Raw genomic sequence first — 54,512 nt, forward strand, 5'->3', positions numbered from 1 at the left:
TTGAACAGGTCGGCCTTCGAAAAGGCTATTATCGGGGGGCAATTGGCGGACCGCTGGACGCGATTACTTTTGCCCGCGACATAAAGTAAATAATCGCGGCAGAATTTAGTCCTTTGTTTCCAAGCCGGAATCGAAAACTCTTCAAACAACCCCAGAAATGGGCCTTGTCTGGCACTGTCCTTTGTCGCATGGCCGTTCGTAATCCGGCGCACAAATGACGCTGGGCAAATCCAAAAAACACGGTTCGCAACCAGAGGAATTCATGGACTCCACCAATACAGATAAATCCGAAACACTGATCGAGCTGACGGCTGATATCGTCACCGCGCATGTCGCCAACAACAATGTCGATGTCGATGCGGTGCCGGCGCTGATCCAGAACGTGTATGGCGCGCTTGCCGGACTTGGCGTCGAAGCGCCGAGCGAAGAACGCCCTGAACCAGCCGTCTCGATCCGGGCTTCGGTCAAGCACGACCATGTCGTCTGCCTGGAAGACGGCAAGAAGATGAAAATGCTGAAGCGCCACCTGATGACCGATCACGGCATGACGCCGGAGGAATATCGCGAGCGCTGGAACCTGCCCGCCGACTATCCGCTGGTAGCGCCCGCCTACGCCGAGAAGCGCCGCGAGCTGGCGAAGAAGATCGGCCTTGGTCGCAAGCCGGGTGAACGCCCGAAGAAAAAGGCTGCCAAGAAGTAAGGCCTTTAATCGATTGTATCGATCAAATTGTCCCGGTGTTTCCGCCGGACATGAACTTGAGCGAAACGCCCCGTGGCCCTAAGGGTTCGGGGCGTTTCCCTTTTAGGGTTTGAATTTCAGCCAAATCAGGCCAGAACATAACGATGATCGATCTTGAAGCCCTTTGCGCCGAACGCGGCCTGCGGATTACCGACCAGCGGCGCACTATCGCCAAGGTCCTGTCCGAAAGCGACGACCATCCGGACGTGGAAAAGCTGCATGAGCGCGCCTCTGCGGTCGATCCCAAGATCTCCATCGCCACCGTCTATCGCACCGTGCGTCTGTTCGAAGAGGCAGGCATCCTCGATCGCCACGATTTCGGCGATGGCCGTGCGCGCTATGAAGCCGCACCCGAAGCGCATCACGACCACCTCATCGATGTCGAGACCGGCAAGGTCGTCGAATTCGTCGATCCGGAGCTGGAGGCGCTGCAACGCCAGATTGCGGAGAAGCTGGGCTATCGCCTCGTCGATCACCGCATGGAGCTTTACGCTGTCCGGCTCGACCGCGAAGAAAAGAAGAGCTGAGCGCGCCAGCAATGGCCCCTTCCGTCCCCTACCCCATCGTGCGTATCTCGCCGTTGGGTTACCTGCTCATGGCCCTTCGCCTCCTGCTGATGCTGGTCCTTCTGCTGATCTGCGTTCCGCTGCACTATCTGTGGAAGCTGCTGGGGCTCGATCGCATGTGGCCGCGCGTTTTCCTGACCGGTGTGGGCCATGCCGCCGGTATCGACCTGAAGCGGCGCGGCAAACGCGTGCCCGGCGCGTTGCTGCTTGCCAACCATGTCAGCTGGATGGATATCCTCGCCCTCTCACACGCCGCCAACTCTGCCTATGTCGCGCATGACGGGCTGGCGCAGTTCGGCCTGCTGAAATGGCTGTGCGAGATGAATGAGACGATCTTCGTCGCCCGCCACCGCCGCACCAGCGTGGGCGAGCAGACCGACGCCATCCGCGCCGCGCTGGATCATGGCGGCACGCTGACTCTCTTCCCAGAAGGAACGACGAGCGACGGGACCGACTTGTTGCCGTTCAAATCATCGCTGCTCGGAGCGCTGGAGCCGCTGCCCGAAGGCGCCACGGTGCAACCGGTGCTGCTCGCCTATGAAGACGTGCCGCAAGTCAGCTGGGTGGGAGACGAGCCCGGCCTCGACAATTTCAAGCGCATCTTGGCCCGGGTGAAGCCCGTGCGGCTGACCGTTCACTTCCTACCGCCGCTATCGGGGGATGAACTGACGAACCGCAAGACAATGACCGCTGCCGCGCAGAAGGCGATTGCAGGGGCGATGCGCTAATCGACTGGCGTTATCTGAACGCAAAAACAGCGATCACCAATACGGAATGCGGTTCCAAACCTATTGGATCAAGCGTGTCGACTAACAGGAATGCCTCTACGACGGCGCGCGAACGAGCGTATAGCTGCTCGGCGATCCCAAACCCTCAGCGCCGGTGTAAACCTCCGTGCGGATAAGCGAGCCATCCTGTTGCGCCGCGAACCCAAGCGAATGCGTGTGGCTTTCACCCTCGTCGAAACCAGTGATGTCGGTAAATGCAAAAGCGATCTGATCGCTATCGCCGGGTAAACTCGCGAGTCGGGGCTGATTGCCTTGCGGGCAGTAATGGGTCGCGATAATCCTGTTGCCATCAAGATGGTATATGGTGATCGAATGGAGGCCAGCATCGGTCTCCCACCGCTCAATTATGGTGCTGCCGCGCGCAGTGCTTTCGAAAACGATTTCCAGCGCATCGGTCTCGGCCACATTCCAGCGGCCTTCCCAAGAGGCGATCCTCGCAAATTGCGTTTGCGCGGCGGACGGGTCCTCATCTTGTGCGTGAACGGCCGGGGCCAAAGCGAGGGCGGCGAGAGCTAGGAATGTGTGCTTGATCATGCCGTCTTGTCAGCTTGCATGATGCAATTGACAAGCGGTAAGTGAATTGAACCTCGATGCACATCCCGCTATGCGGCGGCCCATCATGAAACCAACCGAGACTCCTCAGGGGACCCCGCGCACCTACCGGGTCAAAAGCTTTGGCTGCCAGATGAACGTCTATGATGGCGAGCGGATGGGCGAATTGCTGGAAGCCAAAGGCATCACGCCCGCTGCCGAGGGTGAAGATGCCGATCTGGTCGTGCTCAACACCTGCCACATCCGCGAAAAGGCAACCGAGAAAGTCTATTCGGACATTGGCCGGATCGAAAAGTCGGGCCGCGAGGCAGGCAAGAAGCCCATGATTGCCGTCGCCGGTTGTGTCGCGCAGGCGGAGGGCGAAGAAATCATGAAACGCTCTCCCGGCGTTGGCATGGTTGTCGGCCCGCAGGCCTATCACCGGCTGGGCGACATGGTGGACCGCGCCGCCAAGGGCGAACGTTCGACCGATACGGACATGCCCGAAAACGCCAAATTCGGCGCCCTGCCCGCACGTCGCCGCGTGTCGCCGACGGCTTTCCTCACGGTGCAGGAAGGCTGCGACAAATTCTGCACCTATTGCGTGGTACCCTACACACGCGGTGCCGAAATTTCGCGTCCGTACAGCGACCTGGTCGAGGAAGCGAAGAAATTGGTCGATGCCGGTGCGCGCGAAATCACGCTGCTCGGCCAGAATGTGAATGCGTGGAGCGGTGAAGACGACAAGGGCCGTAGCGTCGGCCTCGAAGGGCTGATCCATGCGCTTGCCGCCCTGCCCGATCTGCAGCGCATCCGCTACACCACCAGCCACCCCAACGACATGACCGACGCGCTGATCGCGGCGCATGGCGAAGTCGACAAGCTGATGCCGTATCTCCACCTGCCGGTGCAAAGCGGCAGCGACCGGGTGCTGAAAGCCATGAACCGCAGCCACACGGCAGAAAGCTATCTGAAGCTGCTCGACCGGTTCCGTGAAGTGCGCCCGGACATTGCGCTCAGCGGTGATTTCATTGTCGGCTTCCCGGGTGAGACCGATGCCGAATTTGAAGAGACGCTACAGATCGTCGATGCGGTCGGCTATGCCTCTGCCTTCAGCTTCAAATATTCGCCGCGCCCCGGCACGCCTGCTGCCAGCATGGACAATCAGGTGCCGGTGGAAGTGATGGATGAGCGCCTGCAGCGCCTTCAGTCCCACCTCAGCCGCGATCAATATGCGTTCAACCAGGCGAGCGTCGGCAAGACCTGCGATGTTCTTATCGAGCGCAAGGGAAAGCTCCCCGGTCAGTGGCTCGGTAAGTCACCGTGGCTGCAATCGGTGTTTTTCGAGGATTCCAGCGTGAAAATCGGCGACCTCGTAAAGGTCTCGCTTATCAAGGCGGGCCCTAACTCGCTGGAAGGCGCGAGATGACGCCTTCCGAGCAGTTCGAAACACGCGGCTACTGCGTGATCGAGGGGCTGCTCGACGAGAGCCAAATTCGCATGACCTCGATGGCCATGGATGTCGCCAAGCGTCAGGGCGTCATGGTGGATGGACCGGACGGCGGCAATGCGATCCAACAATACGCGCCAGTGCTTGGCGAGGTGTATTTGCGCCATTGCCGCCAGCGGATAGAGCAGGCCAGCGGATGCGAACTGATCGAATCCTACGCGCTGTGGCGTATCTATGGCCATGGCGGAAAGCTTCGCGAACATCGGGACCGGGAATCCTGCGAGCTTACCGTGTCGATCGCGCTTGAGGCCGATCCGGCAGAGAATCGTTGGGCTTTTGAGCTGAAGGATTTGGGCGATGAGCACAGATCGCTATTGCTCGCACCGGGTGATGGAGTGATTGTGCAAGGCCACCGCATCAGGCACTGGCGCGAGCCGCTGCAGGGCCAGATGCAAAAGCAGCTCTTTTTGCACTACGTTCACCGGCACGGGGCGTACACCGAACACGCTTTCGATGGACGATCATCCGACCCGCTGAAGCATATGACCTCCAAGGGCTGAGAACTGTTTTTCCTAAGATGCAGCCGACTTTAGCCAGAGAGGCATCCTGAGTAGCCGAGGGCTTGAATGCACTTCTGCCTAAGGCAGCAGCTGAAGCTCTTCCCATTCGACAAAGGGGAGGACGATCTCGAAAGGCTGATCAGCCCGCTCCGCCGGTAACACGGTAGAATTGAGCGGATACCGCGTGCCATCGTAGGACAGTCGTCCAGTGTCCGGACCTTCTTCCATTATGCCACCGCGAACCGTGATCGCCAGATCGCGCCATCCATTCGTTTGCGTATCGAACGCACCGATCGGCAGATTGCTGACGGTGTGGCCTGAAATCTTGACGTAGCCCTCGCCTTCCTTCTGCAGGACATAGGCGTTGCAGCCGCCGCTACCGCAGACCATCGGACCGGCGACATAAACCAGCGTTTCCACCGCGCCATCCGCGTTCAGATCGATCTCGCCAGCCGCAAAGCGAAGGCCCTCCGTGTACCCTTCATGCTCTGCCCGCAGCCAGTCCATAAGCGCCGGGTCCGGGGATATCCCAGCTTGGGTATCGGCGACTTCAGAGGATTCCGCTGTTTCGTTGACAGCTGCTGGCTCACTCACATCCTGGCTAGCCGGTGCGCAAGCTGCCAAGCATAGTGATGTGATGGTTCCTAAAACGATGCCGCGCGTCATTCACCTTCTCCGTCGTCCGCAACGTGAGGCAGCTACTCTACTCCTCGCCCTCATATTCCTCTGCAACAGCCTGCGCGAGGCGCGTTGCAGGAGCGTTGGGTCGCATCGAATAGAGCGCCGAGAGATAGGCCTGATCGAAGCGCGTCAGCTGGTCCGGGCCACCCTCTTCAGGAAAGGGCGCAACGATGCTTGCAGGCTCTGGCTCCACCCCATCGAGCGGGAGCAGTTGCGGGGCGAGCAGACGCATGGTCGCGTAATCGGCGAGCCGTTCGATAACCATGCCTTCGACAATCTCGCCATCGAAAATGATCGCCGCGCTCACCACGCCCCGGCTGAACGCCAGCGCATTGCGTGATGGCCAGCTGTTGACGTTGATGGACGCCTGCACATTGAGCGAACCGCCCACCTGGTCATCGCCGGGCATCGTGTCATGCGTGCCGTTCCGGCGGCCGCCCTGGTTGCGGTCTTCCTCATTGTGCCAGAGCAGCACCTGATCGCCATCGGCAAGCTGCCGCCGAACATGCAGGCGCGTTTCGCGGGGCAGGAGATGCGGCACATCCTCGATGATTTGTTCGACCAGATCGGCAGGAGCATCGTGAATGAGCACCAGCGCATTAGCCCGGCAGCCCGGTTCCTGAACGCGCAGGCCGATGGAGCGGGCGTTATCCTCCATGCGCTGCAGGACGTAGGCATTGCCCGCATCGTTAAGCCCGCTGACCGAAAGGCAGAGCGCATCGAAGAAGCGTGTCGCGGGAACGTCCGACCGGTTGGTGTCCGAAAGCTCCTGCACCAGATCGCGCACCATTCCGGGCTCTTCCAGCCCTTCGCCTTCAACGATGATGTCCTGATTGGGGTCCGCGTCCTGCGCATGGGCGGCCGGAGCGATTGCCGCCGCTGCTGCGAGTGTAAGGATCGATCTGGAAAACACGGCCATTGCACTCTATCCATTGTGTGAAAAGACTGTCCCGCGCGATATCTACCACACTCTTCTAAAGTGACAAATTGCGCCGGTATGCAATGGTCAGGTCAGCCCTCGCCCTCGTACTCGCGGAGAATTGCTGCCGGGAGGCGATTGGCCGCGGCATTCGGCTGCAAACTGTATAGCGCGCGCAGATACGCCCGGTCGAAGCGCGTCATTTCGGTCTCGCCATCTTCCGCGATAAAGGGTGAGGTGATCGATGTCGGCGTATCGAACTGGTGGCCGAAGGGGATGAGCCCGGGGGCCAGCAAGCGCATCGTCGCGAAATCGCTGATCCGCTCCAGATCCATTCCAACAAGGTGATCCATGTCGAGCACGACGACCCCGCTCTGGACGGCTGTGCTGTGCGTCGCGCCTACCCGGCGGGCCTGCGCGCGCGTATTGACGCGGGTCTGCACGTTGAGCGGCGGCGCTGAGCCTGTTGCGCCCGGAATGGCGGCGCTGTGGGCCATGCGATTGCCCTCTGCGCTACGATCCTCGAAATTGTGCCAGACCAGCACCGCCTCACCCTCGCCCGCTTCATGCTCTACCCGGCGGCGGTCATCCGCCGTAAGAATCCATGGTTGGCGATCCTCGAGCAAGGCGAGCAATTCCACCGGCTCCTGCACCACAAAGACTATGGCATTTGCCGTGCAGCCTTCCTCGGCCAATTCGATCTCGGCTTCTGCAGCATTGGCCAGCATCCGCTCCCGCACGAATGCATTTGCCTCCGCCGCCATGCCGGTGACATGCAGGCACAAGGGGTCGAGATAGCGGTAGAGCGGGTCGTTATTGCCGCGCTCCTGCATGACCGCGCGCACGGTGCCGCGAATATCGCTCGGCTCAGGCAGTTCGCCCGACACGATGATCGAACCCTGTGAATCGTCCTGATCCTGCGCTGCGGCCGCTCCGCCAGCCATCGCTGCGCAGGCGGCCATTCCAACCAAGGCGGATCGGGCAAATTTCTGGATCATCTGCGCTTACTCCTCAGCCTCGAAAGCGCGCGCCACTGCGACCGGTAGCCTGTTGGCCGGAGCCTGCGGCTGCATGCTGTAGAGCGCCGACAGATAGGCGCGATCGAAGCGCGTCATCTCGCCTTCGCCTAAGTCGGGTTCGAAGGGATAAATGATCGAGCGAGGCTCTTCTATTTCATAGCGATTGGGAATGAGCCGCGGGGCCAGCAGGCGCATGGTCGCGTAATCGCTCAGGCGCTCGAGATCCATTCCAACCAGGTGATCGGCATCTAGGATCACCACGCCCAGCTTGGCTGCAACCACATAGGCCGGACGGGTGCGCGAAGGCACGATAGTGGTTTGCCATCCCGGTGGCAGCGGATTGATCCCAGCATTATCGCGCGGCTCCAGCACGTGCCAGACGATCGCCGGCTCTCCAGCAGACATTTCCCGGCGGACACGGCTGCTGCTACGCGGGCTGACCGTACGCGGATTGTAGTCGATCAATGCGTCATAGAGTTCGCGCGGCTCCTGCCCGACCAGGATGATACCGTTGGCCTCGCAATCACCTTCGGCCACAGGCATGGCTGCTTCGCGCGCATTGGCGATAACGCGGTTGCGGACATATTCTGCAAACCGCTCATTCACGCCGAGCACCTGCACGCACAAGGGATCGTAATATCGGATGATGGGGCTGGTCATACCGATGGCCCCCTGAGTCAGGTTCCGCGCGGCATCGCTGACTTCATCCTCGTCTGGCAATTCGCCATCGACGATAATCGTTTCGTCAATATCGCCGTCGTCTGCCTGATCGTCCTGCGCATGGGCCGTGCCGCCAAATGCCAGGGTGATGGTCGCAACGACCGCGAAGCTAGCTTGAAAACCCCTCATGAATTCAAGGTATATGGTCGCAATGTGAACGGCAGATGGATGCCTTTCCACCACCAAGCGACCCTGCCGCGCTTGCCAGCGGGAATCTCCGGCTTACATTCAATCTGTAACTGCGAAAGGACTCGCCACAGAACGCATGGCTCGCAAGGCAACCAAGGGCGGAAATCACGCCGCCACCATCGCCCACCCGGAAGAGCGGCTCGACCACTCGAGGCGCGCCCGCATCGAAGTGGGTTTTGACGAACAAGCCGTGCTCGGCGCATTGTTCGGAGAATTCGACGCCAATCTCGTGCAGATCGAAAACCGGCTCGGCGTTTATATCGCTGCGCGCGGGGACACGGTCGCAATCGAAGGTGTGGCGGACGATGTCGCCCGCGCCCGCGACGTGCTTGTCAAAATGCATGAAAAGCTGGTGATGGGCGAAGATCTCGATGCCGGCGCTATCGATGCACTGATCAACATGGGTGACGAACCTACGCTCGAAGGGATTATTACCGGCGATGCGAAAGCCCCGCCGATCATGATCCGCACCCGCAAGAAGACGATCACCCCGCGCAGCGCCATGCAGGGCGATTACATGCGCCAGCTGGTGAGCCGCGACATCATCTTCTCGCTCGGCCCCGCGGGTACCGGCAAGACCTATCTGGCGGTAGCGCAGGCGATCAGCCAGCTCATCACGGGCAGCGTGCAGCGGCTGATCCTCTCCCGCCCCGCCGTGGAAGCGGGCGAAAAGCTCGGCTTCCTGCCCGGCGACATGAAGGAGAAGGTCGACCCCTACCTTCGCCCGCTTTATGACGCGCTGTATGATTGCATGCCGCCCGAGCAGGTAGACCGCCGCATTGCTTCAGGCGAGATCGAAATTGCCCCCATCGCCTTCATGCGCGGACGCACGCTGGCCGATGCTTTTGTGATCCTGGACGAGGCGCAAAACACCACGCGCGAGCAGATGAAGATGTTCCTCACCCGCTTCGGCCAGAACAGCCGAATGGTGATATGCGGAGACCCGAAACAGGTCGATATCCCCGGCGGTGACCGCATGAGCGGCCTCGCCGATGCAGTCGGCAGGCTCGAAGGCGTGGAAGGCATAGGCGTCACCCGCTTCACCGCCGCCGATGTGGTCCGCCACCCGATCGTGGGCCGCATCGTCGAGGCGTATGAGGGGCCGGATGGCCACGCGGATTAGGTGTGGAACTCGAAATCGACATCGAAGAATGGCCGGCAGGCGATTGGGAAGACCTGACCGCCTCCGCCGCCTTGGCTACGGCGCAGGTGGCGACCGAGCTCGCCAACCCGCGCCTTCTCACCAGCGTGCTGTTCACCGATGACGAGACGATCCGCACCTTGAACGCCGATTGGCGCGGCAAGGACAAGCCGACCAATGTGCTGAGCTTTCCCATGCTGGAGCGCGGCGACCTGATCCACCTCGACCCAGACGAAGGCCCGCCCGAAATGCCCCCTGTTCCTTTGGGCGATATCGCCATTGCGCACGGAGTTTGCGCGCGTGAGGCGGCGGAGAAAAACATCTCCATCCGCGACCATACCGCGCATCTGATCGTCCACGGCCTCCTCCATCTCGCAGGCTACGATCACGAGATTTCGGATGCGGACGCGGAGGCCATGGAAGAAATGGAAGTGAAGGTGCTTGCACTTTTGGGTATTGCGAACCCATATACCGCGATCACAGCTGAATAGGATAAGCGACAGGGCAATGCCCGACACTGACAAAACGGACGGCTCCCCGGCGGGAGACGGAGACAGTAGCAGACCCGGCGGCTCGACGATTGTCGAGTCGGGCGGGTTGTGGAATGCCATCCGAGGCTTCTTTGAGGGCGATGGCGAAACCTCTCTGCGCGCGCAGATCGAGGAAAAGATCGACGAGCATGAGGATGAGGCATCCCGCAATGGCGGAGAGGTGCCGGAGAAGGGCGACCTTTCCCCGGTCGAGCTCACCATGCTGCGCAATCTGCTGCATTTTAGCGAGCATGATGCCGATGACGTCGCCATCCCGCGCAGTGAGATCATTGCAATCGATGTGAATGCCAGCTGGGACGATATGGTAGCGACATTCGCCGAGCATGGCATTTCGCGCATGCCGGTCTATCGCGACCAGCTCGACGATGTGATTGGCATGATCCATCTGAAGGACGTGTTTGCCTATGTCGTGAGCGGCAAGCCCGCGCCTGAGGATTGGTCCACGCTTATGCGCCAGCCGCTCTATGTGCCGCAGGCACGCGGCGCGCTCGATGTGCTGGCCGACATGCGCCAGCGCCGTACGCACCTCGCGATCGTCGTCGATGAATTTTCCGGCACTGACGGGATCATCACGATCGAGGACCTGGTCGAGGAAATCGTGGGGGAAATCGAGGACGAGCATGATGAGGCTCCGATAGAGCAGCTGGTCGAAATCGCGCCGGGCATCTGGGATGCCGATGCGCGGGCCGAGCTAGACGACGTGGCCGACAAGGTCGGCGATGCGCAGCTCGCCGAAATCGAGGAGCCGGTCGACACGCTGGGCGGTCTCGCCTTCGTGCTGGCGGAAGAAGTGCCGCAACCCGGCACAGTGCTCGATCATCCCTCAGGCTGGAAAGTCGAGATCACGGCTGGCGATGAAACCCATGTCACGCGCCTGCGCCTGCATGCGCCTGAAGACGAGGAAAACAACGAAGAGGACGAGTAACTTCCGTCCAGCGTTGTGTGCAACTGCACAATTAATTGCATGACATGCAACATTGCCTCTCGACATGACGGGCGGTGATGGCAAAACTTGCGTCAATGCGTCGACTCCCGCCCCTGCGCGCCCTTGAGGCTTTCATTCGCGTTGTGCGGCTTGTGTCGGCGCGCTCGGCGGCCAGTGAGCTGGGCCTCAGCCCGTCTGCATTGTCGCGCCGTATCAGCAATCTGGAGACCTTCACGGGCCGCAAGCTGTTCTCCCGTTCGGGGCAGACCATGCGCCTGACTGACGAAGGACGCGGCTTTTACGATGCCGTCGCTCCGCATCTCGAGGCGCTGGCGGCAGCAGTCGAATCGCAGAGCGAGAACCTGCAATTGGTGCGCCTTCGGCTCGGCGTAATGCCGCTGTTCGGCACGCAGCGCCTGTTCCCGCGCCTTGGCGAACTGCGCGAGCGCCATCCGCGACTGCATCTCGATATCGATACCGGCCCGCATCTGATCGACCGCGTAGGCGACACGCTGGATGCGGCCATCGCACTCACCACCCAGCCCGATCCCAGCCTTTACGGCGTGCAGCTGGACGAGAACACGATCCACGCGATCGCCAATGTCGATCTGGTGAAGGAATTGGGCGAAACGCCCGATGTCGATGTGATGAGCAAGCAGACCTTTCTCGTCCACACCGACATGCCGCAGAGTTTCGAAGCGTGGAAAGCCGCGCTCGGCCTTTCCGGCCTGCAGCCCGCCGCTATCGATCATTACGATTCAGGCCAGCTCATCCTTGAAGCCGCCGCTCAGCGCATCGGCATTGCCATGATGCATGATGATCACTTGGCGCGAAACAACGACCCTCGCCTCGCCCCGCTTTTCGATCAGAGCGTGCCCAGTCCCTATTCCTACTGGTTCATCTGTCGCCCGGCAGACCTTGAAGCGCGACCGGTGCGGATCTTTCACGACTGGATCGTAAAAGCCGGGCTTTAGCGCGTCTCAGACCCCGGCTGCATCGTCTCGGCGCGGATCAGATATGCACCATCGCTAAGAATTTGCGTGACGCAGCTATCGCTCGAATAGACCGCGCAATCATACTGCATCTCTGCCAGCTTCCTGCCATTGAGGACCCAACGCGCGTCAACCTGCCCGTCGCTATCAGGCGAGCTTGTGTGAAGCCGCAGGCCTGCACGCCTGCCCTCGATCATCGAAAAATCGCGCGATGCCTGCAATGCATTCTCTAGCGCCTCGAGCAGTCCGAAATCGCCGCCATACAGATTGATCGGGATGCCGCGCTCAGGCGCCGGCGCTGCGGGCGGGGTCAGCGGATCGATCTGGCTCTCAGGCTGTTCGACCAGCGGGTTCTCGGCGCGGGACAATTGCGCCGCTTCCACTTCGTACGCAGCGATCCAGGTGAGGCATTCGGCGAGGCTACGGATCGAATGATCGCGAAAGGGGCCATAGCCCGGCTGGCAATTGAGCGAAGTGTAGATCTGGTCCGGCTCCCGCCCGAAAAAGCGCAGCGGGGTGAGCCAGTCTCCGCGCTCCACCACGGCAATCCGGTCTCCCTCGCGGGCATAGCCGGAAAAGCGCGGCGAGTTGTTGAACACGCGCGATCGCATCGCTTCTGCGCCGCCCAGATCGAGCGAATTGAGCGTCACATGATGAGCCAGTGCTCCGCCGAGCGAATGGCCGGTCACGGTAAACTCTGCCCCGTTCAGCCCGCTCGCAACAGAGCGCGCCGTTTCCAACGCACGGCCATTTTGCAGTCCGAAAATATTGCCGAGGATCCAGTCATTGGCCGCAGGTTCCGTCCCGCGATAGGCGATGATGGTTTCTTTCAGCTGCTGCCCGTCGAAACGATCATAGATGGCGTAGGCATAGCCGCGGCCATCATTGGGCTCCATGTGCCGCAGGACGATGTCACCCGGCAGGATGAAGGCTTCGTGATCGTCATAGGCGTTGGTGGCGAGCTGTGCATAGAGCCACGTGTCGCGCGCGACATCGCGCGTGCTCTTGTTCCAGCCCGCAATTGGGTCGCGCTGCTCCGGCTCGGCAATGGTGCCGGTGATCGCGCAGCCACCCAACAGGGCTGCGCCGATCACCGCGCACAATGCCGCGCCTGCGCGCATTAGCCGACAGTGGCTTTCGTGATTTTGCCGGGATTGGCCGGCGGCTCACCCGTGGGCAGCGCATCGATATGTTCCATGCCGCTCTCGACTTCGCCCCAGACGGTGTACTGGCGATCGAGGAAGCCTGCATCGTCGAAGCAGATGAAGAACTGCGAATTGGCGCTGTTCGGGTCCATTGTGCGCGCCATTGAGCAGGTGCCGCGCACGTGCTTCGCATCGCTGAATTCCTGATCGAGGTTCGGCTTGTCCGATCCGCTCATTCCGGTGCCGGTCGGGTCGCCGCCCTGCGCCATGAAGCCGGGGATCACGCGGTGGAACACCACGCCATCGTAAAAGCCTTCCTTGGCCAGCGTGGTGATCCGCTCGACATGGTTGGGCGCAAGATCCGGGCGCAGCTTGATGACGACATCCTTGCCCTCCCCATCACCGGTATCGAGAGTGAAAGTCAGCTTTTCATCGGCCATGTCGTATTGTCTCCATTGATTGGTGTGACTGGCCACATAGGCGCTCGCCCCGCCACTGGCTAGGGTAACGGGGCGAGAACCTGTTCGATCAATCGTCCGCTTGTGCAGCCATGCTCGCATCGGCATCGGCCACCCATGCGCGCACTTCGGCGAGCATCGCATCGAGCGCTGCCCGATCATGCAAGCGGCCACCGAAGAACACCGCTTCGATCTCTCTCGTATTGCCAATGTCCGCGAGCGGATCGGCGCGCAGCAGGATCAAATCGGCCATGCGTCCCTCCGACACGCCGCCAAAATCGCTTTCGCGCCCCAGATAGGCCGCAGGCACACTCGTCGCAGCGCGCAGGGCATCCATCGGGCTCAGCCCTGCGGCGACCAGATGGCGCAATTCGTCATGCAGGCTGAAACCGGGGAACACCATCGTGTCATTGGCATCGGTCCCCGCCATGATCTGCACGCCTGCCGCATGGGCAAGGCCCGTGGTGCGCAGGCCGAGATTGAAGAAATCTTCCAGATCACTCCGGATCGGACCGAGACGTTCTGCTGTGCGATCCATGTCCTGGAACCAGAAGCGCTGCTGCATCGCCATGATGTAATCAAAGCGCGGATCATTGCGGTAATCTTCGTCACCTGCACGGTAATCCATCTCGCGCGTCAGATGGGTTGGCACGTAATAGGTGCCGTTCGCCCGCATGGCTTCGATTTGCCCGGCGCAAATAGTTTCATCAAAGGTGTCGCGTGATCGAGCCGCCATCTCCATGCGATTGGGGAAGCTTTCCCTTTCGCCCGACAATGCTGCGAGCACGCCAGCGCGGAATTCGCTGCCATAGGTCGAGCAATCGAGCGGCAAGTCACGTGCATGCTCGATCGATGTCATGCCCATGTTCGCGACATCGGCAACACTGAGATAGGGCGGCACATGGCCCCCGAAGCGCATGTCCTGCTCTGTGGCGACTCGCGCGAAGGTGGCGAAGGCTTCGGGCCGAAATTCGTCACCTGTCTTCAGGAAATCCGCCCCGCGTTCCTGCATGAAAGCGATTGTGACTTCGGCATCTTCCGCTGAGATCGGGCGATATGCCGCCTGCACAGCGTTGGCATCGTCGGGACGATTGCTGTCGATCTTGCTGCTGGAAAGCTCGAGCATGCGTGGCCCCACGATTTCGCCGGCCACGATCTGCGCATGCGCGTCACGCATTTCGCCGATACACATGGCGATACCTTCGGGATCGACGCAATCGCTACCCATTTCGCGCACGCCGGTGACGCCGTTGGCGAGCATCAGGGTCAGCGACGGCTGGTGTACCGGGCGGAAGCTGGTGTGCGCATGCATGTCCATCAGGCCGGGAATCAGATAGCGCCCCTCACCTTCGGTCACCTGCTCGGCCACGCGTCCGGAGCTACCGCTATCAGCGATCTCCACGATCCGTCCGTCGAGAATGTAGACGTCCTGCACCGGTGTGCTGGTCCGGCCGTCCGGATCGATCACGGTCACATTGCGAATAAGCATGTCCGCCGATTGAGCCATCGCAACATTGGCTGGCACGCTGGCGCAGGCCGCGAACGAAAGGGTGGCGATACTCGCCAAAAGGATACGCATGAATTCTCCCTGATTTTCGTCCCGTGTATTGCTGATATATAACACTAAATCAGGATGCAAGCTCTCGCTTGCTTTTACAGGCGATGGCAATACACCGGCGCTCATGGCTGAAACCGATCTCCAGGATGCTGACCTCGACACGCCCGTGCAGGGCGAAGGGGAGCAGTTTGACGAGGAAAATCGGCTCAAGCCCGAGTTTGTTCGGCAAGTGCGCGCGTCGCTTCGCGATGATAATGAAGACAGCACTTACGATCTTGTCGAACCGCTGCACCCCGCTGATATTGCTGACCTTTTCGAGCTGGTAGAGCGTGATGAGCGCGCGACGCTGGCCGCTGCCATCACCGACCTGATGAGCAGCGAGGTGATCGCCGAGCTTAACGATTACGTGCGCGAAGACATGCTCGAGGATCTCGATCCCGAAGCTGTCGCTGAAATCGTCGAATTGCTCGATACCGATGACGCCGTCCAGCTCATTGAAGACCTCGACGATGCCGATCAGCGCGCCATTCTGGCAGAGGTCGAGGCGGAAGACCGCACCGCAATCGAGGCCGCCCTCGCCTATCCGGAGGAAACTGCCGGCCGCCTGATGCAGCGCGAGCTGATTGCCGTACCGGACAGTATGACCGTGGGCGATCTCATCGATTACCTGCGTAGCAACGATGATCTGCCGACCGAGTTCTGGGAAATCTTCGTCGTCGATCATCGCTACCATCCGATCGGCTCGTGCCAATTGAGCTGGATCATGCGGACCCCGCGCGACATCGCGCTGACCGATGTGATGAAGCGCGATCAAACGCTAATCCCAGTCGATATGGATCAGGAAGAAGTCGCACTACGCTTCCAGAAATATGCGCTGATTTCCGCCGCCGTCGTCGATGATGACGGCCGCCTGGTTGGCCAGATGACGGTCGACGATATCGTCCACATCATCTCCGAAGAAGCGGGCGAGGATGCGCTGCTGATGTCGGGTGCAGGTGAAGGCGATATCAACGAGCCGCTGCGCGAAGCCTACTCAGCCCGTGTGCGCTGGCTGATCGCCAATCTCGGCACCGCCGTTGTCGCCAGCGCGATCATCGCTGCCTTTGGCGCGGCGATCGAGGAATTGGTGGCGCTCGCCGTGCTGATGCCGATTGTTGCCAGCATTGGCGGTAATGCTGGCACGCAGACGATGGCTGTGACCGTGCGCGCCATCGCGATGAACCAGCTTACCCGCTCCAATACCAAGCGGCTCGTCCTGCGCGAGTTAAAAGTGGCATTGATGAACGGCGCGACTATCGCGGTGCTGATCGGGATCGCCACGGCGGTCATCTTTACCCCGCAGCTGGGCGGAGTGATCGCGGCGGCGATGATCGTGAACATTATCGTATCGGGAATGGCCGGCGTGCTGGTGCCGGTGGCGTTCGACCGGCTGGATCAGGATCCGGCGGTCGCCTCCAGCGTCTTCGTGACGATGATAACCGATTCCATGGGTTTCTTCGCTTTCCTCGGCCTGGCGGTGGCGAGCGGTCTAGTTTCGATGTGATCCTGCAGGGAGTATCAGGGTGACCAATAAGTACGAAGCCTCCATGAATTTCGATGTGGAGATGGTGCGCGACTTTCTCGAACAGCTTGAGGATGAGCTTGAGCTAGGCCTCGAAATTGATGAGCTGTGCGATTTTACCGAGAATACAGAAGTCGAAGACGAACGTCAGCGCACTTACGATATCGAGTTTCGCGGCGATGATGCCAGCATGACCTATGTCGTCTTCATGGATGATATCGACGCCCCCGATATCGCCTTTTTCGTTTCCGACCCGGAGCTCGCGGACGAAATCAACCAGCAGATGGAAGCTTTTGCCGAGAAGCACGGGCTCTGATCGCCGGAGCCGGTCTGCCGATCACTTCCGAAGCTGTGATCAGTCCACGCGCACCGCCGTGCTTTCCCTGCCATCCTGAGTAAATACCGCACCGGTAATTTCTCCATCCTCTTGGGTGAAGACTATCTCGCCATTCACCGAAGTCAGGAAGAATTCCAGCGGCGCGCGCGGATATATTCGCAGGGGAGCCTGTCCGGTCAATGCCGCTTCCAGCCCGCCAGTGATGCGCGTCACCGTCAATTCCAGTCCGGGGGCGAAACGATAGGTGCCCACGACCCTGTCGAGCTGCGCGTCCGTCAGTTCGACCTCTTCGCGCACCACGGTTTCGGGTGCCTCGGGCACAGGCCCTGCTTCCGACAGCGGCGCCCCGACGAGAAAATGCAGGGCAATGTCCTGCGTCGAAGGTTCTATGGCGCTATTGGTCAAAACGACTACGCCCTGCCCGCTCTCTTCCTGCAGTGCGACATGTGCCCGGAAACCGCCCGTACCGCCACCATGCATCACGACAACGCCGCTGGGTGCCGGAACGACCATCCAGCCAAGTCCCGAGCGATATCCCGGTGCCTGCCTGAGATCTGACATCGTCAACAGCATGGCCGGTGCCAACGGCGAGGACGGATCCATAGCTGCGGCCGCAAATTTGAGCATGTCGGCAGGTGTCGAGCGCAGTGCGCCCGCCCCGGTGAGGACGCCCAAGTCCCAAGCTAGCGTTTCGCGGTTATACTCGTCTCGTCCGGTGGCAAAGCGCGATTGCTGGTCTGCCGTGAGCACAATGCCGGTGTCGCCCATATCCAGTGGATCGAGAATGCGGTTGCGCAACAGCACCTCGAGATCGCTTCCACCGGCGCGCTCCAAGGCATAGCCAAGGAGACCGAAGCCCAGATTGGAATAGGCATATTCGCTTCCCGGTGCGCGTTCCGGTTCATAGCTGGCCAGGAATGCCAGAAGATCTTCTTCGCCATAGTCGGCATACGGATTGCGGATGTCCGAAAATTCCAGGTTGGAAGGCAATCGCGGCAGGCCGGATTCGTGCCGGGCAAGGTGGCGCAGCGTTATCGGCTGGCCTTCGAAGGTCCCGATCGTCGCACCGTCGGGCAGATAATCCGACACGGGGTCGTCCAGCGAAACGAGGCCGTCATTTGCCATGTCGGCCAGCAGGAGCGCGACAAACACTTTGGTGATGGAACCGATCTCGAAAACCGTATCGGCATCGAATGCCCCGTCCGGCGAAGGCCCTTGGGAAACGACCCGCGTACCGTCCGGTGTGATCGCACCCACTACGATGCCGGTGCCGGGGCGATGCATCAGACGTTCCGTCAAGATGCTGGCGATGTCCGCATCCGCAGGAATATCCCACTCTTCGGGCAATTGCGGGGTCGCTGCGGCGGCTTCGCGCTCCGGTCGCTCGGCGGCAACCAGAGTGAGCGCAAGCGACTGGCCGGCCTGGGTCCACAAGCCAATCCAGCTTTCGGTGGCGGTGTCCCACTCCGCCCGGTAGCGCCCGCCCACCGCCGGGACTGTGAATGACAGGGTCGTGTCGGTCGCTTCAACATCTTCCAGCGGAATGTCGAATGCGTTCTGGCTCGGGCTGTCGAGCGTGCCCGATAGCGTCCCGTCATCCTGTCGTTCGATGTTGACGCCGAGCGGTAGCTGGACCGTGCCGGCATCGAGCGTTCCTTCCCAATACCCCTGCACATCCTGCGCCTGGGCCGGCGCGGCGATGACGATAGCTGCGCTGGCGGCGATAGCACTGGCAATCCGATGCATGGCAGGAACTCCTTGTAATTGCGTGCCCCATCATACCGGGGATGGGGGATGCCGCAACCCGGGCTTGAGCGCGTGGAAAGTGCTACCATCTATCATCCATGCCGCTGCACCTGACCAAGATCGCCTTTGGCGCGAAGAGCTTTGCCGATATCGAGCAATGGTATGCCGGGCGCAGCAGCCCGCATTTGACCACGCGTTATCGCCCGACGAAATGGGAAGAATGCATCGGCGGATCGCTGTTCTGGATTCACGAGCACAATATCGTCGCCCGGTCGCAAATCCTCGGCTTCTCGCAAACCGACAATGGCCGCTGGCGGATCGAGTTGGAGCCGCGCCTTGTCAAAGTCATGCCGCGCCCCAAGCGCGCGCATCAAGGCTGGCGCTACCTCAAAGGCGAACCTCCGCGCGATCTGGAGGATGGTGAGGATGTCGGCGATATCATTCCGGGCAAGCTCGCCGGAAAGCTTCAGCGGCTCGGTCTGATCTAGATTCTCGGAACTCGCCTCTGTCGGAAGGCGTTGATCGAGAAAGGAGAAAATTCATGCCCGAACGCCAGAAAATCCACTCAGACAACGAACTTATCGAAGAAATGCAGGAAGGCGCGACGCCGTCACAAGGCAGCCGCTCCGGCGGCGAAGTCAATCGCCGCGTCGGAACGCGAGGCGAACTCAACCGCGCGACCGATCCTGAGCACAATGAGTCCGTCGTCGGAAGCGACAATCCTGCGGAAGACGCGAAGAAGGGCCCCAAGACCCAGTCCGCCATCGCGCGCGAGGCTCGCGACGACAGCTAGGCCGCGGCCTCATCCAGAATACCCCATATGGTGCATTGTTGGCGGGCCTGAGCGACCGTAACCGCATTGGCGCATCGCTACCGATGCACCAACAGGGGATCATCATGAAATTCATCGTCACGCTGGCAGCTTCTGCCGCAATCTTTGCCCTGCCTGCGACAGCCGCAGCGCAGGGCCTTCCTTCCATGCCGCGCATTAATGCACCGTCGCTCGATGTGTCGGATCGCGAAATTTCGCAGTTCATCGAGCTTGCCCTCCAGATAGAAACGATCCTGGAGGACGGCACACTCGATGATGTGGCCATGCGCGCCGCCATCGACACGCTGATCGCCGAGTCCGATTTCGAGGCCGAACGCTTCATGGCGATTGCCGAGATCGTGGCGGACAACCGGCTGCTTCGCCGCCGCCTGCCCTCTGAAGTCCTGGCTTACCTGACCGAAGACTGATCGAAGCTCGCAAGATCAATCTTTGTCGAAGGCGCTGCGTGTCGACCCCGCGCAGCGCCTTCATACTTCGTCAGTCGATGGCAACCGGCTGGTCGGGGCACATCAGGGTCAGTACCTCTTCATCGAAATCATAAGTGATGCTGGCGCAGTGGCCGATTGTGTCCATGCCCAGATACATCCGCTGACGCGGAATATCGCCGGTATTGGCGGTCACAACGATTTCGTCCGGATCGCCTTCCGGCGGCGGGCCTTCATCGATGCCTTCGGAATTGCCGTGATCGCTGACTCGAACGGCGATATTGCGCACCTCCAGCTCGCCTAGCATCAGCGGATCGCGGAGGGTGAGTGATCGGACGGGCCGCTCCACGCCATAGAGGATCGGAATTGCGCGCGGCTCCCCGGAAAAATATCCGCGATAATCGTCGGCGAGAATGCGGCCACCTGTCGCGGTGATTAGGGTTTCTGGCCGGTCGAAGCTGAAAGCGACGTGGATTGGCACGCCGCCCTCTTCGAGCACTGTGCCGACAAGGCTGCGGCCCAAGCGCTCCAGCGGGAAACTATGCGCACGATCTTCAGGTGTTTGCTCGCGCAGCGTCAGCACGACGCGCTCTTGCGGGAAATGGCCGGGCGCTACGGTCCCATCGGCGCCTTCGACGAACTGTCGCTCGCTGTAGGCCGTACGCCGCCGGAATGTGCCGCCCTGCATGTGATAGCGCACAGTATCGGTCTGGAACGGCAATTCGGTCGATCCGATGACATACATGAAACGGAACATGCTCGGTTCGAGCCCAAGCCGCTCGGCCACGTCGCCATTCACCGTCACGGCGGAAACCGCATCGGGCGCGATAATGATCCGGACCGGCTGGTCGTTGATAATTACTTCGACCGGCTCGCCTGCCTGTGCACGAAGTTCGACATCATCGAGATCGACGCGTTGGGCATGGGCGGCATCGGGCATCGCGGCGAAAACCACCACAAGTGCAGTGGCAGCCAATAGTGTCTTTTGCATTGATACTCCGATCGTCCTGAGGTCCCAGCAGCTGCAAAGCGCAGCCACGCTGAATGCCAAGTGTATCGGCTAGTCTTCCGAGTCAGCCAGCCACCAAGCGAGCAGAGTGTGCGCAATGGCTTCTTTAGGCGGCGCGTAGAAACTGCGCGATTCCCCGCCTTTGCTCATCGCTTCTGTGACTTCTTCTCGGGAGAACCAGCGCACATCCTCCATCTCGGTCTCGTCGATCGTCAGTTCGTGATTATCAGCCCTGCCGTGGCAGCCGATCATCAATTGCGAAGGGAATGGCCAGGGCTGGCTGGCGACATAGCGCACATCGCTGACCGTCACGCCCGCCTCTTCGAATGTCTCGCGAGAGACGGCTTCTTCCAGGCTTTCCCCCGGTTCGACGAAGCCTGCGAGCGCAGAATAGCTGCCCTCCGGCCAGCCGTGGCCACGGCCGAGAAGCACATCGCCTTCATGCTCGACCAGCATGATCGCGACGGGATCGGTGCGCGGGAAATGCGGAGCGCCGCAGCCGCCGTCGTCCTTTACGCAATTGCGCTGCCAGCCGCCCTTGGCGAGCACCGTAGGTTTGCCGCAATTGGCGCAGAAGCGGTGGCGTGCATGCCAATCGACAAGACTGCGCGCGCCGGCATAGATCGCCAGATCGCGCGACCGCAATTGCATAAGCATGGAGCGGTTGGCGCGCTGTTCATAGGCCTGCCGTGTATCGCCCTCTTCCGCCACTTTGGCAAAAATCGGCGCGCCATCCTTCAGGCCAAGATAGACAAGCTCTGCTCGCTCACAGTCCGCATCCAGAGGCACGAACACCAGCGCATTCTCCTTCATCACCGGCATCAACCCGTCGAGCGCCAGCAAGCGAGCATCCGGATTGGCCAGCGCCGCAGCAAGCCGCTCCGGATCGGCGCGTGTGTGATCGTCACGGTCCATGCCGTGGCCGGTAAGCGCTGGTTTAATTTTGTCGCTCATTGCGAAACGAGTGCGATAGCATCCTGCAGCGCGGTTCGGGTGAATTCGGATTGCAGCGGCAATTGCTCGGCGGGCATATATTGCGTCATCATCGTCATGCGCAGGCCCAGCCCCATGTGGACCAGCCCCGCCGTGCCCGCTGCGCCGTACCAGCCATAAAGCCCCGCATTATCGCCGGTGCCGACAAGCCCACCAGCACCGAAACCGAAGGTCAGCGCGCCATTGCTGAAGCGGCCATTACTGGCGAGGGTATCGGGGAAGAGGTCACTGGTGCCGAGGCGAACCGCGTCCTCGCTCATCACGCGTACCCCGTCGATTTCACCAAGCCCTGCGAGCATTTGCAGGAAACGATCATAATCGCGCGCGGTCGAGACCAGCCCTGCCCCGCCGAAGGGGAAAGGCGGCTCATCGAGATAGACCGTGCTGTTCGGCATATCGACCGGCATCGGCATCCCGCCGAGCAGGAAGTAGTTCGCCGTCATGCGGCCTGTATCGCTCGGCGAAATCGAAAAGCCGGTGTCCGGCATGCCAACGGGGTCAAAGATGCGCCGCTGGAGGAAGGCATCGAATGCCTCACCCGTTACGACTTCGATCACCCGGCCGAGCAGATCCAAGCTGACTGAATAGCTCCAGCGCGTGCCCGGCTGCAGCGCGAGCGGCAGTTCGGAGAGATTGTCGGCGAACTCCTCAAGGCTCGGTGCGGGCTGTCCACCCAGCAAGTCCTGCGCCATCGGCAGGCGGCTTGAAAGCGAAGGCACGATCCCTGCGCGCCCGTAGGCGGCACGCAAAGGCCCCTGCTGTACAATGGTATAGCCGAGGCCCGCTGTGTGCGTGAGCAGGTGGCGGATCGTGATCGGCCGCGCCGCCGGTTCCAGATTGTTGGCAGTGATCGGCCCGTCATAGGTCTTCTGCACCTGCATGTTCCGGAAACCCGGCAGGATTTCATACAGCGGCTGGTCGAGTTCGAGCAGGCCGTCATCGATGCACATCATCACTGCCATCCCGGTGATCGGCTTGGTCATCGAATAGATGCGATAAAGCGTATCGGGGCCGACCGCCCCGCCACCATCGAAGCTGCGGTTGCCGCGCGTGATGACATCGGCAGCGCCTTCGCCAAACCCCATGCTGGCGACGATGCCGGAGAACACGCCGCGCTGCATGTAGCGATCGACCATGGAGGCGACCTGCGGCCAGCGCGTCGTGGCGTCCGCCGATTGCGCGAAGGCGAGATTACCAATCGGCAGCGTGCTTGCCGCCGCACCTGCTCCAAGAGTAACGCCGGAACGCATCGCAGCGCGGCGGGAAATCGGCAGGTTCAAGGTTTCATGAAGCATTGGGGGACATTCTCCGATTGTGCTTTGAAAGCGGGTGTAGCAGCGCAAGAAAACACGGCAAGCTTGCGAGCGGCTAGTGTATTACCTATATAAAACACATGTTCAATATTATTGCATTCCTGATCGGCCTGTTGTCGCTGGTCCTCGTCATTCCCGGCCTGATTCCGGGCCTTGGTATCGCCAATTGGATTGCCCTACCATTTATCGTGGTGGGAATTGTGATCGGCCAGCTTTCGCGCAGCAATTCGGGGCGGAACTTCTGCTTCGTGATCCTCGTGATCGCCGCGATCCGGCTGACGCTGGGCGGCGGCTGGCTCTAATCGCTGTTGGCCAGCACAAGCCGAGCGGCTTTGGCGAATAGCGTCGGCAGTCCTGCGTCTTCGATCTGATCGATCGGCCACCACTCGCCTTCGCCCTTGGGGGAAGGATTTGCGCCCGCATGCTGCGCGATACCGAGTTCAAGGTCGAAATGTGTGAAAGAGTGGCGCACCACGCCCGCCGCTTTCCACGCCCCTGAAATAGGAGCATCCTCGCTCCCGTCGGTCCGCGCTGACCAGCCATCGTCCGGCAGCGCGCGCATCCCGCCCAGCATTCCCTTGCCCGCTCGGGTCACGAGCCAGACTTTTTCTTCGCGCTCTATCCAGAAAGCTGTCCCCGTGCGGCTCGGTTTCGCCTTTTTCGGAGCCTTGACCGGCAAGCGCAGCGGATCGCCGCTCTTGCGCGCTTCGCATTCGGTATGCAGCGGGCACAGCAGACACCGCGCATCGCGCGCCGTGCAGATCGTCGCCCCCAGATCCATCATCGCCTGCGCAAAATCGCCCGCTCGCTCATCCGGGGTGATCTCATCCGCCCGCGAACGGATAGCCTTTCGCGCGCCGGGAAGCGGCTCTTCAATCGCGAACAGGCGCGCGACCACCCGCTCGACATTGGCATCGACCACAACTGCGCGCTCGCCAAAGGCAATCGCGGCGACGGCGGCTGCTGTGTAATCGCCGAGGCCCGGCAGCTTTTTCAGCTCCGCCTCGGTCTGCGGAAAGCCGCCCATCTCGGCAACGGCGCGCGCGCATTTCACCAGATTGCGCGCGCGAGAGTAATAACCCAGCCCCGCCCAGGCCGCCATCACGTCCTCTTCGGGCGCAGCAGCGAGTGCGTCCACCGTCGGCCAAATTGCGGTAAATTTCGCGAAGTACGGCGCGACGGCCGCCACAGTCGTTTGCTGCAACATGACTTCGGACAGCCACACGCGATAAGGATTGGGTCGCGGCGAACCGGGCGGCGCGCGCCACGGCAGATCGCGCGCGTGATCGTCATACCAGTCCAAAAGGCGTGAAGAGATGGTGGCAGTCACGCCGCGCCTATGGCATGGGAGGGCTTCTCATGGAACGCGACGATAAATCGAAATCGGGGAAGACCGCCCCGGATGCTGCGAAGGCCGCCAAGGCAAGCCCCCGCAAAAAGGCTAAGCCATATCAGCGCCCGCGCGGTGGCCCGGCAAAGCAGGTATCCGATCTTGTCCCGCAGATCGGCCGCGCGGCCTTTCGCCGCTTCGGCTTCGTGCAAAGCTCTGTCGTCACCCGCTGGCCCGAAATCGTCGGGCCGCATCATGCAAAAGTGTGCACACCCGAAAGCATCCGCTTCCCGCCCGGCGAGAAATCGGACGGGATCATGCAACTCGTCGTGCTGCCCGCCCATGCGCCGCTGATCCAGCATGTGATCCCGGAGATTATCGAGCGGGTGAACCGGTTTTTCGGCTACAAGGCCGTAGCCAAGGTCAAGATCCGGCAAGGCACGGTTAAGACGCCTGCTGCTGGAGAAGGCCGCAAGGCTACGCCCTCGCTCAAGCCCATTCCGATGGACCTTGGCGAAGGCTTGCGCGACATCGGTGACCCGGAGTTGCGCGCCGTGCTGGAATCACTCGCCCAAAGCGTGGCGAACAAGGAGGATGATACGAAATGACGAGCTGGACACTTTCTGGCTTAGCTCTTGCTGCATCGACGGCGCTGGCATTCAGCGCCACGCCCGCTGCCGCACAGCATTGGAACGGCACGGTAGAAGAAACCGCACAGGGCTTTCGCCTCGGCGATCCCGACGCGCCGCTCCAGCTGATCGAATTCGTCAGCTACACATGCCCTCACTGCGCCCACTTCGAAGAAGAGAGCGAGGCAGAGCTGCGCTATCTCTACATCCACGAGGGCTACGCCGCACTGGAAGTACGCCATTTGATCCGCAATATCGCCGATGTCGCCGCCGCCCTGGTGACCGAATGCGGCGAAACCGATCAGTTCTTCGTCAATCACCGGATCATGATGCACGAACAGGACAATTGGCTTGCCCGCGCGCGCGAACTCACCCCCGGGCAGCAGGCGCGGTGGAATTCAGGAACGATCGGATCGCGTATGCGCGCCATCGCCAGCGATCTGGGATTTTATGAGATGATGGAGCCGCAGGGCTACACCGTTTCAGATCTGGACCAGTGCCTGTCGGATGAAGCCCGCGCTGACCAACTCGTGGCCGCTTCAGGCGCGAATGCTGCCGAATATGGCGTGCAGGGAACACCCAGTTTCGTGCTCAACGGCACGCTGCTTCCCGGAGTTCACAGCTGGCCGCAACTGAGCCAGGTGCTGCTTTCGGAGCGGGAAAATATGTCAGAGGGCACCGAATAAGGGGAAAACCCTGTGCAAAAGCGCCTTTTCCGGACCCCCGGCGCTTTTCGCTCACGCTCTCATCTGTCTACCTTCGGGGTTCGTTTTTCGACGGGAAATATAGTTTGATGACCACTTCGCCGAAACGCATTGCCTATTCGATTTTCGCTGCGCCTGTGGCGCTGGCTCTCGCTGCCTGTGGCGGCGATGCCGACGGCGGAGTGGAAGAAGGCGATCCGATTGCCGCTATCGAAGCGCCTGAAGGCCAGGCCTGGACCGACATGGTCGAGGTCAGCGAATATGGCGGCTATGTGCTCGGCAATCCCGATGCACCGATCAAGATCGTAGAATACGCATCGCTCACCTGCCCCGCTTGCGCCGCCTTCACGCAGGAAGGCGCAGAGCCGCTGAAAGAGAACTATGTCAGCACGGGCGTGGTTTCGTATGAAATCCGCAACGCCGTTCTGAACATGTTCGATCTGACGCTGGCGGGCATGGTCCGTTGCGGTCCGGACGAGGTGTATCACCCGCTGTCCGATCAGGTATGGTACAATCTCTCTGCCCTACAGCCGCAAATCCAGCAGGGCGCTCAGGCGCTGCAGGCCGCAGGCGATCTGCCTGAAGGCCAGCGCTTCGTGCTCGTGGCCGATGCTGCCGGTTTCTACGATTTCTTCGCGCAGCGCGGTCTCAGCCGCGATCAGGCAGCAGCTTGCCTTTCGGACACCGAAAGCGTCCTCGCTATCGATGAACGCTGGCAGCAGCAGGCAGAGGAATTCGGAGTGAGCGGCACGCCGACATTCTTCGTCAATGGCGGCCGGGTCGATGGCATCACCTGGGCCGATCTCGAAGAAGCTTTGCAGCGCGCCGGCGCGCGGACCGAGTAAGCGTAAGGCGGGCGGGGGATGGAGTTTCGCAAGCTTCGCCTAAGCGGCTTCAAGAGCTTCGTCGAACCGTCCGAATTGCGCATTGAGCCGGGGCTGACAGGGGTTGTCGGCCCCAATGGCTGCGGTAAATCCAACCTTCTCGAAGCCATCCGCTGGGTGATGGGCGAAAACTCACCCAAAAGCATGCGGTCTGGCGGGATGGAGGATGTGATCTTTGCCGGCACCGCCGGACGCCCTCCCCGCGACTTCGCCGAAGTTGTCCTCCACGCTGCCGATGATGATGGCGACCCACTGGACGTAACACGCCGGATCGAGCGTGGTGCAGGCAGCGCCTATCGCCTTAACGGCGATGATGTGCGCGCCAAGGATATCTCGCTGATGTTCGCCGATGCGGCGACGGGTGCGCATTCTCCCGCCCTCGTCAGCCAGGGCAAGATCGCGCAGGTTATCGCGGCGAAGCCGACCGAGCGACGCATGATGCTGGAAGAGGCAGCTGGCATTGCCGGTCTCCACGTCCGCCGCCGCGATGCTGAAAGCAAGCTGCGCTCGACAGAGAAGAACCTCGAACGGCTCGAAGACCTCATGGCAGGACTCGACAGCCAGATTTCCTCGCTCCGGAGGCAGGCCAAGCAGGCAGAGCGCTACAAGAAGCTGTCCGACCAGATTCGCGTTGCCGAAGCGCGGCTGCTGTTCGCCCGCTGGCGCGATGCAGCAGCTGCAGCAGAGGCGGCGCGCGGCGAAGCAAAATCTGCTGATGAGAAAGTCGCCAAGGCACAGGAAGTCGCGAAGGCCGCGCAATCCGCCCAGCACGCGCTCGCCGTAAAGCTCGCCGAATTGCGCGATGAACTGGCGGACCGCCGTGACGATGCCAGCGCGCATGGTCACCGGATGGCAGCGCTTTCCAGCCAGCTCGAGGCAGCCGAGCAGCGGCTGAAGGATCTCGACCGGCAGAAAGAGCGGCTGGAGGAAGACAAGTTCGAAGCCGACCGCATGACCCAGGATGCGGCAAAGGCACTGAAAGACCTCGAAGCAGCGCTGACGGCAGGCGAGAAGGCGCTCGAAGCTGATGAAGCCGCGCGGCCTGCTTTGGCCGCCAAGGTCGAAGATACCGAGCGCGCAGGCCGTGCCGCAGAGCTCGCGCTCGCCAATGCCACGGCCAACCATGCAGGCGTGGAAGCCGAATGGCGCGTGGCCGAGGCGGAGATTGCACAGGCCCAGTTGCGGCTCGACCGGCTTGAGGCGGAAGCGAAACGCATTGCCGGCCAGCAAGCCGCGCTAACCGGCGAGAGCGATCCCGAAACCGATGTCGCAGCGGCCCAAGACGCTCTCTCCATCGCGCAGACGCAGCTTGGCGAATTGCGCGAAAAGATAGAGGCTGAGCGGAGCCGGAAGGATACCCTCGCTGAGGCGCGCGATGAGGCTGCTGCAGCCCTATCCAGCGCCAAGGCGGAACTGGTCGGTGTCGAGCGCGAATTCCAGGCGCTCAGCCGAGACCGTGACGCACGCGCGCGGCAAAAATCGGGCAAGCATGGCCTTCCCGCTGCACTTGACCGTGTGGCGGCGGAGCCCGGCTATGAACGCGCCCTCGCCGCCGTGCTGGGCCGCGATGCGAAAGCGCCGCTCGGCTCGCCCGACAGCGGAGCGGAAGGGCGTTACTGGACCGGCTCCAAAGCGCCCAATCCTGTGACAGACAGCCTCGCCAAGCACTTGCGCGATTGTCCTGACGAACTCGCCGCACGCCTCGCACTGGTCAATGTCGTGGACACGGACGATGGCCGCGATTTGGGTGCCGGCGAATGGCTGGTCACGAAGGACGGCTTCCTGCGCCGCTGGGACGGATTTATCGCTCGCGGAGAAGGGGCTGCCGAAGCGGCACGGCTGGAAGCGGATAATCGGCTGAAGGCGCTCGAAGCCGAGCTTCCTGCTCTTCGCGAAGCTGCGGAAAAAGCGGAAAGTGAGCAGGCTGAGGCACAGGAAGCGCTGGCCACCCTTCAACGCGAACTGATCGCGCACGATCGCGCTCTGGCCGAGGCATCGGAGAGCGAACGGCAGGCCTTGCGTGCTCTCGATCAGGCGGAGGCGCGGCGCGAACGGCTCGCCACGCGGCGTGAGGAACTGGCCGATGCGCTGAAAGAGCAGGCAAGCCAGCGAGACATAGCCGCAAGCGAGCTGGAAGCGGCCAAAGCCAAGCTGGCCGAATTGCCCGATCCCGAAGCTGGCCGTGCCTCGCTGGATGCGGCGCGCGCCAAGAACGAAGCCACGCGCGAAATGCTGCAGGCCGCAAATGCCGCGCTGGCCGCGCATGATCAGTCCCTCGCCGGGCAGCGCGAACGGGTGGCGGCCCAGCGCGCGGATATGAAGGGCTGGCAGGCGCGCGCCGGCGATGCGGCGGGCCGACTTGCAGGCATGTCCGCGCGGTTTGAAGAGATCGAGGAAGAACGCGCCGTTATCGCTGCCAAGCCCGAAGGCCTGATGCGCGAAATCGAAGGCGGCGAAAAGGTGCGTGCGCGGCTGACCGAAGAACTCACCAAGGCAGAAGAAGCTGTGCGCAGCGCCGAAGCCGAAGCGCGCGAGGCCGATGCTGCGCTCGCTGATCTCAATGAAGCGCTTTCCGCCACGCGCGAACACCGCGCCACGCTGGCCGCGCGGGCCGAGAATGAAGAGCAACGCCGTGAGGAAATGGCGCGGCTGTCGGGCGAACGCTTCCAGTCGCCGCCATCGATGCTGTCCGGCAAATTCGAATTCGACGAGGAGGAGGTGAAAGCCTCTGCTCTCGAGAATGAGGAATTGGACAGACTGGTCGCAAGCCGCGAGCGGATCGGTCCGGTCAATCTCGTCGCCGCGGATGAGCTGACCCGGATAGAGGAAGAACACGGCGCCAACGCTGCCGAGCAGGAAGAATTGGCGGAAGCCGTGCGCCGCCTCCGATCCAGCATCGGCAATCTCAATCGCGAGGGCCGCGAACGCCTTCGCGCCGCGTTCGAGGAAGTAGACGGACACTTCCGCCGTCTCTTCACGCGCCTGTTTGAAGGCGGTCAGGCCCATCTTGCGCTGGTCGATAGCGACGATCCACTTGAAGCGGGGCTGGAGATTTACGCCCAACCCCCGGGCAAGCGCCTGCAATCGCTCAGCCTGCTTTCCGGCGGCGAACAGGCATTAACCGCAACAGCCCTTATTTTCGCGCTCTTCCTAACCAATCCGGCACCAATCTGCGTACTGGACGAAGTCGACGCGCCGCTGGACGATGCCAATATCGAGCGTTTTTGCGACCTGCTGGATAGCATGGTCCGCGAAACCAACACGAGATATCTGATCGTGACCCACAACGCCGTCACCATGAGTCGTATGCACCGCCTGTTCGGTGTGACGATGGTGGAGAAGGGCGTCAGCAGGCTGGTGAGCGTCGATTTGGGCGAGGCGGAAGCGCTGGCGGCGGAGTAGATCCTGTCGTCATCCTGAACTTGTTTCAGGATCCATCTTAGTCACTATCCACTCCGCACTCAGATCAAATTGTAAGTGGCAAATAATATCCAGGCAAAGATAGCAAATAGTGCCGTCTCAGATAGCGTAGCAAACCAGTACTTGCCCCAGCGAATTGCTCTGCTGCTAGCAAAAGCCATTACAGCGAACGCGGCCTTCGGCATCGCCTCGTGTGATATGGTTCGTGCGAGGGAACGTAAGGCAAGAGTAGAAAGAGCGCTGTGAAGAGCAACGCGATTTCCACCAAGCTAAGAAACAACCGCTTGCTCATTTTCTCTCCAAGTGACGCTAGTGAACGCTGATGACATGCGGTCCGCAGTGCAGCTGTGGATGCTGAAACAGGTTCAGCATTACGAGGATGCCTAATCCAACACAGCCCGCGGCCCCGGCCCTTTCAACCCCAGCTTGTCATCCTTGTTGTAGAGCTGGCACTTGGTGAGCGACAAACATCCGCAGCCGATGCATTGATCGAGCTGGTTACGAGTGCGGTTGAGAAGCTTGATCTTCTCATCGATTTCTACGCGCATCTGGCGGCTAATGCGTTGCCAGTCGGCGAGCGTCGGATTGCGGCCCTGCGGAAGGCTGGCGAGCTGTTCCTCGATCTCCGCGAGGCCTAACCCAAGCTTTTGCGCGATCAGGATGAAGCTGACCCGTCGGATATCGCCACGCAGGAAGCGGCGCTGGTTGCCGCTGGTGCGGATCGGATCGAGCAGGCCCTTCTCTTCATAAAATCGCAGCGCCGATACGGCGACTCCCGTGCGCCTTGCCAGCTGGCCGATGGTGACGAAGTTTGCCTGCATTCCCCTGCCCTAACAGAATTTTGTCTACAAAAGCTTGACCTCAACTTAGCTTGAGGTTGCATGAGTGTGCAAGTCACGATTCGCGCAACCCTATGTGGACCCGTACGGATCGGTGCAAATACAGATATTTAAGAAAAGGACTTGCGATGAATACTACCACTAGAACCGCATCGTGCATCGAGCATGTGAACCTCACCGTCAGCGATCTCGATCGGTCGATAGCGCTGTTCGAAGACCTGATGGACTGGCACACTCGCATCCGTGCCCAACACGGCATACGGGGTGAATTTGCGCATGTCGGATCGGACGAGAGCTACCTCGCACTATGGGCCGACGGTGGCGACTACTCCGGTCAGGAAAAGGGCAAGCCGATGAATCATGTGGGGCTGCAAGTGCCTGACCTGACCGCTGCCGAAGATGCGGTGAAACGGCACGGCCTCGAAACCTTCAGCCATGGCAAATACGAACCCGGCCCGCGCAGCTTTTACTTCTTCGACTGGGACGGGATCGAGTTCGAAGTGGTCTGCTATGAGTAGGGCTCAGAAGCTCTCTTCATAGATCCGCGAAATGTCCCTGCCCCACTCGCCATGGTATTTGTCGAGCAGGACCTGGGCGGGGACTTTACCGCTATCGACGATCTGCCGCAGGGGATTGAGGAAGCCGGTTTCGTTGTCGCCCATGGAGTTGAGCCTCCCGCGTGCGGCAAGGCCGGCATGGGCGATGTCGAGCACTTCGCTCGCCAGATCGCGCAATTTGCCGCCGCCGGGGATGGAAGCGTCCAGCGCCTTTGCCGGAACGGCATTGCGAAGCGCCTCGCGCTCTTCCATCGACCAGTCCTTGACCAAATCCCACGCCGCATCGAGCGCGGTCTCGTCATAAAGCAGGCCGACCCACAGGGCAGGCAAAGCGCAGATGCGATTCCACGGTCCACCATCTGCGCCGCGCATTTCGAGGAAACTTTTCAGCCGCACTTCTGGGAAGGCGGTCGAGAGGTGATCCCACCAGTCGCTTTCAGTCGGCAGCTCACCCGGCAGGATAGACAATTCGCCTTTCATGAAATCGCGGAAACTGAGGCCTGCGGCGTCATGATATTTGCCATCGCGATAGACAAAATACATCGGCACATCGAGCATATAGTCGACATAGCGTTCGTATCCAAAGCCATCTTCGAACACGAATGGCAGCATGCCGGTGCGATGCGGATCGGTGTCGCTCCAGATATGGCTGCGATAGGAAAGAAAGCCGTTGGGCTTGCCCTCGGTGAATGGCGAATTGGCGAAAAGGGCGGTGGCCAGTGGCTGGAGCGCAAGACCGGTGCGGAACTTTTTCACCATATCCGCCTCTGAACTATAGTCCAGATTAACCTGAATGGTACAGGTGCGCAGCATCATGTCGAGGCCAAGCGATCCGACGCGCGGCATGTGGCGCATCATGATCTCGTAGCGCTGCTTGGGCATGACGGGCAGGTCTTCACGAGCCTTGTCCGGCCACATGCCGAGCCCGAGGAAGCCGACGTTGCAGTCTTCGCCAATAGACTTCACCTGAGTCAGATGGCGGCCGGTTTCCGCGCAGGTCTGATGCAATGTTTCCAGCGGAGCGCCGGACAATTCCAGCTGGCCAGCAGGCTCGAGGCTGATCGTGCCGTCCTCTCCCGACATGGCAATGACATCGACCTTGCCGCTCGGCCCCGCCTCTTCCACCGGCTCCCAGCCGAACTGGCGCATCGACATGAGGATATCGCGGATACCGCCAGCCTCATCATAGCTCGGCGCCCGGTGATCGGTGGTCTTGTAGACGAGCTTTTCGTGTTCGGTGCCGATGCGCCACGCCGAAGCGGGCTTTTCGCCCGCCTGCATCGGCGCTGCCAATTGGTCACGGTGTTCGATGCGCGGTTCGTCGCCGCCGGATGCCTGCCGTGTGCTCATCAGCTCTCCTTTTCACTCGATCCGCGCCTTAGCCGATAGGTCCTGATTGGCCACGAAATTATTTGCTTACCCCACCGGCAAGCACGCTTTCACCAATCTCCTGACGCGCCCATCCATTGGGAAACGGCGGCGATGGCGGCGGTTTCCCCTCGCAATATTCGCGGACCGAGCGTGATCGGTTTCGCTTGAGGGTGCGCGCGAATAGCTTCACGCTCGGCATCATCGAAGCCGCCTTCTGGTCCGATAAGGATAGCTGCGGGTGCGCCATGGGCGGCGAAGGCTTTTGCAGTTGGCGATCCGCCCAACTCATCGGCGAAAAACAGCGCGCGACCGGCGGGAAAGTCGCGCAGAAAGGTATCGAGCTTCTCCGGAGCAGTAAGGCCAGGCAACGCCGTGCGAGCGCATTGCTCTGCCGCTTCGGTGACGATCATGTGGGCACGGTCAGCGTTGAGCTTGTCGGCCACACAGCGCCGCGTGATAACTGGCCGGATTTCGCGCACGCCAAGCTCGGTCGCCTTCTCCAGCACAGTGTCGAAGCGATCCTTCTTCAACAGCGCAGGGCAGAGCCAGAGGTCGGGCACCTGTTCGCGTTCACGCAATCGTTCGACAGTTTCGACGTTTACATGGCGTTTGCCAGCTTCGACCACGCGGCAGGCCCACTCGCCCGTTTTATCATCGCACAGAATCACCGCATTGCCTTCGGAAACACGCATCACGCGGGAGAGATAGTGCGCGGGCTGGCCATCGATGGTGATCAGCTGCCCTTCGGCAAGTTCGCTTTCAACGAATAGGCGCGGTGCAGATCGCGGGGGCCAGGCGGGGGTTGCGGGCATGGCTAGGGCCATAACCATTTCGTCATCCTAGCGAAAGCTGGGATCTGACCGAACGAGATCCCAGCTTTCGCTAGGATGACGGCGTGGTAAGGGGAGCCATGAGTTCAGAAACGATCACCCCGGACAGCCAGCACAAATCGCTTGCCGAGCGCCTGCCACAGCCGTTTCGCGACTATGCTCTGCTGGGGCGGTTCGACCGGCCGATCGGCTGGTGGCTGCTGTTCTGGCCCTGCGTATGGGGCGTTTGGCTGACGGGTGCCGGGCTGCAATGGCAGCTGCTCGCATGGCTCCTGCTCGGCGCGATTGCGATGCGCGCGGCGGGCTGCGTGTATAACGATATCGTCGATGCCGATCTCGACAGGCAGGTCGAGCGCACTGCGCTGCGCCCTATCGCCAGTGGTCGCGTGAGCAAACGGGCGGCCTGGGTGTGGCTCATCAGCCTGTGCCTCATCGGGCTTCTCGTCCTGCTGCAGCTCCGGCTGGAGGCGCAGCTGGTGGCGCTTGGCAGCCTTGTCATGGTCGCCGCCTACCCCTTCATGAAGCGGATCACATGGTGGCCGCAGGCGTGGCTGGGGCTGGTCTTCAATTGGGGCGCGCTGGTGGGCTGGATGGCACTGCGCGATGACAATCTCGCCGTGATGTTCGCACTCTATGCGGGCGCGGCCTGCTGGACCATCGGTTATGACACTATCTACGCGCTGCAGGACCGTGAGGATGACGCGCTGGTTGGCATCAAAAGCTCTGCCCTGCGCATGGGCGGGCGAGTGAAATCAGGCGTTGCCGCCTTCTATATCGCCGCGCTTGGCCTGTGGGCGCTTGCCTTCTGGCTGCTGCGGTCCGACTGGATCGCGCTGCTCGCGCTCATCCCGATGGCGCTGCACCTGTTCTGGCAAGTTGCGACGCTGGAAACGAGCGGCGCGGACAATCCGCTCGATCGTTTCCGTTCAAATAGGTTTGCCGGGGCGCTGATGGCGGCGGCGTGCTTCATCGTGGGGAATGCCGGAGCGTAGTCACTCTGCGGGTTGCGGCTCCATGCGGCCCTGTCCTTTGCGAGGGTTGGCCCAATGCAGCAGCTTGGCGAGGCGCGAGGTGATAACGCCGTGCTCCTGCATCCAGTCGTAATATTCGCGATATTTCGGGTCTTCCGCCAGAAGATGCGCCTCCTCGGTACGCGCGCGCCAGTAATAAATGCCGCTCACCGCCATGATGAAAGCCGTGTTGCGGATCGCATCGGTCAGCGACTCGCTGGTGACGAGGAAGGGCATGGTCGCGCACCACCAAAACAGGTTCTTTGACACATAGGCAGGGTGACGTGTGAAGCGATAGGGGCCGTTGGTCAGCACACCGCGATAGGTCAGGTTGGAAAAGCGAATGCCGAAAGCGACCGTTGCCCAGGCATAGATACCGGTCAGGAAGACGAGCCATCCCGCCCATAGCCACAACAGCGCCGGGTAATCGGCGAGCCAATAGGCCCAATCCGCCGTGTTTACTTCATAATTGATGATATTGCCGAGAACGCCCCACGCGAGCGGCGGGTAGCAGGCCAGCGCCGCGATCCAGCCCGCAAGGAAGGGGTTGCCGCTGCGAATATGCGCATCGAGCGGACGCATGGTGAGCAGATAGCCTACCGTGCCGATCTGCACGTCGATGACGAACAGGATCTCGAACAGGAAAACGCCCAGCAGCACGGGATTGTTCAGGATTTCCGCAGTCTGCGTATCGACCACTGTGGCGAAGCCGATGGGCAGGATGGAGATCATGAAAGCGGTGAAGAAGCCCTTGATGATCCAGGCACGCCAATGCTTCTTTACCTGCTCGAAATCATAGGCTTCCTTGCCGATCAGCATCGCACCGAAATGCCATGAGGAATCGCGCGGATTGGTCATCACCCGGTCGATCCAGATTACATAGGGCACGCTCAGCACCACCAGCGGGATGATCGCCGCGCCCAGCACATTCATGGCGAAAAGGTAATTGCCTTCCCAATACCAGCGCCCGAGACAATAGAGCCCGGCGATGATGAACCACGTCGCCCAGAGGCCGGCGAGTTTGGTGATCGAAATGTCCACGACATCGCTCACCGCGCGGCGATTGTCCCAATCAATGCCGGTTGAGGGATTGCGGTGCACTTTCTCGACAAAGACCGACCATGCAGCCATCGCGCCGCCTGTGAGCACCATCGCCAGCAGTGCCGAGTATGGCCCCGACAACCGGCCGAGGTCGTTCGGATATCCTAAAGCCGCTGAAATTTCGGGAAAACTGCGCGCAAACAGAATGTAGCTGAGCAGCGTGATCAGGCCAACAAAGCCCACCCAGCCGGAGACATCGCTTGCCGGAGGCTGCGGGGCGTCCCGTACGGGTCCGGGCACCATGTCGGATGTATGCGCATTCATCACGCAGCCGATTACCCCAGAAGGGTTAAAGGCCGCGTAACGTCAAATGCCGCTGTCCCGCTCCGAGACGGCGCCCGGCAAAGGCGTTAACCGCGCTTAGCGGAAGGCGGTGATCCGCCCGCTATCGTCGAGGATATACATGGTGCTATTGGCGATTACGGGCGGCAGCGAGACGCCATCGTCAAGCTGCGTGTAGTCCGCGACAGTGCCCGTCATCGCATCGACCGATTTGATGTAGCCACGCGAGCTAGCGATCCACAGGCGTCCATCGGCGAGAACCGGGCCCGTCCAGAAAATCGGACCTTCACGGTCTTCGGGATCGCGCCACTGCTCGAGCTGCGTCATCCAGCGGATGCGGCCAGTATTGCGCTGAATCGCAAGAATGCGCGCGTCATCGGTCAGGGTGAACACCCACTCGCCAACGATGGTCGGTGCGGAAATACCCGCGAGCGTCAATTCCCAGATGCGCTGGCCAGTCAGCAGCTCGTAAGCTGCCATGCGGCCACCTTGGCCGAGCGCGTAAACGCGGCCCTGATCGATGATCGGATCGGCATCGACATCGGTCAGCGTGCCGACCTGCGTGGAAATCGAGGTACGGGCGAGCGCGTCAGACCACAGCTCACGGCCATTCTCATAGCGATAGGCAACCAGCTCACCCGAGGAGAAACCGGCGATCACCGTGCCCTGCCCCGCGGCAGGAGCAGCAACGCCGAACACGCCCGACTGGCCGGTGGCGGCGGCCTGCTGCCAGCTTACTTCGCCATCTTCGGTCGACAGCGCGAAAATCTGGTTGTCTTGCGTCATCACGAAGACATTGTTGAACGCCACCGTCGGCGCGCCGCGCAGCGGGCCTGAGGGCTTCACGCGCCAGATCTGCTCTCCCGTCGCAGCATTCAGAGCCACCACGTCGCCAACGCCGTTGGTCGCATAGATGCGCCCGCCATTGTACGCCGCGCCGCCACCGAATGTCGCATCTTCCAGATCACCCGACACGCGGATGCGGTGCTGCCAGCGCTGGGCACCGGTATTGGCATCGAAAGCATAGACCACTGCGCCTGTATCGACAGCGAAGACCATGCCGTCGGCAACGATCGGTGCGGAGGCAAGACGGCGGGTGTTGGTGGTGCCCGAAATCTGCGCAGTCCAGATCTGGCTGGGCGAGGTGGACAGGGTCACATGACCAGCCACTTTTGCAGCGTTACCGCCTGCCTGCGGCCAGCTTTCGTTGGTCTGCGCAGGTGGGACCACCACAGCGACATTGGCCAGCGCAGGATCGGCGACGATTTCGGTCGCGATGCGCGACAGGATCGGCTGGCGGTTACCAAGCGTTGGCGTCTCGTCCGGATCGTCACCACCGCCAAGACCCAGCGTTTCACAACCCGTCAGGGCAAGCGCGCTGAACATAGCGATTGCAGTGGGAATAAATTTGGCTTTGGTGCGCATTGCAGAGGTGCTCATCGGCTTCGTGTAATCCTTATTCGACCAGTTCGACATCGCCAGCCTCTGGCGCGTCTCGACCGGTAATTTCCGCCAGCGCTTCATCGACATCTTCGATGGCATCGAAGCCAAGATATCCGGCCAGCTGGCGGGTGCGGCCTCGTATCGACGAGGGCACATCTTCGTCCTGAGAAATGGCAATCAACAGCGGACCGGCCTGGTCACGCTGGTCGAGCGCCAGATAGGCATGCGCGACGAGCTCGCCAGCGCTGCCGTAATAGGTATTGTCTGGCTGAGCGATCGGGCCGATGCGGGTAATTACTTCCTGCGGGTCCATATCGTCAAACTGCAGCGTAACGGACCGGATCGCGGCAAGATCGCGCATTTCTGAAGGCAGATCGGAATTGTTCGCCACACGGTCGAACAGAGCGACGGCATCTTCGGTGCGGTCCTGCTGGATCGCGATCCCTGCGCGCAGCATGGCCGCCAATGCAGCGGCGCCATCACTGCCTTCGGAAAGTTCGCGCAAGTCGCCATCGGCGATCTCGACATTGCCCGCCTCAAGCTCATCGATCGCCAGAACGATCTGTTCGGACTGCTCTTCCAGCGAGCCTTCGGATTGCCCCTGCCAGATCAGCACACCCGCAAAAATCGCCAACCCCACGCCGAAAACAATGCCCAGCGGCCAACCATATTTCTTCGCGAAATTGGTGACTTCGTCTTGGCGTACAGCCTCGTCCACTTCGCGCATGAGCATTTCCTGCTCTGCGTCCTTGCGTTCGGCCGGTTTGCTGGTCGCGGGGAGATTGGTTTCAGTCGGTTTGCGTGCCACGTGTCTTGTCTATCATGCGGATTGAGAATGTTGCGCCCCTCCCTAGCGGATGGGCGGCGCTTTTCAATCGAAGATGCAAGGCTGTCCCCGCTGCGGTGAACCGCGGCTGAAGCGGGGATCCGCCCGATCAGGCCTTGGGATACTTTTCCATAAGGCCCCAATAGAGCGCGCGGTATCGGTCGATCATGCGATTTTCGTCAAATTCGGCACGTGTCTTGTCACGATTGGCCTTGCCGATGCGCTTGCGTTCTTCCGGGTTGGTCGCAAGGCGCGCGAGGGAATTGGCCAGCGCCTCCTCATCGCCTGCATCCACCAGAGCAGGGCCGTTTTCGCTAGCGACCATGCTGCCGATATCGCCGACGCGCGGCGCGACGATCGGCAGGCCGGCGGACATCGCCTCGACCACAGAGATCGGGAATTGCTCGGACTGGCTCGACAGGGCGAACATATCGAACAGGCCAATCAGCTTCTGCGGCTCGTTTACAAAGCCGGGCAAGTGCACTCGGTCTTCCAGCCCCAAGCGTTCAGCCTCGGCCAGCAGTGCTTCGCGTTCCGGCCCCTCACCCGCGATGACCAATTGCCATTCGGTCGGCAGGCTCTTCATGGCGCGCACCAGCACATCGAGCTGTTTGACAGCGCGCAGGCCCGCCAGCGTGCCGAGCCAGAATTCATCCTTGCGCTTGATCAGGCCGGGCAGCAGGTCTCGCTTGGCAGGGGCCGCAAACGCGCGGGTATCGATGCCATTGGGTATGCGGCGAACCCGCGTGCGCGGCTGATCCCAGATATTGAGCGCGATATCCTCCAGCTTCGCAGAGGGCACCACCAGCGCTGCCGTGCGCCCAAGCGCGATCCGGCGATACCAATTGCGCCGCCGCTTCAGCCGGTGTACCTCATCCTCGTTGAAGCCATCCTCATGATGCACCAACGGCGGCAGATTAAAGCCATCGGCAAACACCGTATGCGCCATCACCGCATCGATCGCGCCCCAATTATAGGTACAGATGAGGTCATACCCAGCCATAGCCTGCGCCAGGTTTTTCAGGCGCCCCGGAGTCGGTTTGCCGCGCAGCGAGGGGAATTTCGGCCAGTTGATCCGGGGCTTCTTCCCGATCAGATGCGCCGCGCCGCGTTTGTCGAGATCGCCCGAGACGATGGCATGATCGACATCCTTGCCCCACGCGTTGATCAGGCGGACGCTGCGCAATTCCTTGCCGCCGGGATCGAAAGTCGAATGCAGGTGCAGGATCTTGGGCACTTTGCGGCTCATGCGACTTTACCCAGCAATGTGGCGATCGCCTGCTGCGCCACAGGTTCTTCGAGCGTGGGCGCATGGCCGACGCGCGGCACGGTGACAGCTTCCAGATCGGGTAACTCGCGCTCCATCCGCCTCAGCGTGTCTGCTGACAGCAGGTCCGACAGTTCTCCCCGCAAGGCCAGCACTGGCCTTCCAGCGAGCGATTTGAGCATCGGCCACATGTCGAAATCTACGCCTTCCGGCTGATCGTCGAACGGATCGGCGATGTGCATGTCGTAATCGAAAGTGATGCGGCCATTGCCGCTCAGGCACATCACACGCTTGGTGAAAGCGAGCCATTGCTGCGTGTCGTATTCGGGAAAGGCGACGCCATTGGTTTCCTTGATGGCGCGCGCAGCGTGCATCCAGGTGGGATAGCTGCGCCCTTGGCCGACGTAATGTTTGATCCGGTCAAGACCCGCAGGCTCGATAATCGGGCCGATATCGTTGAGCACCACCCCGGCAAAGCGGCTCGCGTCCTGCCCAGCCATCAGCATAGTGATGATCCCGCCAAGCGAAGTGCCGATAGCGACGACTTTATCGAGGCTCGCCTGCTCGAACAGAGCATCAATATCCTGCGCATATTGCAGCGGATTGTAGCTGCCCGAATCCTTCGCATAATCGCTCTCGCCGCGCCCACGCAGTTCCGCGCAGATGACCCGCCATTCCCCGGCAAAGGCATCGGCGACAGGCTCGAAATCGCGAGCATTGCGGGTGAGACCGGGAAGGCACAGGATCGGTGGGCGATCATCGCGCCCGGCATAATCGCGGTAATGCAAGGTCAGCCCATCGGCGCTTTGCCATGTGCCATCTTCATAGGCCGGTGCTGCCAAAACGCTTCCCCTGTATACACGTCCACCTTGCGGCGGAGCCTGCGGAGCGCCACTAATGCAAACATGCGAGCTGAACCGCAACCTGCCCCGTACACACCCGACACAAAAATCACCGAAATCGCGTCATTTCTGGCCGATCCGGTGAATGCGGCGGAGTTTCCCGCGCATCAATTGCGCTTTCGCAACAGGCGCTGGGACGCAGCGGTGGGGCTGGAAAGCCTCTCCGATGACGACTGGGTGGATCATTTCGGGCGATTTGAGCCGCTGCCGGACAACCTGCCGAAGCCGCTCGCGCTAAGATATCACGGCCACCAGTTCCGCAATTACAATCCCGAAATAGGCGATGGCCGCGGCTTCCTGTTTGCGCAAATGCGCGATGGCGAAGGCCGCATGCTCGATTGCGGGACCAAGGGTAGCGGCACCACGCCCTACAGCCGCACAGCCGATGGGCGGCTGACGCTGAAAGGAGCGGTGCGAGAAATCCTCGCGACCGAAATGCTGGAGGCGCTCGGCGTCTACACCTCCAAAACGTTCTCCGTCATTGAGACAGGCGAGGAATTGTGGCGCAATGATGAGCCATCCCCCACCCGCTCAGCGGTGATGGTGCGGCTGAGCCACGGGCATATCCGCATCGGCAGTTTCCAGCGCCTGATGGTGCTGGAGGAGCACGCGGCACTCGCACAGCTGGTGGACTACTGCCTCGATGCCTTCCCCGGCCCCCTGCCGCCTGCGGATGCGCCGGGTCGCGATGAGCCTGCCGTCATACTGCTCCACCAGCTGACCGAGCGGCTCGCCGATCTGGCGGCGAGCTATATGGTCGCTGGTTTCGTCCACGGCGTTCTGAATACCGATAATATGAACATTACAGGCGAGAGTTTCGACTATGGCCCTTGGCGCTGGCTGCCCGCGTGGCAGCCTGAATTCACCGCTGCCTATTTCGACCAAACGGGCCTCTACGCTTTTGGCCGCCAGCCCGAAGCCATCCGCTGGAATTTGCACCAGCTCGCCATCGCCCTGCGCCCGCTCGCCGAAAGCGACGCTCTGATTGCTGCCCTCGAACGATTCGGCCCGCTCTATGCCGAGGCGATGATGCGGCGGTTCTGCTGGCGGCTTGGTGTACAGCGCCGCTCTGCCGAAGAAGATGCCGCGCTGATCGAAGCGGCGGAAGTGACGATGCGCGAGGAGAAGATCGGGCCCGACGCATTCTTCTATCGCCACCGCGGCGGCCGCGACGCCAGCGGTGCGCTGGCGACGATGCTGGAGGGCGCGAGTGCAGTGGAGAGCAATCACGCCTATTGGTCTGATGGCATTGAGCAAAGCATGCTCATCGACGAGGTCGAAACCATCTGGGATGCGATAGCCGAGCGCGACGATTGGCAACCCTTGCGCAACAAGTTCACAGCCGTTCGCCGGATGGGTGAAGCGCTGGGCGAGCCGCCCCCACCGGCAGGCCACAAAGTCGACCTGTAAATTCGCGTATATCAGGCTGTCAAAATGCTTTCACAAATGCCGGCCGAGTTTACATTTGATTATCCCCTTTGCGCGTTTCCCGCCGAGCGGTTAGAGGCCAAGCAAACACAAATAAGAGAGTTACCTGATTTGCCCGCGACCCAGGAATTGATTTCATTCGAACCGGCAACCGGCGCCGAATTGTGGCGCGGCGAACATGGCAATGTGGACCAGCTCGTCGCCAACGCGCGCAAGGCCTGGCCACAGTGGGCCGCCCAGCCGCTCGCCAATCGCATCGAGCTGATGCGCCGCTTTGTGAATGAAGTCCGCGCGGATCACGATGAGCTTTCGGAACTGATCGCGCGCGAGACGGGCAAGCCGCTGTGGGAAGCCCGCACCGAAGTCGAGGCGGTGATCGCCAAGGTCGATATTTCGGTTAGCGCTTATGCTGAACGGACCGGCCAGCGAAAGCTGGACAGCGCGCTGCAAGGCACCGCTGCTCTGCGTCACAAGCCGCATGGTGTGATGGCGGTGCTTGGCCCGTATAACTTTCCCGCGCACCTGCCCAACGGCCATATGGTTCCGGCGCTGATCGCGGGCAATTGCGTGATCATGAAACCATCGGAGAAAACCCCGGCAGTCGGCGCTAAGCTGGTGGAATTGTTCAACCGCTCCGGCATCGCGGAGGGCGTTGTCCAGCTGCTGATCGGCGGTCCGGATGAAGGCAAAGCCATTGTCGCGCACCGCGATGTGAACGGCGTGCTGTTCACCGGCTCTGCCCAGGTCGGCATTGCAATCAACAAGAAACTGGCAACCGATCCGGGCAAGATCCTGGCGCTGGAAATGGGCGGCAACAATCCCATCGTGCTGTGGGACACGCCCAAAATGAGCGATGCGGCGGCGCTTATCATCCAATCCGCCTTCACCACCGCCGGGCAACGCTGCACCGCAGCGCGCCGGTTGATTGTGAAATCAGAACTCTACGATGAAGCCATAGCTGAGGTGAAGGCACTGACCGATCGCATCATCGTGGGCGGTCCGTTCGACGAGCCTGCGCCGTTCATGGGCCCGGTGATCGACAATGCGACGGCCGACCAGCTGACCGAAAGCTTCGTCTACCTGCTGTCCCACGGCGGCAAGGCAATCAAGCACATGCGCCGCCTTCAGGACGATAAGCCCTTCGTCACCCCGGCGATCATCGACACTACTGACATGAAAGACCGGCCCGATGTCGAATTGTTCGGTCCGCTATTGCAGGTGATCCGCGTGGACAGTTTCGATGCTGCCATTGCAGAGGCGAACAATACGCGCTTTGGCCTCTCGGCCTCTCTCGTCGGCGGCAATCCGCAGCAGTACAATCGCTTCTGGGCGAATGTTCGTGCGGGCATCGTCAACTGGAACCGGCCGACGAATGGCGCATCCTCGGCTGCACCCTTTGGCGGGATCGGCTTTTCGGGCAACCATCGCCCCGCTGCTTTCTATGCTGCCGATTACTGCGCCTATCCGGTCACCAGCACAGAAATGGAACAGCCGCGCGCCAGTGTCGGCGTGGGTTTCAAAGGCGGATAATCTTGCGCTCAAATGCGCGCGTGCTTGCCGCAGCCCAGCCAAGCAGCTAGCGCGCCGGGCGTGAGCATAACGGCAGATCAGAACACGGCGACGCGTGGTCAGGCGGTATTCTTCGCCTTTCTCGCCCACATGTTCTGGGGCTTCATGCCCATCTACCTCATCTTGGTGGCAGAGGTCCCCGCAGTGGAATTCGTCGCATGGCGGACATTCTTCACTCTGCCCATTTGCCTGTTTTTCGTCTGGTATCGCGGTCGCGGCGACCATTTGCGCGAGTGCCTAAGCGATCGGCGCACGATGCTAACCTTGCTGGGCAGTTCGGCGATGATCGCGATAAACTGGCTGGGCTACATCTGGGCGATCCAGAATAATTTCGTCTACGCCGCCAGCCTTGGCTACTACATCCTGCCGCTCAACATGATGTTGCTTGGGGTGGTGTTCCTCGGCGAGAAATTGTCGATGCGCCAATGGGCGGCGGTGGCCTTGGCCGCGCTTGGCGTTGGCGCACTGGCGACGGGGGCGCTGACGACGCTGTGGCTGAGCCTGACGCTTGCGATGTCATTCGGCGTGTATGGTTTGCTGCGCAAAACCGTTGCTGCCGGGCCGCTCGTTGGATTGACCCTAGAAGCGATTATCCTGCTGCCACTGGTGCTCGGCTACCTCGGATATGTGCAATTCTTCGGTGGCGGAACGGCGTTTGCCCGAGACACTGTGGAAACGCTTGCGATCATGGCCGGCGGTTTGATGACGGCGATCCCGCTGCTTCTGTTCGCCAGCGCCGCGCGCGCCCTGCCCTACACGCTCATCGGCTTCATGCAATTCATCGCGCCGACGCTCGTTTTCATTCTCGGCCTGACGGTTTTTCACGAGGAATTGCAGGCCGCGCAGCTCGCCGCTTTTCTGGCGATATGGGGCGCGGTGGCGCTATTTAGCTGGGATATCTGGGCGAAGTCCCGCGCCGCTCGGGCAGCGGCGGCGGCAGCTTAGCCTGCAAAACGCCAGCCGAGTGTTTCCCCTGCATGGAACGGCACCAGATCGGTGTCCGCCGCGGCGATTGTATCAGGCACCACGCACTCGACCTTTTCCAGCGTCACGCTCTCCTGATTGAGCGGCAGGCCATAGAATGCGGGCCCATGCAGGCTGGCAAAGCCTTCGAACTGGTCGAGCGCATCTTCGGCTTCGAACACAGCAAGGTAGCTTTCGAGCGCGAAAGGCGCGTTGAAAATTCCCGCACAACCGCAGGCGCTTTCCTTCGCTTCGCGCGCATGGGGCGCGCTGTCGGTGCCGAGGAAGAATTTCGGATTGCCGCTCGTCGCGGCCTTGCGCAGCGCGAGCCGGTGCTGCTCGCGCTTGGCGACGGGCAGGCAATAGGCGTGCGGACGAATGCCGCCGACCAGCATGGCGTTGCGATTGATGTGCAAATGTTGCGGCGTGATCGTGGCCGCGACATTGGGACCGGATTCTTCGACGAAGCGCACGGCATCGGCGGTAGTGATGTGCTCGAACACGACTTTCAGATCGGGCAGATCGTCGAGCAACGGGCGTAGCACACGCTCGATAAACACAGCCTCGCGGTCGAAAATATCGATGTCGGCGTGAGTCACTTCGCCGTGCACGCACAGCACCATGCCGATTTCCGCCATCACCTCGAGCACACCGCGAATGTTTGCGACATCGGTCACGCCGCTATCCGAATTGGTGGTCGCGCCAGCCGGATAAAGCTTTGCCGCTGTGAATACGCCCGATGCAAACCCGCGCCGCACCTCTTCCGGATCGAGATTGCCGGTGAGATAGCACGTCATGAGCGGCTCGAACTGCACGCCTTCGGGCACAGCCGCCAGAATGCGTTCGCGATAGGCGCGCGCTGCCTCGACCGTTGTGATCGGCGGCGTCAAATTGGGCATCACGATGGCGCGGGCAAACTGGCGCGCGGTGTATTCGGCAACACCGTCCAGCATGGCGCCGTCGCGCAAGTGGACATGCCAATCATCGGGGCGGCGGATCGTGAGCGAAGTCGTCATGCGGCGCGCTCTAGCCCGAAGCTTCTTGCTGCGCCAGCCACGCTTTGCCATCGCGCTCGCCCTGCTCCCAAGTGCGGGTGACTTTGCTGGCATCGGTGAAGTCGATCTTGTCGGCGGCAACCTCTTCGCTCGGCTGGACGTAGGTCCGGTCGCCCAATTCCGACAGATTTCGGTATTGGCGGGTAAGAAGGACAAGCGTTTCGCCTTCGTCTTGCTCCGGCAGCAGAACCTTGTCGGTCATCCCGCCATCGAGCACGCGGCAGTCATTCCAGACGGGTACATCGAAAACCGGCGGTATCGTCGCGGCGGCGCAAATCAGGTCGACGAGCTTGCCTTGCCGCGCAGCCTCGCGCGCATCGACCCGCAGCTGCTGCAATCCGGCCATCATCGGCAGGCGCAAATGCGGCACACCGCGAACGGCCTGATCAAGCTGATAGAATGCGCCATAGAACACCGCCGCAAGATGCGGCGGCAGCCCCTGCGGAGGCACGGAGAGACCCGCCTCGAACACCGGACCATCGGCGATCCGCTCGATCGCTTCAGCGTCCAGCGTCACGTCCACCACGGCGCGATAAATCTCCTGATGCGGTGTAAAATTGCTCTTGTTCCGATCAAGATTGGAATCGTTGAGGGCAAAGGCCTCGCTCATGACATCGAGCAAATCCTGCTCACGCCCACCGATCCACGTCGCCGCACTCAGCACGCCGCCGGAAACCCCCGTTATGCGCTCGGGCCGCAGATCGTCAAAGCTCCCCACCTCGCACAGAAAACCGCCGTGCCAGAAACAGCGAATCCCGCCGCCGGAGAAAAGGACCTGATCGAAAGCTTGTGTCATCGCATTGCCTATGGCGCGCGCGCGCCTATCTGTCACCTATGACAATGGGGCGATTGATGAACCGCGCGGTGGCCCGCGTTACTCCGCAGGATGACAGCGAGGATGCCGTCGCTTTCCTGCAGGGCCTTTTGACCAATGATGTGTCGGGCGATGGCCCCACCTTCGCTGCATTGCTCACCGCACAGGGCAAGGCGATGTTCGACATGATCGTATGGCGCGATGGCTCCGACGTGCTGCTCGATTGCGAAGCTGATCGGGCGGAGGATCTGGCCAAGCGCCTCTCGCTCTATCGTCTGCGCCGCAAGATCGATATCGCAGTGGATGTATCGCGAGCGGTTTTCTGGTCGGACGAAGCGGCGGATGACTTCGCCCCCGATCCGCGCCTTGCCAGCCTCGGCTTCCGGCGCATTGGCGAGGCAAACAGCTCAAGCGAGAGTGTGGGCGACTCATATCTCGCCCACCGCCTCTCGCTCGGCGTACCTGAAGGCTTCGCCGAACTCGGCGATATTCTTTGGCTGGAGACCAATGCGGCCGAGCTGAACGGCGTCAGCTTCACCAAGGGTTGCTATATCGGCCAGGAGAACACTGCACGGATGAACTGGCGGCAGAAGATCAATCGCCGCCTGGTGGTCGTGCCGCTGGACATGTCGCAGGACAAGCGGCGGAAAGCGGAACACCCCGCGCTCGGCTTCGCGGTCGATCACCTGCGAGTGGAGGATATTCCGACAGAGCATGTGCCCGAATGGATGCAGCTTAGCGGCGGCGAAGAGGCCTAGCCCGCCATTTCCCCATAGGTATTCTGGAAAGCGGCAATCAGCATTTCTTCTGCCTTGTCACGCGCGACCGAGCGTTTGACCGATAGCGATTCGGCGAGCTGTTCGCCCAGCAGAGCATCGCCCAGAGCGAGCAATACGAGCGTGAATGTATTTTCGTGCATGGCCAGCTCATTGCCGGGATGCACTTCTTCCGGCGCGAGATCGTGAACCAGCCGATGAATTGCCTCAATAATCGGATCGAGCGCGTCCTCATTCCCTGATGCGAGCATCCAGCTGGCGAGTGGCCCGCCGCCTTCCTTGCTGCAGGCATCAAACGCCAGATCGACGACTTCGCGGGGGCTGCCGACACCCGCCCTGCTCGCGCGCACCGCGTCCGCAATCGAATCGCACACGGTCTGCGCCAGATGAGCGGCCAGTTCCTTCTGCAAACCCGCAGCGCTGCCGAAATGATGCAACAGATTGGCGTGCGTGCGCCCGATTCGCGTCGCAACAGCTTTCAAAGTGACCGCCTGCGGGCCTGCTTCGATCAGCAATTCGCGCGCAGCTTCCAGAGCTGCGGCACGGCTTTCCTCCGGGCTCAGACGTTTCTTTGTTGACATGCGTGTCAGTAGCCTATTAACATTGGTGTCAGTTCTTAAGGCGAAGGCCCCGAGGTATTGTTATGACTGCGTTCCCCCACTGGCAAGCAGACCACTCCGAATCGCCGGGCATCACGGTGAGAGATCGACGCTTCGGGCGCGGTCAGAAGCGTGAGCGCGGGACCGATCCCTTTGCATCTGCGTGGTTCGCCGCGCTTTCCGCCAGCTTTCCGCGCGGCGAAGCGATGTTCATCGATGCTGTCAGGGCGCACCGCGATGACGTGCCGCCCAAACTCGCAGAGGAAATTCGCGACTTCATCCGGCAGGAAGTCAATCATTCGCGCGAGCATCTGGCGTTCAACCGCGCAGTTGCCGATGCAGGCTATGACCTCACCGAAATCGATGCGCGGGTGAAATCGTTGGTCGCCGACACGCAAGCTGCGCCGCCGATCGTCCAGCTCACCATCACCTGCGCGCTCGAACATTTTACCGCCATGTTCGCGCATGAATTCCTCAAGGATCCCGACTCAATTGCCAGCGCCGGAATGGGCGATGTGCAGCTGTGGCTGTGGCACGCGGTCGAGGAAATCGAGCACAAGGCCGTTGCCTACGATACATGGCTGCACGCAACGCGCAGCTGGTCCGATTGGAAACGCTGGCGCGTGCGTAGCCTGATTATGGCACTGGTCACGTATCGCTTCCTCAGGAATCGCGTGACCGATGCGGTGGAATTGCTGCGGCAGGACGGCATCACCGGATGGAAAGCTAAATGGGGCCTATTTACCCATCTGTTCAGCAGGCCCGGCATCTTGCGCAAGATCTTCCCGGCTTGGCTCGGATATTACAAGCCGGGTTTCCACCCGTGGGATCTGGATGATCGCCACCTGATCACCGAGTGGGAAGACGCCCAGACTGTCGTCGGGGAAGGCGCCGCAACGTCAGACCGCAGCGACGGCCCCGCCACCACCTGATTGCTCAGGCAGCAGCGGGGCGTTCGCTGGCAGCAACGGGCACACGCAAATTCTTGACGTAGCGCCGACTCAGGACCTTTTCGTCCCCACGGCCTAGGCTGCGGGTTGCGGCTATTTCGCCGGTGTCGGCAAAGCCCGCCTTGCGCAGCACACGTCCACTCGCCGGATTATCGAAGAAATGACGCGCTTCGATCGTGTCGATGCCGATTGCGTCGGCAATCTCGACAACGCCATGCAGTGCCTCGGTCGCATAACCCCGGCCCTGCCAGTCACGGCCGATCCAATAGCCGACCTCTTCACCGACTGAGTCGAGCTGTTCGAACCCGATCATACCGATAATGGGCGCGCCCGGCTCGTCCGGGAGAGTAATGACAAAACGTTTGCGTGCGTCCTTGACCGCGAGAGCGCAGAACTGGCGCGCGTCATCTTCGGTATAGGGCCATGGCGCGCGGGCCAGATTACGGACGATGCTCTCATCCGCAATGCCGCGATAGATGCCGCGCCAGTCTTCCAGGAACACGGGCCGTAAAAACAGCCGCTGGGTACGCATGAACATTTGTATTCTCCCGCAAGCCGGGTGCCCGCCTCCATTGGGCCGCCGGTGTTTCAAATTCGGGACTTTCGGCAAAGAAAATCCCGCGTGAGGGAAGGAGAATCAAAAAAGGAGACGGGGCGGCCCCATCTCCTTCCTGCTTTTCGGAAATTTTAAGCTCCGAAAGGGGCCATCCCGGTGGATGACCCCCTTATCGGATCATCCGGTTATTCGGCGGCTTCCGCCATGGCGTCGACCGAGACGTATTTGCGGCCGAGTTTGCCATCATGGAAGCGGACGCGGCCGGCTTCGAGCGCGAACAGCGTGTGGTCCTTGCCCATGCCGACATTGGAGCCCGGGTAGAACTTCGTACCGCGCTGGCGCACGATAATGTTGCCCGGAATCACTTCCTGGCTGCCGAACTTCTTCACACCAAGGCGACGACCGGCTGAGTCGCGACCGTTACGCGATGAACCGCCTGCTTTTTTATGTGCCATTGTGTCTTACTCCGTGGATCCGCTTAAGCGGTCTTACTTCTTGTCTGCCGACTTCTTGGTGGCTGCAGCCTTCTTCGGCGCGGCCTTCTTGGCGGCGGGTTTCTTTTCAGCTGCTTCCTTCTTCGGTGCAGCCTTCTTGGCAGGTGCCTTTTTCGCAGCTTCCTTCTTGGGAGCAGCCTTCTTGGCTTCTTCCTTCTTCGGAGCTTCGTCCTTCTTTGCAGCGGCTTTCTTGGCCGGAGCCTTTTTGCCTTCGCCAACGGCGGTGATGCGCAGCAGGGTCATCTGCTGGCGGTGGCCGTTCTTGCGGCGATAGTTGTGACGACGACGCTTCTTGAAGACCGTCACCTTCTCGCTTTTGGCCTGGGCGATAACTTCCGCCGAAACCGTCACCTTGGATGCGTCTGCCAGGTCGGCGCCTTCGCCGGCCAGCAGGACATCGTCCAAAGTTACCGAATCACCGGCTTCACCAGCCAGTTTTTCGACTGCGATCTTGTCTCCTTCGGCGACGCGATACTGCTTGCCGCCCGTGCGCACTACTGCGAACATGGTGCTAAATCCGTTTATCTGGTGTTCTCGCCACAAGGCAGCTGAAGCGCCGCCAAATAACAACAACAAAAAAGGGCGCCCAAAGGGGCACCGGAAAGAGCGCTGCCGTTAGGCCAAGCTCTTGTGCCTGTCAACCACACAGTCGACTTTCACGCGTGCTTTCTTTGCCCTTTCACTCATGTGCGAATTGGGTGCTGGAAAGCGTTGCGGGTCCGATGTAGGGCCATCGGGAAATGATGCAAGCACGCTTTCGCCTCCTCAGAGCCTTGCCTTTGGCCGCGCTGCCATTGGTCGCCGCCTGTGCGAGCCCGAGCGATGATTATCCATCGCTGGCACTGCGTGATGGCGAACTGGTGACCGGCACCATGCTTCCGGCGGAATCGGAACCCTATGTGCCGGCCCCGCCCGCCCCCGCGACAATCGAATCGGTCAATTCCCTGATTGGCACCGTTCGCGATGCGAATGCGCAATTCATGGATGAACTGCCTTCCGTCCGCAGGCAGATCGCTGCCGGCCGCAATGCTTCTGTCGGAAGCGATGCATGGTCGAATGCGCAGGTCGCGCTCGCCGGGCTCCAGACGCGGCACAATGAGGGCATGATCGCCATGGCCGATCTGGTGCGCATCTATGCCGAGATTTCCGCCGAGGGCGAAGCCATCGAAGCTGTCGAAGGGCCCTACGAGGAAGCTGCCGAGTTGCTCGACCAGCAACATGAGATCATCGCGGAGTTGATCCAGGCGCTTTAAATGCCGGACGCAAAAACGCGCGGAACCGAAGGGATCGGCTCCGCGCGCCTTGGAAAGTGATAGCCTGACAAAGCGGGTCGAGAATGGCTGTCAGACCAGAGCGGCGATAGTCACCGAAATCACTCCCCACAGGAAGATCAGCACCGGCAGGATCAGAACCTGCACCGTCGCGTCACGCCCGGTGGTGCGCCCGTATGCTGTCATGATCCCCTCCTGCCGGAAACGGGCCCAAGTCAGCGCCTTGCTCCGGCTTTGCGGGTTCAGCCGCGTCCAGATGGCGGGGACACCAAATCCGGCGACCACAAACAGGGCGAAAATCACCACCGGGATCGCCATTTCAGGGTGGGCAAAGCCGATACCCATCACGGCGATATAGGCAAGGAACAGCCCCACAGTTGCGGCATAAAGCCGCGTCGGAAGCCCGAATGTGCGGTCGACCGGGGGATTGGTAATGCGGACCGGGGGCAACTCGTGAATGGTGGCTGCCTGGGCAATCTGCTCGCGTGTAAGTTGTTCTGCCATGGTGATGCTCCTTCCTGATGGATGAGCAATGCACCGATTCGCCGCGGCGAACCTTGATCTCGATCAAATCTGCGAAGGTTTTGTCTTCCATCGGTAAAGATCGCGGCGATCTTCATCGCGCGGCTCGATCCAGTGCCAGCCGTCCGCGCGCCTCTCGCGCTTCCAGAACCAGCTTTTGGACTTCAGATGGTCCATGCAGAAGTCGACCGCATCGAAAGCCGCGCGCCGGTGGTGGGATGCCGCAGCGACAAGAACGATTGGCGCGCCCGGCCGCATGCTCCCAATCCGGTGATGCATCAGCAGACCGTAGAGTGACCAGCGCGCATGCGCCTGCTCAGCCAGCGCTTCCATCCCCGGCAGGGTAAGCGGCGCGTAATGCTGGATTTGCAGCACTTTCACATCGCCATCCGGCCGCACCTTGCCGACAAAGCTGGCGATCGCGCCTGCGTGGGGATGCGCTTTCGCGAATAGGCCAAGAGCCTTTCCCGGCGAGAACCCGGTGTCGAGCAGGCGAATGTCGCTGCTCATTTCAACCCCCGCTGACAGGAGGCAGCAGCGCGACCTCCGCGCCATCGCTGGCTGAGAGTAGCGCCTTGTCAGCTAGTAATTCGCCATCGACTGCGACGCGGACGGTGTCGTCTGCGATTGCCGCCATCAGTCCGGGCTCCATCATCGAAAGAAGCTGTGCCCAGTCGATCGGCGCGGACAGTTCGCGCGAGGGCTCCCCCGCGAGATCGGCCAGTTTGCCGAGAAAGATCACGGTGACTGACATCAGCCCCCCGTCAGCGACATGTATCGTTCAAGCGCAGGCCCGCTGCCTTCGGCAATCGCAAAATGGTGCCGCTCAGGCTTGATTTGCATCGCCCTGTCGAGCGCAACGGCGAGCTCCTCTTCAGGCGCTTTGGATCGCAGGGCGGCACGCAGGTCCACCTTCTCCGCGCCTCCCAGGCAGGCATAGAGCTGCCCGGTCGCCGTTATCCGCACCCTGTTGCACCCGGCGCAGAAATTCTGCGTGAGCGGAGTGATAAAGCCGAGCGTGCCGCCGGTCTCCTCCACCCGAACATAGCGCGCAGGCCCGCCCGTCCGAGGCGCCAGCGGGATCAGCGTGAACCGATCCTCCAGCCTGTCGCGCACAGCGGTGAGCGGAAGGTAATGATCGACGCGCTCATCCTCGACCTCGCCGAGCGGCATAACCTCGATGAGCGTCATGTCGTGGCCTTCAGAATGCCCCCAATGCATAAAGTCGGGTATTTCCGCCTCGTTCAGGCCCTTTAGCGCTACAGTGTTGATCTTGACGTGCAGCCCTGCCGCTTTCGCCGCCGCGATGCCATCAAGAACAGCAGGAAGCTGGTCCCGCCGCGTAAGCCGAGCGAACAGCGCTGGATCGCGCGTATCGAGGCTGACATTTACGCGCTTCACCCCGGCAGCGGCCAAGGCTTCAGCATGTTGCGCAAGCTGGGTCCCATTGGTCGTCAGCGTCAACTCTTCCAGACCATCGCCGATTGCACGACCCAGTGCGCGCACGAGGTCCATCATATCGCGCCGCACCAGTGGCTCACCTCCGGTCAGGCGTATCTTGGTGACGCCTCGCGCAATGAAAGCCAGCGCCAGTCGGTGTAGCTCCTCGAGGCTCAGCACTTCGCTCTTCGGCAGGAATTGCATCCGTTCCGGCATGCAATAGGCACAGCGCAGGTCGCAGCGATCGGTCACCGACAGGCGCAGATATGAAATCTGGCGTCCGAAGCTATCGATCAGAGGCGGTGCGGAGGGCATGGGTGCGATCATGGCGTGGTTACAGGTTCCATGCAATCTTCGGTCGCAGCTGCCGAACGGTTACCCAAAATCGCGCCCCGATTACCGCATGGTGAAGAGTTGCCCGGTAACCCCGTCGGCCGATTGGAGGTAGAACAGCGTTTCGGAAACATCCTGCATGTGGTCCCCCTCAACACCGTTCACCCGGTAAGGAACGGATTCGCGTGCGAGCTCCTGCACGGCAGCCAGCCGCCAAGCGTGATGGGTATGGTCTGCGGGCTGGAAGATTACCACCACATCACCGCTGCGCGCATATCCACGCACTTTAGCCACCCATTCGCTGTGAAATTTAGCCGCAGCGTCGAGCGGGTTTTCCGGCAAACCAGTGACCTCGACAATGGCATTGTCACGCATCACGGGCGCTCGCGCGTTAGGGTGATGCCGATCTGCTCATTGCGCTCGGACAACGCCAGTTTGACGATCTTGACCTGCACCTGTTCGACACGGGTATCCTGCAGGAACAACGTCTCGCACACATGATCCGCCACCGCCTCGATCAGCTTGTAGTGGCGATCGCCAAGAGCCTCCGAGCAGGCGAACTTCAGATCCATGTAGTTCTTGCTCTCTTCGAGCGGGGTTTCCGGATCGTAGAATCGCTTTTCCTTCAGCTTTGCGCGCACGGTGAAGCGCAGCGGCTGCGGCTTACCGGTTTCTTCTGAATAGATCCCGGTGTGCACGTCATGCTCGAAATCGGTGAGCTCAAGATAGAGACTGTCTGCCATGATGGCCCGCGAAATCGCAGGAGATCGCGCGCTTGGCAAGCGCAGAGGGAACCGCGACCTGCGCTTCTCGGTTGACGAAGCAAGAGCACTGTGGCCAACCACAGGCAGAAACACAGGGAAGCAATGATGAGTGATGACGCAAAAAACGATCCGGCAGCCAGGCCCGGCGTGAAGCCGGTAGGGGTGACGCCTGAGCCGACCGAGCCCAATCCGGACGCGACGACGGCGAATGCGAAGGGCAAGTCGAAGATCACGCGGCTGATCGGGAACTTCTCGCTTGGCGGCGCTCTCATCATGCTCATCATCGCATTGGGATCGCTGGTGCTCGCGCGGTACGGGATCATCGGCAAGCTTCCCGGCTTTCGCTATTTCATGATGACAATGTGGCCTTTCGCGGCTCTCGCCGTGGTTGCGGTTATTGGCATCGTCATCGGCATGGTCCGCAAGCGCGGCGCC

At 61.1% G+C, this 54,512-nt stretch carries 62 protein-coding genes (2 of these 62 cut by a window edge); 29 read left to right on the plus strand and 33 right to left on the minus strand.

What is annotated here, in order from left to right:
* The 4 genes from O2N64_RS00275 to O2N64_RS00290 all read left to right on the plus strand — a co-directional run.
* A protein-coding gene (locus O2N64_RS00275; protein ID WP_333781567.1) for a GNAT family N-acetyltransferase crosses the window boundary here: on the plus strand, positions 1–89 show its 3' end. It extends 361 nt beyond the left edge of the window; only the last 89 of its 450 coding nucleotides appear in the window; its start codon lies beyond the left edge, outside the window; the stop codon is at positions 87–89.
* 173 nt (positions 90–262) lie between these two features.
* Entirely contained in the window at positions 263–700 is a 438-nt protein-coding gene (locus O2N64_RS00280; RefSeq protein WP_271078309.1) for a MucR family transcriptional regulator, read from the plus strand.
* A 143-nt stretch (positions 701–843) separates the two neighbouring features.
* Positions 844–1,266: a Fur family transcriptional regulator gene (locus tag O2N64_RS00285; protein WP_271078310.1), complete on the plus strand. Its 423-nt coding sequence runs from the start codon at positions 844–846 to the stop codon at positions 1,264–1,266.
* A gap of 68 nt (positions 1,267–1,334) precedes the next feature.
* Entirely contained in the window at positions 1,335–2,033 is a 699-nt protein-coding gene (locus tag O2N64_RS00290) for a lysophospholipid acyltransferase family protein (RefSeq protein ID WP_271078311.1), read from the plus strand.
* 96 nt (positions 2,034–2,129) lie between these two features.
* Here O2N64_RS00290 and O2N64_RS00295 read toward each other — a convergent pair whose 3' ends face one another.
* Positions 2,130–2,627 carry a hypothetical protein gene (locus O2N64_RS00295; protein WP_271078312.1) on the minus strand — a complete coding sequence of 166 codons (498 nt, stop codon included), beginning with the start codon at positions 2,625–2,627 and terminating at the stop codon, positions 2,130–2,132.
* A gap of 85 nt (positions 2,628–2,712) precedes the next feature.
* On the opposite strand from O2N64_RS00295, the gene miaB reads away from it, so the two are divergent.
* A complete protein-coding gene (gene miaB / locus O2N64_RS00300; protein WP_271078313.1) occupies positions 2,713–4,053 on the plus strand; it encodes a tRNA (N6-isopentenyl adenosine(37)-C2)-methylthiotransferase MiaB in 1,341 nt (446 codons plus the stop codon).
* Entirely contained in the window at positions 4,050–4,634 is a 585-nt protein-coding gene (locus tag O2N64_RS00305; RefSeq protein WP_271078314.1) for a hypothetical protein, read from the plus strand. The genes miaB and O2N64_RS00305 overlap by 4 nt, the downstream gene beginning before the upstream one ends.
* A gap of 78 nt (positions 4,635–4,712) precedes the next feature.
* Here the strand turns inward: O2N64_RS00305 and O2N64_RS00310 are convergent, their stop codons facing one another.
* From O2N64_RS00310 to O2N64_RS00325, 4 genes are all read right to left on the minus strand, one after another.
* Positions 4,713–5,228, minus strand: a complete 516-nt coding sequence (locus O2N64_RS00310) for a hypothetical protein (protein WP_271078315.1) — start codon at positions 5,226–5,228, stop codon at positions 4,713–4,715.
* A gap of 109 nt (positions 5,229–5,337) precedes the next feature.
* The gene (locus O2N64_RS00315; RefSeq protein ID WP_271078316.1) at positions 5,338–6,234 is read right to left on the minus strand and encodes a hypothetical protein; all 897 of its coding nucleotides are present in this window, start codon (positions 6,232–6,234) and stop codon (positions 5,338–5,340) included.
* A gap of 92 nt (positions 6,235–6,326) precedes the next feature.
* Positions 6,327–7,232 carry a hypothetical protein gene (locus O2N64_RS00320; protein WP_271078317.1) on the minus strand — a complete coding sequence of 302 codons (906 nt, stop codon included), beginning with the start codon at positions 7,230–7,232 and terminating at the stop codon, positions 6,327–6,329.
* A 6-nt stretch (positions 7,233–7,238) separates the two neighbouring features.
* Positions 7,239–8,102, minus strand: a complete 864-nt coding sequence (locus O2N64_RS00325; RefSeq protein WP_271078318.1) for a hypothetical protein — start codon at positions 8,100–8,102, stop codon at positions 7,239–7,241.
* A gap of 136 nt (positions 8,103–8,238) precedes the next feature.
* On the opposite strand from O2N64_RS00325, the gene O2N64_RS00330 reads away from it, so the two are divergent.
* The 4 genes from O2N64_RS00330 (at position 8,239) to O2N64_RS00345 (ending at position 11,753) form a co-directional block, all read left to right on the plus strand.
* Positions 8,239–9,285, plus strand: coding sequence for a PhoH family protein (locus O2N64_RS00330; RefSeq protein ID WP_271078319.1), 1,047 nt, complete (start codon positions 8,239–8,241; stop codon positions 9,283–9,285).
* Between the two features lie 2 nt (positions 9,286–9,287).
* Positions 9,288–9,794, plus strand: a complete 507-nt coding sequence (gene ybeY / locus O2N64_RS00335) for an rRNA maturation RNase YbeY (RefSeq protein ID WP_271078320.1) — start codon at positions 9,288–9,290, stop codon at positions 9,792–9,794.
* Positions 9,795–9,810: 16 nt separating this feature from the next.
* A complete protein-coding gene (locus O2N64_RS00340) occupies positions 9,811–10,779 on the plus strand; it encodes a hemolysin family protein (protein ID WP_271078321.1) in 969 nt (322 codons plus the stop codon).
* 95 nt (positions 10,780–10,874) lie between these two features.
* A complete protein-coding gene (locus tag O2N64_RS00345; protein WP_271078322.1) occupies positions 10,875–11,753 on the plus strand; it encodes a LysR substrate-binding domain-containing protein in 879 nt (292 codons plus the stop codon).
* Here the strand turns inward: O2N64_RS00345 and O2N64_RS00350 are convergent.
* From O2N64_RS00350 to O2N64_RS00360, 3 genes are all read right to left on the minus strand, one after another.
* Entirely contained in the window at positions 11,750–12,865 is a 1,116-nt protein-coding gene (locus O2N64_RS00350) for a hypothetical protein (protein ID WP_271078323.1), read from the minus strand. The genes O2N64_RS00345 and O2N64_RS00350 overlap by 4 nt on opposite strands.
* A gap of 26 nt (positions 12,866–12,891) precedes the next feature.
* Positions 12,892–13,356 carry a peptidylprolyl isomerase gene (locus tag O2N64_RS00355; protein ID WP_271078324.1) on the minus strand — a complete coding sequence of 155 codons (465 nt, stop codon included), beginning with the start codon at positions 13,354–13,356 and terminating at the stop codon, positions 12,892–12,894.
* Positions 13,357–13,444: 88 nt separating this feature from the next.
* Entirely contained in the window at positions 13,445–14,953 is a 1,509-nt protein-coding gene (locus O2N64_RS00360) for an amidohydrolase family protein (RefSeq protein ID WP_271078325.1), read from the minus strand.
* 103 nt (positions 14,954–15,056) lie between these two features.
* Between O2N64_RS00360 and mgtE the strand changes: the two genes are divergently transcribed.
* Positions 15,057–16,475, plus strand: coding sequence for a magnesium transporter (gene mgtE / locus O2N64_RS00365; protein WP_271078326.1), 1,419 nt, complete (start codon positions 15,057–15,059; stop codon positions 16,473–16,475).
* 19 nt (positions 16,476–16,494) lie between these two features.
* Positions 16,495–16,809 (plus strand): hypothetical protein, encoded by a 315-nt coding sequence (locus O2N64_RS00370; protein ID WP_271078327.1) that lies wholly within the window; start codon positions 16,495–16,497, stop codon positions 16,807–16,809.
* 39 nt (positions 16,810–16,848) lie between these two features.
* Here the strand turns inward: O2N64_RS00370 and O2N64_RS00375 are convergent, their stop codons facing one another.
* On the minus strand, positions 16,849–18,576 hold the full coding sequence (locus tag O2N64_RS00375) for a serine hydrolase (RefSeq protein ID WP_271078328.1): 1,728 nt from the start codon (positions 18,574–18,576) through the stop codon (positions 16,849–16,851).
* A gap of 98 nt (positions 18,577–18,674) precedes the next feature.
* On the opposite strand from O2N64_RS00375, the gene O2N64_RS00380 reads away from it, so the two are divergent.
* The 3 genes from O2N64_RS00380 (at position 18,675) to O2N64_RS00390 (ending at position 19,815) form a co-directional block, all read left to right on the plus strand.
* On the plus strand, positions 18,675–19,064 hold the full coding sequence (locus O2N64_RS00380) for a DUF1489 family protein (protein WP_271078329.1): 390 nt from the start codon (positions 18,675–18,677) through the stop codon (positions 19,062–19,064).
* A 53-nt stretch (positions 19,065–19,117) separates the two neighbouring features.
* Positions 19,118–19,369 (plus strand): hypothetical protein, encoded by a 252-nt coding sequence (locus O2N64_RS00385; protein ID WP_271078330.1) that lies wholly within the window; start codon positions 19,118–19,120, stop codon positions 19,367–19,369.
* 104 nt (positions 19,370–19,473) lie between these two features.
* Complete coding sequence (locus tag O2N64_RS00390; protein ID WP_271078331.1) at positions 19,474–19,815, plus strand: hypothetical protein; 342 nt, start codon at positions 19,474–19,476, stop codon at positions 19,813–19,815.
* Between the two features lie 70 nt (positions 19,816–19,885).
* Here O2N64_RS00390 and O2N64_RS00395 read toward each other — a convergent pair whose 3' ends face one another.
* The 3 genes from O2N64_RS00395 to O2N64_RS00405 form a co-directional block, all read right to left on the minus strand.
* Positions 19,886–20,824, minus strand: coding sequence for a hypothetical protein (locus O2N64_RS00395; RefSeq protein ID WP_271078332.1), 939 nt, complete (start codon positions 20,822–20,824; stop codon positions 19,886–19,888).
* 69 nt (positions 20,825–20,893) lie between these two features.
* Complete coding sequence (gene nudC, locus O2N64_RS00400) at positions 20,894–21,796, minus strand: NAD(+) diphosphatase (protein ID WP_271078333.1); 903 nt, start codon at positions 21,794–21,796, stop codon at positions 20,894–20,896.
* A complete protein-coding gene (locus tag O2N64_RS00405) occupies positions 21,793–23,130 on the minus strand; it encodes a serine hydrolase domain-containing protein (RefSeq protein WP_271078334.1) in 1,338 nt (445 codons plus the stop codon). Before O2N64_RS00405 ends, nudC begins: the two co-directional genes overlap by 4 nt.
* Before the next feature lie 98 nt (positions 23,131–23,228).
* Here O2N64_RS00405 and O2N64_RS00410 point away from each other — a divergent pair, with 98 nt between their 5' ends.
* Positions 23,229–23,450: a hypothetical protein gene (locus O2N64_RS00410; RefSeq protein ID WP_271078335.1), complete on the plus strand. Its 222-nt coding sequence runs from the start codon at positions 23,229–23,231 to the stop codon at positions 23,448–23,450.
* Here O2N64_RS00410 and mutY read toward each other — a convergent pair.
* Entirely contained in the window at positions 23,447–24,478 is a 1,032-nt protein-coding gene (mutY, locus tag O2N64_RS00415; protein WP_271078336.1) for an A/G-specific adenine glycosylase, read from the minus strand. The two genes, O2N64_RS00410 and mutY, sit on opposite strands and share 4 nt — an antisense overlap.
* A 29-nt stretch (positions 24,479–24,507) precedes the next feature.
* On the opposite strand from mutY, the gene O2N64_RS00420 reads away from it, so the two are divergent.
* The 4 genes from O2N64_RS00420 (at position 24,508) to O2N64_RS00435 (ending at position 30,097) form a co-directional block, all read left to right on the plus strand.
* Positions 24,508–25,086 (plus strand): DUF721 domain-containing protein, encoded by a 579-nt coding sequence (locus tag O2N64_RS00420; protein WP_271078337.1) that lies wholly within the window; start codon positions 24,508–24,510, stop codon positions 25,084–25,086.
* Positions 25,083–25,793: a DsbA family protein gene (locus O2N64_RS00425; protein ID WP_271078338.1), complete on the plus strand. Its 711-nt coding sequence runs from the start codon at positions 25,083–25,085 to the stop codon at positions 25,791–25,793. The genes O2N64_RS00420 and O2N64_RS00425 overlap by 4 nt, the downstream gene beginning before the upstream one ends.
* A 107-nt stretch (positions 25,794–25,900) precedes the next feature.
* Complete coding sequence (locus O2N64_RS00430; RefSeq protein WP_271078339.1) at positions 25,901–26,656, plus strand: thioredoxin domain-containing protein; 756 nt, start codon at positions 25,901–25,903, stop codon at positions 26,654–26,656.
* 18 nt (positions 26,657–26,674) lie between these two features.
* The gene (locus O2N64_RS00435; protein WP_271078340.1) at positions 26,675–30,097 is read left to right on the plus strand and encodes an AAA family ATPase; all 3,423 of its coding nucleotides are present in this window, start codon (positions 26,675–26,677) and stop codon (positions 30,095–30,097) included.
* Positions 30,098–30,498: 401 nt separating this feature from the next.
* Here the strand turns inward: O2N64_RS00435 and soxR are convergent, their stop codons facing one another.
* The gene (gene soxR, locus O2N64_RS00440; protein ID WP_271078341.1) at positions 30,499–30,936 is read right to left on the minus strand and encodes a redox-sensitive transcriptional activator SoxR; all 438 of its coding nucleotides are present in this window, start codon (positions 30,934–30,936) and stop codon (positions 30,499–30,501) included.
* Between the two features lie 146 nt (positions 30,937–31,082).
* On the opposite strand from soxR, the gene O2N64_RS00445 reads away from it, so the two are divergent.
* Positions 31,083–31,472, plus strand: a complete 390-nt coding sequence (locus O2N64_RS00445; protein ID WP_271078342.1) for a VOC family protein — start codon at positions 31,083–31,085, stop codon at positions 31,470–31,472.
* Between the two features lie 3 nt (positions 31,473–31,475).
* On the opposite strand, the gene O2N64_RS00450 is transcribed toward O2N64_RS00445, so the two are convergent.
* Positions 31,476–32,861, minus strand: a complete 1,386-nt coding sequence (locus O2N64_RS00450) for a glutamate--cysteine ligase (RefSeq protein ID WP_271078343.1) — start codon at positions 32,859–32,861, stop codon at positions 31,476–31,478.
* Between the two features lie 89 nt (positions 32,862–32,950).
* The gene (locus O2N64_RS00455; protein ID WP_271079679.1) at positions 32,951–33,694 is read right to left on the minus strand and encodes a 16S rRNA (uracil(1498)-N(3))-methyltransferase; all 744 of its coding nucleotides are present in this window, start codon (positions 33,692–33,694) and stop codon (positions 32,951–32,953) included.
* Positions 33,695–33,792: 98 nt separating this feature from the next.
* Between O2N64_RS00455 and ubiA the strand changes: the two genes are divergently transcribed.
* On the plus strand, positions 33,793–34,704 hold the full coding sequence (ubiA, locus tag O2N64_RS00460; protein WP_271078344.1) for a 4-hydroxybenzoate octaprenyltransferase: 912 nt from the start codon (positions 33,793–33,795) through the stop codon (positions 34,702–34,704).
* On the opposite strand, the gene O2N64_RS00465 is transcribed toward ubiA, so the two are convergent.
* The 5 genes from O2N64_RS00465 to O2N64_RS00485 all read right to left on the minus strand — a co-directional run bounded on the left by O2N64_RS00465 (position 34,705) and on the right by O2N64_RS00485 (position 40,483).
* A complete protein-coding gene (locus O2N64_RS00465; RefSeq protein ID WP_271079680.1) occupies positions 34,705–36,087 on the minus strand; it encodes a methyltransferase family protein in 1,383 nt (460 codons plus the stop codon). It abuts the gene before it with no gap.
* Positions 36,088–36,183: 96 nt separating this feature from the next.
* The gene (locus O2N64_RS00470; RefSeq protein WP_271078345.1) at positions 36,184–37,545 is read right to left on the minus strand and encodes an outer membrane protein assembly factor BamB family protein; all 1,362 of its coding nucleotides are present in this window, start codon (positions 37,543–37,545) and stop codon (positions 36,184–36,186) included.
* A 16-nt stretch (positions 37,546–37,561) separates the two neighbouring features.
* Complete coding sequence (locus tag O2N64_RS00475) at positions 37,562–38,356, minus strand: tetratricopeptide repeat protein (RefSeq protein WP_271078346.1); 795 nt, start codon at positions 38,354–38,356, stop codon at positions 37,562–37,564.
* A gap of 127 nt (positions 38,357–38,483) precedes the next feature.
* A complete protein-coding gene (locus O2N64_RS00480) occupies positions 38,484–39,623 on the minus strand; it encodes a glycosyltransferase family 4 protein (RefSeq protein WP_271078347.1) in 1,140 nt (379 codons plus the stop codon).
* Positions 39,620–40,483, minus strand: coding sequence for an alpha/beta fold hydrolase (locus tag O2N64_RS00485; protein ID WP_271078348.1), 864 nt, complete (start codon positions 40,481–40,483; stop codon positions 39,620–39,622). The genes O2N64_RS00480 and O2N64_RS00485 overlap by 4 nt, the downstream gene beginning before the upstream one ends.
* A 63-nt stretch (positions 40,484–40,546) precedes the next feature.
* On the opposite strand from O2N64_RS00485, the gene O2N64_RS00490 reads away from it, so the two are divergent.
* From O2N64_RS00490 to rarD, 3 genes are all read left to right on the plus strand, one after another.
* Positions 40,547–41,953 carry a protein adenylyltransferase SelO family protein gene (locus tag O2N64_RS00490; RefSeq protein WP_271078349.1) on the plus strand — a complete coding sequence of 469 codons (1,407 nt, stop codon included), beginning with the start codon at positions 40,547–40,549 and terminating at the stop codon, positions 41,951–41,953.
* Between the two features lie 147 nt (positions 41,954–42,100).
* Positions 42,101–43,501, plus strand: coding sequence for a succinylglutamate-semialdehyde dehydrogenase (gene astD / locus O2N64_RS00495; RefSeq protein ID WP_271078350.1), 1,401 nt, complete (start codon positions 42,101–42,103; stop codon positions 43,499–43,501).
* A gap of 60 nt (positions 43,502–43,561) precedes the next feature.
* A complete protein-coding gene (rarD, locus tag O2N64_RS00500) occupies positions 43,562–44,485 on the plus strand; it encodes an EamA family transporter RarD (protein WP_271078351.1) in 924 nt (307 codons plus the stop codon).
* On the opposite strand, the gene pyrC is transcribed toward rarD, so the two are convergent.
* Both pyrC and O2N64_RS00510 read right to left on the minus strand, forming a co-directional pair.
* Complete coding sequence (pyrC, locus tag O2N64_RS00505) at positions 44,482–45,519, minus strand: dihydroorotase (RefSeq protein WP_271078352.1); 1,038 nt, start codon at positions 45,517–45,519, stop codon at positions 44,482–44,484. The genes rarD and pyrC overlap by 4 nt on opposite strands.
* A gap of 10 nt (positions 45,520–45,529) precedes the next feature.
* Positions 45,530–46,354 carry a patatin-like phospholipase family protein gene (locus O2N64_RS00510; RefSeq protein WP_271078353.1) on the minus strand — a complete coding sequence of 275 codons (825 nt, stop codon included), beginning with the start codon at positions 46,352–46,354 and terminating at the stop codon, positions 45,530–45,532.
* A 38-nt stretch (positions 46,355–46,392) separates the two neighbouring features.
* Between O2N64_RS00510 and ygfZ the strand changes: the two genes are divergently transcribed.
* Positions 46,393–47,130 carry a CAF17-like 4Fe-4S cluster assembly/insertion protein YgfZ gene (gene ygfZ / locus O2N64_RS00515; RefSeq protein WP_271078354.1) on the plus strand — a complete coding sequence of 246 codons (738 nt, stop codon included), beginning with the start codon at positions 46,393–46,395 and terminating at the stop codon, positions 47,128–47,130.
* Here ygfZ and O2N64_RS00520 read toward each other — a convergent pair.
* Positions 47,127–47,729 carry a TetR/AcrR family transcriptional regulator gene (locus O2N64_RS00520; protein ID WP_271078355.1) on the minus strand — a complete coding sequence of 201 codons (603 nt, stop codon included), beginning with the start codon at positions 47,727–47,729 and terminating at the stop codon, positions 47,127–47,129. The two genes, ygfZ and O2N64_RS00520, sit on opposite strands and share 4 nt — an antisense overlap.
* 116 nt (positions 47,730–47,845) lie before the next feature.
* Here O2N64_RS00520 and O2N64_RS00525 point away from each other — a divergent pair, with 116 nt between their 5' ends.
* A complete protein-coding gene (locus O2N64_RS00525) occupies positions 47,846–48,679 on the plus strand; it encodes a metal-dependent hydrolase (protein WP_271078356.1) in 834 nt (277 codons plus the stop codon).
* A gap of 4 nt (positions 48,680–48,683) precedes the next feature.
* Here the strand turns inward: O2N64_RS00525 and O2N64_RS00530 are convergent, their stop codons facing one another.
* The 3 genes from O2N64_RS00530 to rplU form a co-directional block, all read right to left on the minus strand.
* Complete coding sequence (locus O2N64_RS00530) at positions 48,684–49,235, minus strand: GNAT family N-acetyltransferase (RefSeq protein ID WP_271078357.1); 552 nt, start codon at positions 49,233–49,235, stop codon at positions 48,684–48,686.
* A gap of 203 nt (positions 49,236–49,438) precedes the next feature.
* Positions 49,439–49,708, minus strand: coding sequence for a 50S ribosomal protein L27 (gene rpmA / locus O2N64_RS00535; protein ID WP_067786651.1), 270 nt, complete (start codon positions 49,706–49,708; stop codon positions 49,439–49,441).
* 33 nt (positions 49,709–49,741) lie between these two features.
* Positions 49,742–50,254, minus strand: coding sequence for a 50S ribosomal protein L21 (gene rplU / locus O2N64_RS00540; protein WP_271078358.1), 513 nt, complete (start codon positions 50,252–50,254; stop codon positions 49,742–49,744).
* A gap of 233 nt (positions 50,255–50,487) precedes the next feature.
* Here rplU and O2N64_RS00545 point away from each other — a divergent pair, with 233 nt between their 5' ends.
* Positions 50,488–51,000 (plus strand): hypothetical protein, encoded by a 513-nt coding sequence (locus tag O2N64_RS00545; protein WP_271078359.1) that lies wholly within the window; start codon positions 50,488–50,490, stop codon positions 50,998–51,000.
* Positions 51,001–51,090: 90 nt separating this feature from the next.
* Here the strand turns inward: O2N64_RS00545 and O2N64_RS00550 are convergent, their stop codons facing one another.
* The 6 genes from O2N64_RS00550 to O2N64_RS00575 form a co-directional block, all read right to left on the minus strand.
* Positions 51,091–51,522, minus strand: coding sequence for a hypothetical protein (locus tag O2N64_RS00550; protein WP_271078360.1), 432 nt, complete (start codon positions 51,520–51,522; stop codon positions 51,091–51,093).
* A 63-nt stretch (positions 51,523–51,585) separates the two neighbouring features.
* Positions 51,586–52,050, minus strand: a complete 465-nt coding sequence (locus tag O2N64_RS00555; protein WP_271078361.1) for a molybdenum cofactor biosynthesis protein MoaE — start codon at positions 52,048–52,050, stop codon at positions 51,586–51,588.
* 1 nt (position 52,051) lies between these two features.
* Positions 52,052–52,294, minus strand: coding sequence for a MoaD/ThiS family protein (locus O2N64_RS00560; protein WP_271078362.1), 243 nt, complete (start codon positions 52,292–52,294; stop codon positions 52,052–52,054).
* Positions 52,294–53,295, minus strand: coding sequence for a GTP 3',8-cyclase MoaA (gene moaA / locus O2N64_RS00565; RefSeq protein ID WP_271078363.1), 1,002 nt, complete (start codon positions 53,293–53,295; stop codon positions 52,294–52,296). The genes O2N64_RS00560 and moaA overlap by 1 nt, the downstream gene beginning before the upstream one ends.
* An 81-nt stretch (positions 53,296–53,376) precedes the next feature.
* The gene (locus O2N64_RS00570) at positions 53,377–53,688 is read right to left on the minus strand and encodes a Rossmann fold domain-containing protein (RefSeq protein ID WP_271078364.1); all 312 of its coding nucleotides are present in this window, start codon (positions 53,686–53,688) and stop codon (positions 53,377–53,379) included.
* Positions 53,688–54,056, minus strand: a complete 369-nt coding sequence (locus O2N64_RS00575; protein ID WP_271078365.1) for a dihydroneopterin aldolase — start codon at positions 54,054–54,056, stop codon at positions 53,688–53,690. The genes O2N64_RS00570 and O2N64_RS00575 overlap by 1 nt, the downstream gene beginning before the upstream one ends.
* Before the next feature lie 126 nt (positions 54,057–54,182).
* Between O2N64_RS00575 and O2N64_RS00580 the strand changes: the two genes are divergently transcribed.
* Positions 54,183–54,512, plus strand: the beginning of a protein-coding gene (locus tag O2N64_RS00580; RefSeq protein WP_271078366.1) for a DUF1499 domain-containing protein. It continues 528 nt past the right edge of the window; 330 of the gene's 858 nt are visible here — the first part of the coding sequence; its start codon is at positions 54,183–54,185; its stop codon lies beyond the right edge, outside the window.

This window comes from Aurantiacibacter sp. MUD61 (assembly GCF_027912455.1).
Classification (GTDB): Bacteria; Pseudomonadota; Alphaproteobacteria; order Sphingomonadales; family Sphingomonadaceae; genus Alteraurantiacibacter.

What these genes read in the sequence shown, in the direction of transcription:
- O2N64_RS00390 (WP_271078331.1), top strand. Translation starts at nt 19,474, where the DNA reads ATGAAATTCATCGTCACGCTGGCAGCTTCTGCCGCAATCTTTGCCCTG.
- O2N64_RS00280 (WP_271078309.1), top strand. Translation starts at nt 263, where the DNA reads ATGGACTCCACCAATACAGATAAATCCGAAACACTGATCGAGCTGACG.
- O2N64_RS00360 (WP_271078325.1), bottom strand. Translation starts at nt 14,953, where the DNA reads ATGCGTATCCTTTTGGCGAGTATCGCCACCCTTTCGTTCGCGGCCTGC.
- soxR (WP_271078341.1), bottom strand. Translation starts at nt 30,936, where the DNA reads ATGCAGGCAAACTTCGTCACCATCGGCCAGCTGGCAAGGCGCACGGGA.
- O2N64_RS00450 (WP_271078343.1), bottom strand. Translation starts at nt 32,861, where the DNA reads ATGAGCACACGGCAGGCATCCGGCGGCGACGAACCGCGCATCGAACAC.
- ubiA (WP_271078344.1), top strand. Translation starts at nt 33,793, where the DNA reads ATGAGTTCAGAAACGATCACCCCGGACAGCCAGCACAAATCGCTTGCC.
- rpmA (WP_067786651.1), bottom strand. Translation starts at nt 49,708, where the DNA reads ATGGCACATAAAAAAGCAGGCGGTTCATCGCGTAACGGTCGCGACTCA.
- O2N64_RS00470 (WP_271078345.1), bottom strand. Translation starts at nt 37,545, where the DNA reads ATGAGCACCTCTGCAATGCGCACCAAAGCCAAATTTATTCCCACTGCA.
- O2N64_RS00425 (WP_271078338.1), top strand. Translation starts at nt 25,083, where the DNA reads ATGACGAGCTGGACACTTTCTGGCTTAGCTCTTGCTGCATCGACGGCG.
- O2N64_RS00455 (WP_271079679.1), bottom strand. Translation starts at nt 33,694, where the DNA reads ATGCCCGCAACCCCCGCCTGGCCCCCGCGATCTGCACCGCGCCTATTC.
- O2N64_RS00570 (WP_271078364.1), bottom strand. Translation starts at nt 53,688, where the DNA reads ATGCGTGACAATGCCATTGTCGAGGTCACTGGTTTGCCGGAAAACCCG.
- O2N64_RS00345 (WP_271078322.1), top strand. Translation starts at nt 10,875, where the DNA reads ATGCGTCGACTCCCGCCCCTGCGCGCCCTTGAGGCTTTCATTCGCGTT.
- O2N64_RS00355 (WP_271078324.1), bottom strand. Translation starts at nt 13,356, where the DNA reads ATGGCCGATGAAAAGCTGACTTTCACTCTCGATACCGGTGATGGGGAG.
- O2N64_RS00520 (WP_271078355.1), bottom strand. Translation starts at nt 47,729, where the DNA reads ATGTCAACAAAGAAACGTCTGAGCCCGGAGGAAAGCCGTGCCGCAGCT.
- O2N64_RS00325 (WP_271078318.1), bottom strand. Translation starts at nt 8,102, where the DNA reads ATGAGGGGTTTTCAAGCTAGCTTCGCGGTCGTTGCGACCATCACCCTG.
- O2N64_RS00435 (WP_271078340.1), top strand. Translation starts at nt 26,675, where the DNA reads ATGGAGTTTCGCAAGCTTCGCCTAAGCGGCTTCAAGAGCTTCGTCGAA.
- O2N64_RS00445 (WP_271078342.1), top strand. Translation starts at nt 31,083, where the DNA reads ATGAATACTACCACTAGAACCGCATCGTGCATCGAGCATGTGAACCTC.
- ygfZ (WP_271078354.1), top strand. Translation starts at nt 46,393, where the DNA reads ATGACAATGGGGCGATTGATGAACCGCGCGGTGGCCCGCGTTACTCCG.
- miaB (WP_271078313.1), top strand. Translation starts at nt 2,713, where the DNA reads ATGAAACCAACCGAGACTCCTCAGGGGACCCCGCGCACCTACCGGGTC.
- O2N64_RS00395 (WP_271078332.1), bottom strand. Translation starts at nt 20,824, where the DNA reads ATGCAAAAGACACTATTGGCTGCCACTGCACTTGTGGTGGTTTTCGCC.
- O2N64_RS00330 (WP_271078319.1), top strand. Translation starts at nt 8,239, where the DNA reads ATGGCTCGCAAGGCAACCAAGGGCGGAAATCACGCCGCCACCATCGCC.
- O2N64_RS00510 (WP_271078353.1), bottom strand. Translation starts at nt 46,354, where the DNA reads ATGACACAAGCTTTCGATCAGGTCCTTTTCTCCGGCGGCGGGATTCGC.
- O2N64_RS00405 (WP_271078334.1), bottom strand. Translation starts at nt 23,130, where the DNA reads ATGCTTCATGAAACCTTGAACCTGCCGATTTCCCGCCGCGCTGCGATG.
- moaA (WP_271078363.1), bottom strand. Translation starts at nt 53,295, where the DNA reads ATGCCCTCCGCACCGCCTCTGATCGATAGCTTCGGACGCCAGATTTCA.
- O2N64_RS00420 (WP_271078337.1), top strand. Translation starts at nt 24,508, where the DNA reads ATGGAACGCGACGATAAATCGAAATCGGGGAAGACCGCCCCGGATGCT.
- pyrC (WP_271078352.1), bottom strand. Translation starts at nt 45,519, where the DNA reads ATGACGACTTCGCTCACGATCCGCCGCCCCGATGATTGGCATGTCCAC.
- O2N64_RS00530 (WP_271078357.1), bottom strand. Translation starts at nt 49,235, where the DNA reads ATGTTCATGCGTACCCAGCGGCTGTTTTTACGGCCCGTGTTCCTGGAA.
- O2N64_RS00315 (WP_271078316.1), bottom strand. Translation starts at nt 6,234, where the DNA reads ATGGCCGTGTTTTCCAGATCGATCCTTACACTCGCAGCAGCGGCGGCA.
- O2N64_RS00375 (WP_271078328.1), bottom strand. Translation starts at nt 18,576, where the DNA reads ATGCATCGGATTGCCAGTGCTATCGCCGCCAGCGCAGCTATCGTCATC.
- nudC (WP_271078333.1), bottom strand. Translation starts at nt 21,796, where the DNA reads ATGAGCGACAAAATTAAACCAGCGCTTACCGGCCACGGCATGGACCGT.
- O2N64_RS00385 (WP_271078330.1), top strand. Translation starts at nt 19,118, where the DNA reads ATGCCCGAACGCCAGAAAATCCACTCAGACAACGAACTTATCGAAGAA.
- O2N64_RS00465 (WP_271079680.1), bottom strand. Translation starts at nt 36,087, where the DNA reads ATGAATGCGCATACATCCGACATGGTGCCCGGACCCGTACGGGACGCC.
- O2N64_RS00545 (WP_271078359.1), top strand. Translation starts at nt 50,488, where the DNA reads ATGATGCAAGCACGCTTTCGCCTCCTCAGAGCCTTGCCTTTGGCCGCG.
- mgtE (WP_271078326.1), top strand. Translation starts at nt 15,057, where the DNA reads ATGGCTGAAACCGATCTCCAGGATGCTGACCTCGACACGCCCGTGCAG.
- O2N64_RS00340 (WP_271078321.1), top strand. Translation starts at nt 9,811, where the DNA reads ATGCCCGACACTGACAAAACGGACGGCTCCCCGGCGGGAGACGGAGAC.
- O2N64_RS00285 (WP_271078310.1), top strand. Translation starts at nt 844, where the DNA reads ATGATCGATCTTGAAGCCCTTTGCGCCGAACGCGGCCTGCGGATTACC.
- O2N64_RS00480 (WP_271078347.1), bottom strand. Translation starts at nt 39,623, where the DNA reads ATGAGCCGCAAAGTGCCCAAGATCCTGCACCTGCATTCGACTTTCGAT.
- O2N64_RS00575 (WP_271078365.1), bottom strand. Translation starts at nt 54,056, where the DNA reads ATGGCAGACAGTCTCTATCTTGAGCTCACCGATTTCGAGCATGACGTG.
- O2N64_RS00550 (WP_271078360.1), bottom strand. Translation starts at nt 51,522, where the DNA reads ATGGCAGAACAACTTACACGCGAGCAGATTGCCCAGGCAGCCACCATT.
- O2N64_RS00430 (WP_271078339.1), top strand. Translation starts at nt 25,901, where the DNA reads ATGACCACTTCGCCGAAACGCATTGCCTATTCGATTTTCGCTGCGCCT.
- O2N64_RS00290 (WP_271078311.1), top strand. Translation starts at nt 1,335, where the DNA reads ATGGCCCTTCGCCTCCTGCTGATGCTGGTCCTTCTGCTGATCTGCGTT.
- O2N64_RS00555 (WP_271078361.1), bottom strand. Translation starts at nt 52,050, where the DNA reads ATGAGCAGCGACATTCGCCTGCTCGACACCGGGTTCTCGCCGGGAAAG.
- rplU (WP_271078358.1), bottom strand. Translation starts at nt 50,254, where the DNA reads ATGTTCGCAGTAGTGCGCACGGGCGGCAAGCAGTATCGCGTCGCCGAA.
- O2N64_RS00410 (WP_271078335.1), top strand. Translation starts at nt 23,229, where the DNA reads ATGTTCAATATTATTGCATTCCTGATCGGCCTGTTGTCGCTGGTCCTC.
- O2N64_RS00295 (WP_271078312.1), bottom strand. Translation starts at nt 2,627, where the DNA reads ATGATCAAGCACACATTCCTAGCTCTCGCCGCCCTCGCTTTGGCCCCG.
- O2N64_RS00560 (WP_271078362.1), bottom strand. Translation starts at nt 52,294, where the DNA reads ATGTCAGTCACCGTGATCTTTCTCGGCAAACTGGCCGATCTCGCGGGG.
- O2N64_RS00380 (WP_271078329.1), top strand. Translation starts at nt 18,675, where the DNA reads ATGCCGCTGCACCTGACCAAGATCGCCTTTGGCGCGAAGAGCTTTGCC.
- O2N64_RS00320 (WP_271078317.1), bottom strand. Translation starts at nt 7,232, where the DNA reads ATGATCCAGAAATTTGCCCGATCCGCCTTGGTTGGAATGGCCGCCTGC.
- O2N64_RS00305 (WP_271078314.1), top strand. Translation starts at nt 4,050, where the DNA reads ATGACGCCTTCCGAGCAGTTCGAAACACGCGGCTACTGCGTGATCGAG.
- O2N64_RS00490 (WP_271078349.1), top strand. Translation starts at nt 40,547, where the DNA reads ATGCGAGCTGAACCGCAACCTGCCCCGTACACACCCGACACAAAAATC.